The sequence below is a fragment of the Rhodanobacter sp. C01 genome (assembly GCF_002001045.1).
In the GTDB taxonomy this organism is placed as follows: Bacteria; Pseudomonadota; Gammaproteobacteria; order Xanthomonadales; family Rhodanobacteraceae; genus Rhodanobacter.
The window spans coordinates 403110-460780 of the sequence record NZ_MUNR01000012.1 but is presented as its reverse complement, the minus strand read 5'-3'; the positions used below and the strand labels follow the sequence as shown (position 1 = coordinate 460780).

50 protein-coding genes and 1 tRNA gene (1 of these 51 only partly in view) are annotated in these 57671 nt (G+C 63.1%); 35 read left to right on the top strand and 16 right to left on the bottom strand.

Annotated elements, in window-relative coordinates; genetic code table 11:
- The 31 genes from B0E50_RS13680 to gyrA form a co-directional block, all read left to right on the top strand.
- Window positions 1–192, top strand: the final stretch of a protein-coding gene (locus tag B0E50_RS13680) for a PIG-L family deacetylase (protein WP_139350873.1). The gene continues 768 nt to the left of window position 1, outside the view; only the last 192 of its 960 coding nucleotides appear in the window; the start codon falls outside the window, past its left edge; it ends in the stop codon at window positions 190–192.
- A gap of 207 nt (window positions 193–399) precedes the next feature.
- Window positions 400–3279 carry an EAL domain-containing protein gene (locus B0E50_RS13675; RefSeq protein ID WP_077441846.1) on the top strand — a complete coding sequence of 960 codons (2880 nt, stop codon included), beginning with the start codon at window positions 400–402 and terminating at the stop codon, window positions 3277–3279.
- A 117-nt stretch (window positions 3280–3396) separates the two neighbouring features.
- Window positions 3397–3750, top strand: a complete 354-nt coding sequence (locus tag B0E50_RS13670) for a PilZ domain-containing protein (RefSeq protein ID WP_077441845.1) — start codon at window positions 3397–3399, stop codon at window positions 3748–3750.
- Between the two features lie 272 nt (window positions 3751–4022).
- Window positions 4023–4379, top strand: coding sequence for an NADH-quinone oxidoreductase subunit A (gene ndhC, locus B0E50_RS13665; protein WP_077441844.1), 357 nt, complete (start codon window positions 4023–4025; stop codon window positions 4377–4379).
- Complete coding sequence (locus B0E50_RS13660; protein ID WP_077441843.1) at window positions 4370–4927, top strand: NADH-quinone oxidoreductase subunit B; 558 nt, start codon at window positions 4370–4372, stop codon at window positions 4925–4927. The genes ndhC and B0E50_RS13660 overlap by 10 nt, the downstream gene beginning before the upstream one ends.
- Window positions 4928–4936: 9 nt before the next feature.
- Window positions 4937–5665: an NADH-quinone oxidoreductase subunit C gene (locus B0E50_RS13655; protein WP_077441842.1), complete on the top strand. Its 729-nt coding sequence runs from the start codon at window positions 4937–4939 to the stop codon at window positions 5663–5665.
- Between the two features lie 26 nt (window positions 5666–5691).
- A complete protein-coding gene (locus tag B0E50_RS13650; RefSeq protein ID WP_254427297.1) occupies window positions 5692–6921 on the top strand; it encodes an NADH-quinone oxidoreductase subunit D in 1230 nt (409 codons plus the stop codon).
- Window positions 6922–6942: 21 nt separating this feature from the next.
- Window positions 6943–7470: an NADH-quinone oxidoreductase subunit NuoE gene (gene nuoE / locus B0E50_RS13645; RefSeq protein ID WP_077441841.1), complete on the top strand. Its 528-nt coding sequence runs from the start codon at window positions 6943–6945 to the stop codon at window positions 7468–7470.
- Window positions 7470–8795 (top strand): NADH-quinone oxidoreductase subunit NuoF, encoded by a 1326-nt coding sequence (gene nuoF, locus B0E50_RS13640; RefSeq protein ID WP_077441840.1) that lies wholly within the window; start codon window positions 7470–7472, stop codon window positions 8793–8795. Before nuoE ends, nuoF begins: the two co-directional genes overlap by 1 nt.
- Entirely contained in the window at window positions 8792–11119 is a 2328-nt protein-coding gene (nuoG, locus tag B0E50_RS13635) for an NADH-quinone oxidoreductase subunit NuoG (RefSeq protein ID WP_077441839.1), read from the top strand. The genes nuoF and nuoG overlap by 4 nt, the downstream gene beginning before the upstream one ends.
- Window positions 11120–11124: 5 nt before the next feature.
- Window positions 11125–12153, top strand: coding sequence for an NADH-quinone oxidoreductase subunit NuoH (nuoH, locus tag B0E50_RS13630; RefSeq protein ID WP_077441838.1), 1029 nt, complete (start codon window positions 11125–11127; stop codon window positions 12151–12153).
- 8 nt (window positions 12154–12161) lie between these two features.
- Entirely contained in the window at window positions 12162–12653 is a 492-nt protein-coding gene (gene nuoI, locus B0E50_RS13625; protein ID WP_077441837.1) for an NADH-quinone oxidoreductase subunit NuoI, read from the top strand.
- A gap of 8 nt (window positions 12654–12661) precedes the next feature.
- Window positions 12662–13312: an NADH-quinone oxidoreductase subunit J gene (locus B0E50_RS13620; RefSeq protein ID WP_077441836.1), complete on the top strand. Its 651-nt coding sequence runs from the start codon at window positions 12662–12664 to the stop codon at window positions 13310–13312.
- On the top strand, window positions 13309–13614 hold the full coding sequence (gene nuoK, locus B0E50_RS13615) for an NADH-quinone oxidoreductase subunit NuoK (RefSeq protein ID WP_077441835.1): 306 nt from the start codon (window positions 13309–13311) through the stop codon (window positions 13612–13614). The genes B0E50_RS13620 and nuoK overlap by 4 nt, the downstream gene beginning before the upstream one ends.
- Window positions 13615–13618: 4 nt before the next feature.
- Window positions 13619–15694: an NADH-quinone oxidoreductase subunit L gene (gene nuoL, locus B0E50_RS13610; RefSeq protein WP_077441834.1), complete on the top strand. Its 2076-nt coding sequence runs from the start codon at window positions 13619–13621 to the stop codon at window positions 15692–15694.
- 15 nt (window positions 15695–15709) lie between these two features.
- On the top strand, window positions 15710–17218 hold the full coding sequence (locus B0E50_RS13605) for an NADH-quinone oxidoreductase subunit M (RefSeq protein WP_077441833.1): 1509 nt from the start codon (window positions 15710–15712) through the stop codon (window positions 17216–17218).
- A gap of 12 nt (window positions 17219–17230) precedes the next feature.
- A complete protein-coding gene (nuoN, locus tag B0E50_RS13600; RefSeq protein WP_077441832.1) occupies window positions 17231–18685 on the top strand; it encodes an NADH-quinone oxidoreductase subunit NuoN in 1455 nt (484 codons plus the stop codon).
- 117 nt (window positions 18686–18802) lie between these two features.
- Window positions 18803–18879 (top strand) — tRNA-Met (locus B0E50_RS13595).
- A 194-nt stretch (window positions 18880–19073) separates the two neighbouring features.
- Window positions 19074–19622 (top strand): ribosome maturation factor RimP, encoded by a 549-nt coding sequence (rimP, locus tag B0E50_RS13590; RefSeq protein ID WP_077442013.1) that lies wholly within the window; start codon window positions 19074–19076, stop codon window positions 19620–19622.
- A gap of 105 nt (window positions 19623–19727) precedes the next feature.
- Complete coding sequence (nusA, locus tag B0E50_RS13585) at window positions 19728–21233, top strand: transcription termination factor NusA (protein WP_077441831.1); 1506 nt, start codon at window positions 19728–19730, stop codon at window positions 21231–21233.
- Window positions 21234–21380: 147 nt separating this feature from the next.
- On the top strand, window positions 21381–24197 hold the full coding sequence (gene infB / locus B0E50_RS13580; RefSeq protein ID WP_077441830.1) for a translation initiation factor IF-2: 2817 nt from the start codon (window positions 21381–21383) through the stop codon (window positions 24195–24197).
- Window positions 24198–24286: 89 nt separating this feature from the next.
- Window positions 24287–24670 carry a 30S ribosome-binding factor RbfA gene (rbfA, locus tag B0E50_RS13575; RefSeq protein WP_077441829.1) on the top strand — a complete coding sequence of 128 codons (384 nt, stop codon included), beginning with the start codon at window positions 24287–24289 and terminating at the stop codon, window positions 24668–24670.
- Window positions 24671–24697: 27 nt separating this feature from the next.
- Window positions 24698–25624, top strand: a complete 927-nt coding sequence (gene truB, locus B0E50_RS13570; RefSeq protein WP_077441828.1) for a tRNA pseudouridine(55) synthase TruB — start codon at window positions 24698–24700, stop codon at window positions 25622–25624.
- A 167-nt stretch (window positions 25625–25791) separates the two neighbouring features.
- Window positions 25792–26061, top strand: a complete 270-nt coding sequence (gene rpsO, locus B0E50_RS13565; protein ID WP_007513234.1) for a 30S ribosomal protein S15 — start codon at window positions 25792–25794, stop codon at window positions 26059–26061.
- Window positions 26062–26086: 25 nt separating this feature from the next.
- Window positions 26087–28192, top strand: a complete 2106-nt coding sequence (gene pnp / locus B0E50_RS13560) for a polyribonucleotide nucleotidyltransferase (RefSeq protein WP_077441827.1) — start codon at window positions 26087–26089, stop codon at window positions 28190–28192.
- A gap of 121 nt (window positions 28193–28313) precedes the next feature.
- A complete protein-coding gene (locus tag B0E50_RS13555) occupies window positions 28314–29387 on the top strand; it encodes a poly(R)-hydroxyalkanoic acid synthase subunit PhaE (RefSeq protein WP_077442012.1) in 1074 nt (357 codons plus the stop codon).
- Between the two features lie 12 nt (window positions 29388–29399).
- Window positions 29400–30467: a class III poly(R)-hydroxyalkanoic acid synthase subunit PhaC gene (locus tag B0E50_RS13550; protein WP_077441826.1), complete on the top strand. Its 1068-nt coding sequence runs from the start codon at window positions 29400–29402 to the stop codon at window positions 30465–30467.
- Between the two features lie 25 nt (window positions 30468–30492).
- Window positions 30493–30678 (top strand): PspC domain-containing protein, encoded by a 186-nt coding sequence (locus B0E50_RS13545; RefSeq protein WP_077442011.1) that lies wholly within the window; start codon window positions 30493–30495, stop codon window positions 30676–30678.
- A 60-nt stretch (window positions 30679–30738) separates the two neighbouring features.
- Window positions 30739–31752: an S-methyl-5-thioribose-1-phosphate isomerase gene (mtnA, locus tag B0E50_RS13540; protein ID WP_077441825.1), complete on the top strand. Its 1014-nt coding sequence runs from the start codon at window positions 30739–30741 to the stop codon at window positions 31750–31752.
- Window positions 31746–32159 carry a GtrA family protein gene (locus B0E50_RS13535; RefSeq protein WP_139350872.1) on the top strand — a complete coding sequence of 138 codons (414 nt, stop codon included), beginning with the start codon at window positions 31746–31748 and terminating at the stop codon, window positions 32157–32159. The genes mtnA and B0E50_RS13535 overlap by 7 nt, the downstream gene beginning before the upstream one ends.
- A gap of 138 nt (window positions 32160–32297) precedes the next feature.
- Window positions 32298–34904: a DNA gyrase subunit A gene (gyrA, locus tag B0E50_RS13530; RefSeq protein ID WP_077441824.1), complete on the top strand. Its 2607-nt coding sequence runs from the start codon at window positions 32298–32300 to the stop codon at window positions 34902–34904.
- 136 nt (window positions 34905–35040) lie between these two features.
- Here gyrA and B0E50_RS13525 read toward each other — a convergent pair whose 3' ends face one another.
- Both B0E50_RS13525 and B0E50_RS13520 read right to left on the bottom strand, forming a co-directional pair.
- Window positions 35041–35454, bottom strand: coding sequence for a DoxX family protein (locus B0E50_RS13525; RefSeq protein ID WP_077441823.1), 414 nt, complete (start codon window positions 35452–35454; stop codon window positions 35041–35043).
- A gap of 308 nt (window positions 35455–35762) precedes the next feature.
- Window positions 35763–36245, bottom strand: coding sequence for a peroxiredoxin (locus B0E50_RS13520; RefSeq protein WP_077441822.1), 483 nt, complete (start codon window positions 36243–36245; stop codon window positions 35763–35765).
- Between the two features lie 121 nt (window positions 36246–36366).
- Here B0E50_RS13520 and B0E50_RS13515 point away from each other — a divergent pair, with 121 nt between their 5' ends.
- Entirely contained in the window at window positions 36367–37266 is a 900-nt protein-coding gene (locus tag B0E50_RS13515) for a DnaJ C-terminal domain-containing protein (RefSeq protein WP_077441821.1), read from the top strand.
- Between the two features lie 76 nt (window positions 37267–37342).
- Here B0E50_RS13515 and B0E50_RS13510 read toward each other — a convergent pair whose 3' ends face one another.
- The 9 genes from B0E50_RS13510 to B0E50_RS13470 form a co-directional block, all read right to left on the bottom strand.
- Window positions 37343–37708, bottom strand: coding sequence for a response regulator (locus tag B0E50_RS13510; RefSeq protein ID WP_077441820.1), 366 nt, complete (start codon window positions 37706–37708; stop codon window positions 37343–37345).
- A gap of 69 nt (window positions 37709–37777) precedes the next feature.
- Entirely contained in the window at window positions 37778–38776 is a 999-nt protein-coding gene (locus tag B0E50_RS13505; RefSeq protein WP_077441819.1) for a YhdH/YhfP family quinone oxidoreductase, read from the bottom strand.
- A gap of 15 nt (window positions 38777–38791) precedes the next feature.
- Window positions 38792–39388, bottom strand: a complete 597-nt coding sequence (locus tag B0E50_RS13500) for a TIGR00730 family Rossman fold protein (RefSeq protein WP_077441818.1) — start codon at window positions 39386–39388, stop codon at window positions 38792–38794.
- A gap of 81 nt (window positions 39389–39469) precedes the next feature.
- Window positions 39470–40894: a dihydrolipoyl dehydrogenase gene (gene lpdA, locus B0E50_RS13495; RefSeq protein WP_077441817.1), complete on the bottom strand. Its 1425-nt coding sequence runs from the start codon at window positions 40892–40894 to the stop codon at window positions 39470–39472.
- A 134-nt stretch (window positions 40895–41028) separates the two neighbouring features.
- Window positions 41029–42234 carry a 2-oxoglutarate dehydrogenase complex dihydrolipoyllysine-residue succinyltransferase gene (odhB, locus tag B0E50_RS13490; RefSeq protein WP_077441816.1) on the bottom strand — a complete coding sequence of 402 codons (1206 nt, stop codon included), beginning with the start codon at window positions 42232–42234 and terminating at the stop codon, window positions 41029–41031.
- A 17-nt stretch (window positions 42235–42251) separates the two neighbouring features.
- Complete coding sequence (locus B0E50_RS13485; protein WP_077441815.1) at window positions 42252–45089, bottom strand: 2-oxoglutarate dehydrogenase E1 component; 2838 nt, start codon at window positions 45087–45089, stop codon at window positions 42252–42254.
- A 309-nt stretch (window positions 45090–45398) separates the two neighbouring features.
- A complete protein-coding gene (locus B0E50_RS13480; RefSeq protein ID WP_077441814.1) occupies window positions 45399–46349 on the bottom strand; it encodes a GNAT family N-acetyltransferase in 951 nt (316 codons plus the stop codon).
- Complete coding sequence (locus B0E50_RS13475) at window positions 46346–47539, bottom strand: cupin domain-containing protein (protein WP_077441813.1); 1194 nt, start codon at window positions 47537–47539, stop codon at window positions 46346–46348. Before B0E50_RS13475 ends, B0E50_RS13480 begins: the two co-directional genes overlap by 4 nt.
- Before the next feature lie 33 nt (window positions 47540–47572).
- The gene (locus tag B0E50_RS13470) at window positions 47573–48322 is read right to left on the bottom strand and encodes a sulfite exporter TauE/SafE family protein (RefSeq protein ID WP_077441812.1); all 750 of its coding nucleotides are present in this window, start codon (window positions 48320–48322) and stop codon (window positions 47573–47575) included.
- Between the two features lie 155 nt (window positions 48323–48477).
- Between B0E50_RS13470 and B0E50_RS13465 the strand changes: the two genes are divergently transcribed.
- Genes B0E50_RS13465 through B0E50_RS13455 form a run of 3 tightly spaced genes read left to right on the top strand, consistent with a single transcriptional unit; the run spans window position 48478 to window position 52731 of the window.
- Window positions 48478–50307 (top strand): assimilatory sulfite reductase (NADPH) flavoprotein subunit, encoded by a 1830-nt coding sequence (locus B0E50_RS13465; RefSeq protein ID WP_077442009.1) that lies wholly within the window; start codon window positions 48478–48480, stop codon window positions 50305–50307.
- 13 nt (window positions 50308–50320) lie between these two features.
- Complete coding sequence (gene cysI, locus B0E50_RS13460; RefSeq protein WP_077441811.1) at window positions 50321–52000, top strand: assimilatory sulfite reductase (NADPH) hemoprotein subunit; 1680 nt, start codon at window positions 50321–50323, stop codon at window positions 51998–52000.
- 17 nt (window positions 52001–52017) lie between these two features.
- The gene (locus B0E50_RS13455; protein WP_139350871.1) at window positions 52018–52731 is read left to right on the top strand and encodes a phosphoadenylyl-sulfate reductase; all 714 of its coding nucleotides are present in this window, start codon (window positions 52018–52020) and stop codon (window positions 52729–52731) included.
- Between the two features lie 66 nt (window positions 52732–52797).
- Here B0E50_RS13455 and B0E50_RS13450 read toward each other — a convergent pair whose 3' ends face one another.
- The 5 genes from B0E50_RS13450 to cyoA all read right to left on the bottom strand — a co-directional run bounded on the left by B0E50_RS13450 (window position 52798) and on the right by cyoA (window position 57631).
- Entirely contained in the window at window positions 52798–53592 is a 795-nt protein-coding gene (locus B0E50_RS13450; protein ID WP_077441809.1) for an SURF1 family protein, read from the bottom strand.
- 34 nt (window positions 53593–53626) lie between these two features.
- Window positions 53627–54007 carry a cytochrome o ubiquinol oxidase subunit IV gene (gene cyoD, locus B0E50_RS13445; protein WP_077441808.1) on the bottom strand — a complete coding sequence of 127 codons (381 nt, stop codon included), beginning with the start codon at window positions 54005–54007 and terminating at the stop codon, window positions 53627–53629.
- Window positions 54004–54636 carry a cytochrome o ubiquinol oxidase subunit III gene (cyoC, locus tag B0E50_RS13440; RefSeq protein WP_077441807.1) on the bottom strand — a complete coding sequence of 211 codons (633 nt, stop codon included), beginning with the start codon at window positions 54634–54636 and terminating at the stop codon, window positions 54004–54006. Before cyoC ends, cyoD begins: the two co-directional genes overlap by 4 nt.
- Window positions 54629–56602, bottom strand: a complete 1974-nt coding sequence (gene cyoB, locus B0E50_RS13435) for a cytochrome o ubiquinol oxidase subunit I (protein ID WP_217343293.1) — start codon at window positions 56600–56602, stop codon at window positions 54629–54631. Before cyoB ends, cyoC begins: the two co-directional genes overlap by 8 nt.
- Window positions 56603–56677: 75 nt before the next feature.
- Window positions 56678–57631 carry a ubiquinol oxidase subunit II gene (cyoA, locus tag B0E50_RS13430; protein WP_077441805.1) on the bottom strand — a complete coding sequence of 318 codons (954 nt, stop codon included), beginning with the start codon at window positions 57629–57631 and terminating at the stop codon, window positions 56678–56680.
- Window positions 57632–57671 lie beyond the last annotated feature (40 nt).

Sequence of the window (57671 nt, the reverse complement as noted above, 5' to 3'; positions counted from 1 at the left end):
ATGGGTGCACAGAGTTGGCGTTGGCATGATGCGCCGCTGTCGCGTGACTCCCGTGGTGATTACTGGGTCTCGCCAGCGCATGGCATGGCCGGCCAGCCGCAGTTCGCCAGGCTGGCATCAACCCTGCAGTCACCATGGATATTCGATCACTGGGGCTGGTGCGAATTGCAGGTCGATCAACCACGCGCATGATTCCGCTCTTGCATAGGTCGATGGACAGGGCTAGCTTGACGGAAAGGGGAATCAGGGGCAGCTGAGTGATGGTCGGACAGGTCGGCAGGGTGACCTGGTTGCCGCCGGTGTCGGAAGCGTCATCAAAGCCAGCAATGAATCCGGGCGATCACAGATGTGGCAGGTCGAGGCAGTAGCGGCCGATTCCATCCACTGGCTGGTCAGAGCATGCACAATCGGGATCAGAATTCGACGCAGATCGGTGCCGAAGCAGCTGTCGCATCCAGCGAGAGCTTCTATGCGGCGCTGTCCGAGATCGGACAGTTGCTGGTCCGCTCGCTCGATCCGCCGGTGCTTTACGAGGCAGTCGTCGAGGTGCTCGAGCGCCGGATCGGCGCACGCTTCGCGATGGTGGGTGAGCTGGATCGCGAAAGCAGGCGGTTCCGACGGATCGCGCCGGCGCGGGTAGCTCCCGGCACGGAGGATATCTATCCCGAAAGCATGTCGTTCACCGTCGCGCGACCGGCGTTCTGGCAAGGTGCCCCCCAGGTGGAAACCGATATCCGGCATGTGCAGGATCTGGAGATGCTCCGTCCTGCGTACGTGCGACACGGCATCGCGGCAGCAGCTGCGGTACCGGTACTGAAATTCGGTGAGGTGTGTGCTGCGCTCGCGATACGTTCCTCCCGCGCCAGTTTCTTTTCCCCGCAGATGATCGATCTGCTGCAGCAGGTCGCGGCAAGCATCGGGCTGGGACTGGAGGCGCATGGACAGCGGATGCGGCTGCTGCAGTCAGCACAGGACGAGGCGCGACAGCGCTACGCGCTGCGACTGCTCGGTGAAATGATCAAGCTGGCCACGCACAGCGTGGACGAGCCGGCATTGCTGGCCGAAGCATGTCGTGCCGCACGGCGTATCGGTGGGTACCGGGCGGCCTGGATAGGTTTGCTGCAGGAAGGTTCCCGCACCATCGTGCATTTGTGCGCCCAAGATGGACTGGACGCCAGTATCGGTACGGACACCAAGCTCGATCTGGACGATGCCGGGCGTGTCCACGATGCGGCCGTGATCGCCATGGCAACCGGACAGGCACGAATCAGTCGTCGGCTTTCATCGGGTCGCGTGGACTGGCCGTTCGTGGCTGGCATGACGAGGTTGCACGCGGTGCTGGCTCTGCCGTTGCGGGTCGACGGAGCGATCATCGGTGTGTTCGTGATCGCCGCGGCCGGGGCAGATGCCTTCAGTACCATCGAAGTCGAGGTTTTTTCGGAGATGACGGTCGAGCTTGGCCTCGGCATCCAGATGCAGCGTGCACACGCAGCCCGTGTTGCGGCAGAACAGAATCTGCGGCTCACCCTGCAGCATTTCCGCACCATCCTGTCCACACAGTACACCGGCATCCTGGTGGTTTCCGAAGACAACCGGGTGAAGTTTGCGAACGAGGCCTTTTGCACGCTGTTCGGGTTGTCCGAAACACCGGCTGAACTGGAGGGTCAGCCGGCTGCCAGCATGTACGGCCGCCTGAAGTCGGCGTATGAGGATCCCGAACGTGAATGGGCCCGGATCCAGCAAATCCTGGCCCGGGGCGAACCGGTCGAGGGCGAAGAGGTATCGATGCAGGGCAATCGCATCTTCCTGCGCGACTTCGTGCCGATCAGGGTCGATGGCGTGGCACAGGGACGTTTGTGGCAACAGCGCGACATCACCGAGCAGAAGATGCATGAGGCCCGGGTCGAGCGACTGGCCTTCTACGACGTGGTCACCGGACTGCCGAACCGGCGTCTGCTGTTCGAGATGCTTGAACAGGCGCGGGCACGGGCCAGCAGCCAGAACTCGCAGCTCGCCGTCGGCGTGCTTGATCTCGACCGCTTCAAGAGCGTCAACGATACGATCGGGCACGCCGGCGGTGACCGCGTGCTGGCCGAGGCTGCTGCCCGGATCCTGGGCATGTTGCGTGAAGCTGACGTGCTGGCGCGCTTTGGTGGTGACGAGTTCGCACTGGTGATTTCCGGTCTCGACAGCCGAGAGCAGCTTGATGTGATCAGTCGCTGCATCCTGCAGGCACTGCGCGCACCGTTCAACCTGATGAGCGAGCAGCTCTACCTGTCCGCCAGCGTCGGCTGGACCCTGTTCCCGCTCGACCAGTCCGATGCCGAGGGGTTGGTGCGGCATGCTGATCTGGCGATGTATGCGGCAAAGGAAGCCGGCAAGGACCGGGGCGCGTTGTACGAGCCGGTGATGGAAATGGAGCAACTGCGCCTGCAGGCGATGCGTGAGCGGATTGCGCAGGCATTGCAGCAGTCGCACCTGCAGCTGATGTTCCAGCCGATCGTGTTCATCGACGGTCTTCCCGGCCTGCACGGGGTGGCGGGGATGGAGGCGTTGTTGCGCCTGAATGACACTGGACAGGAGCTGATCGAGCCTGCCAGTTTCATGCATGTGCTTGACGACCCCCAGCTGGCGCGACCGATTGGTCGCTATGTGCTGGACGAGGCTTTGCGGCGGTGCCAGGCCTGGATGCACGAGGGCATGTCGATCCCGGTCTCGGTCAACATCAGCACCCGCCACCTGCTGCATCCGGCGTTTTTCAGCGATATCGACGCCGTGCTCGACACCTATCCGGACGTGATGGATGTGGGCTTCGGCATCGAGGTGACCGAGACCGGCCCCTCGATGGATCATGCCCATGCGAAAGCCGTCATCGAGGAGTGCCGGCGACGAGGTATCCGCGTCGGACTGGACGATTTCGGCACGGGCAGCGCGTCGCTGAGTCATATCCAGCAGCTGGATATCGAGCACATCAAGCTCGACCAGAGTTTCGTGCGCGACATTCTCAGTGACGAGCGCAACATGGCGATTGCCGCAGGCGTCATCACCACCGCACGCATGCTGGCCAAGACGGTGATTGCCGAAGGCGTCGAGACGGCGGAGCAGGGCGACCTGCTTGCCTCGCTCGGCTGCCACCAGCTGCAGGGCTTCTCGATTTCCCGGCCGCTGGCTGCCGAGGCGGTGCCGGCGTGGGTCACCGGCTGGGTACCGCCAGCCTCGTGGGCACGGCTGGTGAGCGAGCGGCAGTCGCTGCTGACGGGCCAGTCCGACAGCGCGTAAGGCTGTCACGAAGGGCAGGCCATGCCGTGACGGTGCCGCAGCAGTGGTGCCAACGGGTGGCAGCGTCTAAGATCAATACCATCGATCGGGCGGCGGGATCGCCCGGCAGGAGCCAGCATGAAACCCATGGGCGCCCGTCAGGGCATCATTTCACTGAAAATCAAGGATGCGGCGTCGCTGTACAACGCGTACATGCCGTTCCTCAAGCATGGCGGTCTGTTCGCGCCGACCGCACAGGCCTATTCGCTGGGCGACGAGGTGGTACTGCTGGTGACCCTGGCCGAGGAAACCGAGCGACTTTCAGTGGTCGGCAAGGTGGTCTGGATCAGTCCGCTGGGCGCACAGGGAAACCGCACCGCCGGGATCGGCGTCCACTTCAACGAGTCGAGCGACGCCGAAGCTGCGCGCAGTCGCATCGAGAACATCCTTGCCGGTACGCTCAATTCAGAGCGCGCTACCCACACCATGTGACGGCACCGTCACGCCATGGCTGCAATGCATGGCGATAATCCGCATGGCATCGGCCGTCAAGGCTTGTCGTTGTACCCATGCGCGCTGATACAATGGCGAGATTCGCGAACTCATCTCGCGGAACATCGGACGTTTGCGGTTTCATGCCTGCATGCGTGGTTGAGCAGCCCATGGCCCCACAGCCCTGCCGAATCGAAGTCGCCGGACCGTGAGTTGCTGGATCAAGCCCCACGGTCACTGATGCGCCTGATGGCGCGGAGGTAAGTTGCATCGTGCTTGCCGAATACTGGCCCGTTCTGTTGTTCATCGGCGTAGCCACCGGCCTTGGCCTGGTGTTGCTGGCCGTCGGTCTGCTGGTGGGGCCTAGCCGTCCCGAGGCGGAGAAGCTCGCTCCCTACGAGTGTGGCTTCGAGGCATTCGAAGATGCGCGCATGCGCTTCGACGTGCGCTACTACCTGCTCGCCATCCTGTTCATCATTTTCGATCTGGAAATCGCCTTCCTGTTTCCGTGGGCGGTGGTGTTCCAGCAGATCGGCATCGTCGCGCTGGTCGAGATGGCGCTGTTCCTGCTGCTGCTGGTCATCGGTTTTGCCTACGTGTGGAAGAAGGGAGCGCTGGAATGGGAGTGATCGATTCCATCAGCCGGACGATGCACAACCCGCCGCCGGTCGATGTCGTCGACGACATCCTGCGGCCCGGTGGCGACAGCCCGCTGGTGCAGCGCGGCTTCGCCACGGCGCGCATGGACGAGTTGATGAACTGGGCGCGTACCGGCTCGATGTGGCCGATGACGTTCGGCCTGGCGTGCTGCGCGGTCGAGATGATGCATGCCGGCGCGGCGCGACTGGATCTGGACCGCTACGGCGTGATCTTCCGTCCCAGCCCGCGTCAGTCCGACGTGATGATCGTGGCCGGCACCCTGGTCAACAAGATGGCCCCGGCGCTGCGCAAGGTCTACGACCAGATGCCCGAGCCGAAGTGGGTGATCTCGATGGGCAGCTGCGCGAACGGCGGTGGTTATTACCACTATTCCTATTCGGTGGTGCGCGGTTGCGATCGCATCGTGCCGGTGGACATCTACGTGCCGGGCTGCCCGCCGACGGCCGAAGCATTGATCCACGGCATCCTGCAGTTGCAGAAGAAGATCCGCCGCACCAGCACCATCGCGCGTTCGTGAGGCCCTGATATGTCCGACACACCTGCGACCTCGCTGGCCGAACGCCTCGCTGCGCGATTCGGCGACACGCTGATGATCAGCACCCAGCGCAACGAAATCACCGCCGAACTGGCCGCTGCCGACCTGATCGCGGTGGCCACCGCGTTGCGCGACGAGCCAGGCTTCCGTTTCAGCGAGCTGATCGACCTGTGCGGCGTAGACTACCTCGGCTACGGCCAGACCGAGTGGGATACGACCGATATCTCATGGACCGGCTTCTCGCGTGGCGTGGAAGGCCAGGCGATGGGTCGCTTCGACTGGGCCCAGCGTCCGCGTGGCGACAACGAGCCGCGTCGCTTTGCCTCGGTGGTCCATCTGTTGTCGATCGAACACAATCGTCGTCTGCGCCTGCGCGTGTTCTGCGCGGACGACAGCATGCCGGTGGTGCCGTCGCTGACCCAGGTGTGGCCGGGTGTGAACTGGTTCGAGCGCGAGGCGTTCGACCTGTACGGCATCATCTACGATGGCCATCCGGACCTGCGCCGCATCCTGACCGACTATGGTTTCGTCGGCCATCCGTTCCGCAAGGACTTCCCGCTGATCGGCAATGTCGAGGTGCGCTACGACCCTGAGCAGAAGCGGGTGATCTACGAGCCGGTGTCGATCGAGCCGCGCGTGCTGGTACCGCGCACCATCCGCAACGATGCCGACCTGATGCAGGCCAAGGCCGAAGCGGCCGACGATTGGCAGAGGAACTGATCGTGCAAGAAATTCGCAACTACACGATGAACTTCGGCCCGCAGCATCCGGCCGCGCACGGCGTGCTGCGCCTGATCATGGAGATGGACGGCGAGACCATCATCCGCGCCGATCCGCACGTGGGCCTGCTGCATCGTGGCACCGAGAAGCTGGCCGAGTCCAAGCCGTTCAACCAGTCGATCGGTTACATGGACCGGCTCGACTACGTCTCGATGATGTGCAACGAGCACGCTTATGTGAAGGCGATCGAGAACCTGCTGGGGATCGAGGCGCCGGAACGGGCGCAATACATCCGCACCATGTTCGACGAGATCACCCGCATCCTGAACCACCTGATGTGGATCGGCTCGAACGCGCTCGATCTCGGTGCGATGGCGGTGTTCCTCTATGCGTTCCGTGAGCGCGAGGAACTGATGGACGTGTACGAGGCGGTGTCGGGCGCGCGCATGCACGCGACCTACTACCGTCCCGGCGGCGTCTACCGCGACCTGCCGGCGCAGATGTCGCAATACCGCGAGTCGCCCTGGCACAAGGGCAACGACCTCAAGCGCCTGAACAGCTGGCGCGAAGGTTCGATGCTGGACTATCTCGAGGCGTTCACCAGCGACTTCCCGTCGAAGGTGGACGAGTACGAAGACCTGCTGACGAACAACCGCATCTGGAAGCAGCGCACTGTCGGTATCGGCGTGATCAGCCCGGAGCTGGCCCAGCAGTGGGGCATGACCGGCGTGATGCTGCGCGGTTCGGGCGTCGAGTGGGATCTGCGCAAGAAGCAGCCGTATGCGAAGTACGCCGAGATGGATTTCGACATCCCGGTCGGCGTCGGCGGCGACTGCTACGACCGTTACCTGTGCCGCGTCGAAGAGATGCGCCAGTCGAACCGGATCATCCAGCAGTGCGTGAAGTGGCTGAAGGCGAATCCCGGCCCGGTGATGGTGGAGAACTTCAAGGTCGCACCGCCGTCGCGGGTCGAGATGAAGGAGGACATGGAAGCCATGATCCATCACTTCAAATTGTTCACCGAGGGCTATTGCGTGCCGGCCGGCGAGACCTACGCCGCGGTCGAGGCGCCGAAGGGCGAGTTCGGCTGCTATCTGGTTTCCGATGGCGCCAACAAGCCGTTTCGCGTGCACCTGCGCGCACCGGGTTTTGCCCACCTGTCATCCATGGACACCATCGTGCGCGGCCACATGCTCGCCGACGTGGTGGCCATGATCGGTACCTATGACCTCGTGTTCGGCGAAGTGGATCGCTGAGCCGGCACGACGGAGAAACGCATGAAAGCCACCGGACATTTCGAGCAGGTCAGGAACGTCGATCCGCTCGTCGTACTCACCGACCATACCCGCCATCACATCGATGAGTGGGTGGCCAAGTTCCCGCCGGATCGCAAGCGCTCGGCGCTGATCCAGGCTTTGTTTGCCGCGCAGGAGCAGAACCAGGGCTTCCTCACCGACGAACTGATCACTGCGGTCGCGAAGTACCTCGACCTGCCGGCGGTGTGGGCGTATGAGGTTTCCAGCTTCTACTCGATGCTGGAGACCAAGCCGGTCGGCCGCAATAACGTGGCGATCTGCACCAACATCTCGTGCTGGCTCAACGGCGCGGAAGGTCTGGTGCGCCACTGCGAGAAGAAGCTCGGCATCAAGACTGGCGAGAGCACGCCGGACGGCCGCATCTATCTGAAGCAGGAAGAGGAATGCATCGCTGCCTGCGTGTACGCGCCGGCGATGACGGTGAATGGGCATTACCACGAGCGTCTCACTACCGAGAAGCTCGACGAAATTCTGGATGGGTTGAAATAATGGCCGTCGGACCCGCCCCGCAGGAACACCAGGTCGTCTACACGACGCTGCATTTCGACACGCCGTGGTCGATGGACAGCTATCTGCAGGTCGATGGCTACAAGGCGTGGAAGAAGATCCTCGCCGAGAAGCCCGACCCGGTCGCGCTGATCGAGGAAATCAAGAAGAGCAGCCTGCGCGGTCGCGGTGGCGCGGGTTTCCCGACCGGTCTGAAGTGGTCGTTCATGCCGAAAGGCACGATGCAGAAGTACATCCTGTGCAACTCGGACGAATCCGAGCCGGGCACGGCGAAGGATCGCGACATCCTGCGCTACAACCCGCATGCGGTGATCGAGGGTCTGGCGATCGCGTGCTACTGTACCGGTTCGACCGTGGCCTACAACTACCTGCGTGGCGAATTCCATCACGAGCCGTTCGAACATCTCGAAGCGGCGCTGAAGGAAGCCTACGCGGCCGGTCTGCTCGGCAAGAACATCCAGGGCACCGGGCTGGACGTGGACATCCACAATGCGCTTGGCGCGGGTGCCTATATCTGTGGCGAAGAAACCGCGCTGATGGAATCGCTGGAAGGCAAGAAGGGCCAGCCGCGCTTCAAGCCGCCGTTCCCGGCCAACTTCGGCCTGTATGGCAAACCGACAACGATCAACAACACCGAGACCTATGCCTCGGTGCCGGCAATCCTGCGCAACGGCGCCGACTGGTTCCTCAATCTCGGCAAGCCGAACAATGGCGGCCCGAAGATCTTCTCGGTGTCCGGTCACGTCAATAACCCGGGCAACTTCGAGATCCGTCTCGGCACCTCGTTCAAGGATCTGCTTGAGATGGCCGGTGGCGTGCGCAACGGCAACCAGCTCAAGGCGGTGATCCCGGGCGGTTCCTCGATGAAGGTGCTGCCGGCCGACGTGATGCTGGAAAGCACGATGGACTACGACTGCCTGCAGAAGGCCGGCTCGGGTCTCGGCTCCGGCGCGGTGATCGTGATGGACGAGACCACCTGCATGGTCAAGGTCTGCCATCGCATCTCGCGGTTCTACATGGCGGAGTCCTGCGGCCAGTGCACGCCGTGCCGCGAAGGCACCGGCTGGATGTACCGCGTGCTCTCGCGCATCGTCGAGGGCAAGGGCACCCAGGACGACCTGCATCGCCTGAAGGCGATTGCCGGCCAGATCGAGGGCCACACCATCTGCGCATTCGGCGAAGCCGCCGCGTGGCCGGTGCAGGGTTTCCTCGCGCGTTTCTGGAATGAATTCGAATATTTCGTGCAGCACGGGCGCTCGATGGTCGATGACCAACTGGCCGAAGCCAACCAGGGAGTTGCCGCATGAGTGCGCAGCCCAGCAACAACGCCGCGCCCGACCTGATCAACATCGAGGTCGACGGCAAGCCCACGCAGATCCGCAAGGGCGCGATGATCATCGAGGCGGCCGACGCGATCGGCGTCGCGATCCCGCGCTTCTGCTATCACCGCAAGCTGCCGATCGCCGCGAACTGCCGCATGTGCCTGGTCGACGTGGAGATGGGCGGCAAGCTGATGCCCAAGCCGCAGCCGGCGTGTGCTACTCCGGTAGCGGATGGCATGAAGGTGATGACGCGCTCGGACAAGGCGCTGAAGTTCCAGAAAGACGTGATGGAGTTCCTGCTGATCAACCATCCGCTCGACTGCCCGATCTGCGATCAGGGCGGCGAGTGCGAGCTGCAGGACGTGGCGCTGGGTTACGGCCGCAGCGTGTCGCGCTACACCGAGCGCAAGCGCACCATCGCTGACGAGAACATCGGGCCGCTGGTCGCCACCGAGATGACCCGCTGCATCCAGTGCACCCGTTGCGTGCGCTTCACCAGTGAGATTGCCGGCACTTACGAACTGGGAGGCATGAATCGTGGTGAGAACCTGCAGATCGGCACCTATATCGGCAAGACGATCGAGACGGAGCTGTCGGGCAACATCGTCGACGTCTGCCCGGTCGGCGCGCTGACCAACAAGCCGTTCCAGTTCCAGGCACGCGCCTGGGAGCTGATCGCCAAGCCGTCGATCGCCTACCACGACGCGCTCGGCTCCAACCTGTGGCTGCATACGCGCCGTGGTGAGGTGCTGCGCACGGTGCCGCGCGACAACGAAACGATCAACGAATGCTGGCTGTCCGATCGCGACCGCTACAGCCACCAGGGCCTGTATGCGGCTGACCGACTCCATGCGCCGGAAGTGAAGCGCAACGGCCAGTGGCAGACGACCACCTGGGAAGATGCGCTGCAGTTTGCCGGCGAAGCGCTGAAGAAGGTACCGGGCAGCGAGCTGGGCATCCTGGTGCATCCGGCCAGCTCGAACGAAGAGGGCGATCTGCTGATGCGTCTGGCTCGTGGTCTGGGCAGCGCACACGTCGATCACCGTCTGCGTCAGCTCGACTTTGCCGACAATGCCGTGGCCAGCAGTTTCGCGTTGCCGGTTACCGACGTCGCGCAGGTCAAGGCTGCGTTGCTGGTCGGCTCCGATCTGCGTCACGAAATGCCCTTGCTCAATCATCGCCTGCATCAGGCGGTGAAGAAGGGCGCCAAGGTCTACACGGTCAATCCGGCGAGCTTCGATTTCAATTACAGCCTGGCCGGCGAATCGATCGTCGCGCCGCAGGCGCTGGTCGATGCGCTGCTGGCGCTGGCCAAGGCGGCCGTGGCTGCCGGCGCAACGGCACCGGCGCCGCTGGCCGATGCGATCAATGCTGCGTCGAACGATCAGGGCGACAGCGACGCGATCGCTGCGTTGAAGTCGGGTAGTACGGTGGTGATACTCGGCGAAGCTGCGGTCACACATCCGCAGGCCTCGTGGCTGCGTGTGCTGGCCCGCTTCATCGCCGACGCCACCGGTGCCGGTTACAACGAACTGCCGGTTGGCGCGAATGCCGTCGGTCTCGCCAAGCTCGGCGTGCTGCCTGGCAACGGCGGGCTCGACGCGCAGGCGGTGCTGGCGCAGCCGCGCAAGAGCTACGTGCTGTATGGCGTCGAGCCGCCGCACGATTTCGCCGATGGCGCGGCAACCCTGAAGGCGTTGCACAGTGCGGAGCAGGTGGTGGCGTTCAGCGCCTACGCCAGCGCCGCGTTGCGCGAAGTGGCCGACGTGATCCTGCCGATCGCTCTGCTGCCGGAGATCGACGCGACTCTGGTCAATGTCGATGGCCTGGCGCAGGGTGTCAGCGCCGGTGCCAAGGCACCCGGTCAGGCCCGTCCGGGCTGGAAGGTGTTGCGTGCACTGGGTGGCGCCTTGCAACTGGCCGGTTTCGAGTTCGACGACCTGGCTGGTCTGCGTGATGGCATCAGCGAACGTGCCGTGGCGCCGCGCAGCGGTCTGGCCGCACGCGCGGCTGCCGCCGGACTGACCCGTCTCGCCACCTGGCCGATCTATCGTGGCGATGCTGTGTTGCGCCGTGCCACCGCGTTGAATGCCCATCCGCTCAACCGTGCCCCGGCGATACGTCTGAATGCGGCTGAGGCACAGCGGCTCGGTCTGGTTCACGGTGCGCAGGCGCGCATCGGCGACGTGCTGCTGCCGCTGGTCGTCGATGTGGCCGTGCCGGATGGCGCGGCATGGATCGAGGCTGCCCAGGATCTCACCGCCACGCTGCCGCCGTATGGCGCGGCCATCACCTTGAGCAAGGCATAAGCATCATGGCTGATCAACTTATCCATCAGCTCCTGATCCCGGTGCTGTACATCGTGGCCATCGTGTTGCCGCTGATCATCGCGGTGGCGATGTTCGTGTACTGGGAGCGCAAGGTCATCGGCTGGATGCACGTGCGCATGGGGCCGAACAAGATCGGTCCGTTCGGCTTGCTGCAGGCGTTCGCCGACGTGGTCAAGCTGCTGATCAAGGAAGTCATCCTGCCGACCAAGGCGAACCGGGCGCTGTATTACCTGGCGCCGTTGCTGGCACTGATCCCGGCGCTGGCGGCATGGGCCGTGGTTCCGTTCAGCAGCAAGATGGTGCTGTCCAACGCGAATGCCGGCGTGCTGTATCTGCTGGCGATGACCTCGATGGGCGTGTACGGCATCATCCTGGCCGGCTGGGCATCCAACTCGCGCTATGCACTGCTCGGTGCGATGCGTTCGGCGGCGCAGGTGATCTCGTATGAACTGGCGATGGGTCTGTGCCTGGTCTGCGTGCTGGTGCTGGCCGGTTCGTTGAACTTGACCGACATCGTCAACGCACAGGCGGGTCACAAGGGTCTGTTCGGCTGGTTCTGGCTGCCGCTGCTGCCGGTGTTCGTGATCTATTTCATCTCCGGCGTGGCCGAGACCAATCGCGCGCCGTTCGACGTGGCCGAGGGCGAGTCGGAAATCGTCGCCGGCTTCCATGTGGAATACTCCGGTTCGGCCTTCGCGATCTTCTTTCTGGCCGAATACGCCAACATGATCCTGGTCAGCTTCCTGGCCGCGATCCTGTTCATGGGCGGCTGGTTGTCGCCATTCCCCGATACGTGGGGCTTCATCGGGCAGGGTGGTTTCATCTGGCTGTTCATCAAGGCGTTCCTGTTTGCCTTCCTGTTCCTGTGGTTCCGCGCCACCTTTCCGCGCTATCGCTATGACCAGATCATGCGGCTGGGCTGGAAGGTGTTCATCCCCATCGCCATCGTGTGGGTTCTCGTGGCCGGCTGCATGAAGTACTACGGCCTGGTCACCATCGGCACGGGGGTCTGAAGAAAGCCATGTCCCGCATTACCCATTATTTCAAGAGCCTGCTGCTGGTCGAGCTGTTCCAGGGCATGGGCCTGACCCTGCGTTACATGTTCAAGCCGAAGTACACCGTGCGCTATCCGATGGAGCACATCCCGAAGTCGAACCGCTTCCGCGGCCTGCATGCGCTGCGCCGCTATGCGAACGGCGAGGAGCGCTGCATCGCGTGCAAGCTGTGCGAGGCGGTGTGCCCGGCGCTGGCGATCACGATCGACTCGGCACCGCGCGAGAGCGACGGCCAGCGCCGTACTACGCGCTACGACATCGACTTGTTCAAGTGCATCTTCTGTGGCTTCTGCGAAGAAAGCTGCCCGGTCGATTCGATCGTCGAGACCAGCATCCACGAGTATCACTTCGAGCATCGCGGCGAGAACGTGGTGACCAAGCAGCAGCTGCTGGCCATCGGCGACCGCTTCGAGCTGCAGATTGCCGCCGACCGTGCGCAAGACGCGGCGTACCGCTGAGGCCAACGATGAATCCCCAACTGTTCCAACTCATCTGTTTCTACGCCTTCGGCTTCGTCACCGTGGCCGCCGCGTTGTCGGTGATCACGCTGAAGAACACCGTGCATGCGGTGCTGGCGCTGGTGCTGACGTTCTTCAGTGCCGCCTGCCTGTGGATGCTGCTGGATGCCGAGTTCCTGGCGCTGGCGCTGATCGTGGTCTATGTCGGCGCGGTGATGGTGCTGTTCCTGTTCGTGGTGATGATGCTCGACCTCGACCAGGAGAAACTGCGCGAGGGCTTCGTGAAGTTCCTGCCGATCGGCCTGATCGTGGCGGCGGCGATGCTGGTGGAGATGCTCGGCCTGATCGGCGTGCGCGCGATGCACACGCAAGTCATGGGGGCCGATCCGGCTGCTACAGCGGGCACGTCCAACACGGCATGGCTGGGCCATGCGTTGTATACGCAGTATCTGCTGCCGTTCGAGGTCGCCGCACTGATCCTCACCGTGGGTGTGGTCGCGGCGGTGGCACTGACCCTGCGCCAGCGCGGCGACGCGCGTTACGAGTCGGCCAGCCAGCAGGTCAAGGTCAGCCCGCGTGATCGCGTCCGCATCGTGAAGATGGCGGCCGAGCGTCCCGTCGACGAAACGCCGGCCCCGCCGCAGGAGTCCAAGTCATGATCACGCTCTCGCACTACATCGTGCTCGGCGCGGTGCTGTTCTGCATCGCCGTCGCCGGCCTGTTCATCAACCGCAAGAACGTGATCGTGCTGCTAATGTCGATCGAGCTGATGCTGCTTGCGGTGAACATGAACTTCGTGGCGTTCTCGAGCTTCCTCGGCGACGTGTCGGGGCAGGTGTTCGTGTTCTTCATCCTCACCGTGGCCGCGGCAGAAGCTGCCATCGGCCTGGCGATCCTGGTGCTGCTGTTCCGCAATCGCAGCACGATCAATATCGCCGACATCGACAGCATGAAGGGCTGATCACATGGGTCTTTCGACATCCATTCTGCTGACGATCGCACTGGCACCGCTGGTCGGTTGCGTGCTGGCCGGCTTCCTCGGCAAGTTCCTCGGCCGCGCCGGTTCGCACACGGTCACGATCCTCGGCGTGGCGATCTCCTGCGCGCTGTCGTTCTACGTGCTGTACCAGCTCACCCTGGGCGGCGCCGAGACGTACAACCAGAACATCTATACCTGGTTCCAGATCGGCCACTTCAACGCCAGCGTCGGTTTCCTGGTCGACCGCCTGACCGCCATGATGCTGGTGGTGGTGAGCTTCGTGTCGCTGCTGGTGCACGTGTACACCATCGGCTACATGGCCGACGACGATGGCTACAAGCGCTTCTTCAGCTACATCTCGCTGTTCACCTTCTCGATGTTCATGCTGGTCATGAGCAACAACTTCATGCAGCTGTTCTTCGGCTGGGAAGCGGTCGGCCTGGTGTCGTACTTGCTGATCGGTTTCTGGTACAAGCGGCCGACCGCGATCTTCGCGAACCTGAAGGCGTTCCTGGTCAACCGCGTAGGCGATTTCGGCTTCCTGCTCGGCATCGCGGCGGTGCTGTATTTCCTCGGTACGCTGGATTACGCCACCGCGTTCGATTCGGCGCCTTCGCTGATCGGCAAGACCCTGCAGATCACCGCAGGCACGCAGTGGGATGCCGCCACGGTGATCTGCATCTGCCTGTTCATCGGTGCGATGGGCAAGTCGGCGCAGGTGCCGTTGCACGTGTGGCTGCCTGACTCGATGGAAGGCCCGACCCCGATCTCCGCGCTGATCCATGCGGCCACGATGGTGACCGCGGGCATCTTCATGGTGGCGCGCATGTCGCCGCTGTTCGAGCTGTCGCAGAGCGCGCTCAGCTTCGTGATGGTGATCGGTGCCACCACCGCGCTGTTCACCGGCCTGATTGGTATCGTGCAGAACGACATCAAGCGCGTGGTGGCGTATTCCACGCTGTCGCAGCTCGGCTACATGACGGTGGCGCTCGGCGTATCGGCGTACAGCGGCGCGGTATACCACCTGATGACGCATGCGTTTTTCAAGGCATTGCTGTTCCTCGGCGCCGGCTCGGTGATCATCGCGATGCATCACGAGCAGGACATGCGCTACATGGGCGGCCTGCGCAAGTACATGCCGATCACCTGGATCACCATGTGGATCGGTTCGCTGGCGCTGTGCGGCGTGCCGTTCTTCTCGGGTTTCTATTCGAAGGACGCGATCATCGAGGCGGTCGGCGAGTCGCATCGCTGGGGTTCGCACTACGCGTATTTCTGCGTAATGGCTGGTGCGCTGGTCACGTCGCTTTACACCTTCCGCCAGATGTATCTGACGTTCCATGGCAAGGAGCGCTTCACCGTCGTCGCGCATCATGGCCATGCTCATCACGATGCGCATGACGATCATCACGACGATCATGGTCACCATGAGCCGGGCGTGCTGGAACATGCACCGAAGGAATCGCCGTGGGTGGTGACGCTGCCGCTGGTGTTGCTGGCGATACCGTCGCTGCTGGTCGGTTTCTTCACGGTCGGTCCGATGCTGTTCGGTGGCTGGTTCGGCAGCGCGATCCACGTTGACGAAGCGAACAACGTATTGGGCGAACTGGGTCAGAAATTCCACGGTTCACTTTCTATGGCCCTGCACGGGTTCTCCCTGATCGGCCCGTTTGGCCTGGTGCTGCTGGCTTTCGTGATCCAGACATACATCTATCTGTTCAACCCCTCGATGGCAGACAAGATCAAGTCGGCGTTGAAGCCGCTGTGGACCGTGCTCGACCGCAAGTACTGGGTCGACGACGTGTACTTCGCGGTGTTCGCCCGCGGCGGCCTCAAACTCGGTCGGCTGTTCTGGAAGGCGGGTGACACGGCGGTGATCGACGACACCATGGTCAATGGTTCGGTAAGCCTGATTCACCGTGTCGCTGCCATGACGCGCCGTCTGCAGTCGGGTTATCTCTATCACTACGCCTTCGCGATGATTCTTGGCCTGATCCTGCTGCTTGGTGGGTACTGGTTCTTTGGTTCTGGGCTGATCGGCTCCGGCCTGGTCGGGCAATAAGGGAAGCAAGCACACATGTTCAATCACTTGCTCAGCCTGCTGATCTGGCTCCCCGTCGCTGGCGCGATTCCCGTGCTGCTCGCCGGCTCGGCGCGTCCCAATCTGGCGCGCTGGTTGTCGCTGCTGGTAGCGGTGTTGACCTTCGTGGTCAGCCTGTTCCTGCTGGTGCAATACAACCCCGATACCGGCGGCATGCAGTTGACCGAAAGCTATCTGTGGATCGCTTCGTGGGGCGTCCACTACGGGCTGGCGGTCGATGGTATTTCGGTAGCGCTGATCCTGATGACCACTTTCGTCGGCATCCTGGTGATCGCCGGTGCCTGGGAAGTCATCCAGGACAGGCCGCACCAGTACATGGCCGCGATGCTGATCCTCGAGGGCCTGCTGATCGGCGTGTTTTGCGCCACTGACGCACTGCTGTTCTACGCGCTGTTCGAGGCGATCCTGATCCCGATGTTCATCCTGATCGGAATCTGGGGTGGCCCGCGCCGTGTGTATGCGACGCTGAAGTTCTTCATCTACACGTTCTTCGGCTCGGTCTTCATGCTGATCGCGCTGCTGTACCTGTACCAGAAGGCGCACACGTTCGATCTCGCCACGCTGGCGGCGCTGCCGCTGACGCTGAAGGAGCAGAGCTGGATCTTCTTCGCGTTCCTGATCGCGTTCGCGATCAAGGTGCCGATGGTGCCGGTGCACACGTGGTTGCCGGATGCCCACGTGGAGGCGCCGACCGGTGGCTCGGTGGTACTGGCGGCGGTGATGCTGAAGATCGGCGGATACGGTTTCCTGCGCTTCTCGCTGCCGATCGTGCCCGATGCTTCCGAGCACTTCGCCTGGGTGGTGATCGCGCTGAGCCTGATCGCCGTGGTCTATATCGGCTACGTGGCGCTGGTGCAGGAAGACATGAAGAAGCTGGTGGCGTATTCGTCCGTGGCCCACATGGGCTTCGTCACCCTGGGCATCTTCATCGCGTTCATGCTGGTGCGCGGCTCGGCCAATACCGACATGGCGCAGCTGGGCATGCAGGGTGCCATGATCCAGATGATCTCGCATGGCTTCGTCTCCGGTGCGATGTTCACCTGCATTGGCGTGTTGTACGACCGCATGCATACCCGCTCGATCAAGGATTACGGCGGCGTCATCAACGTGATGCCGTGGTTCGGCTTCTTCTATGTGCTGTTCGCGATGGCGAACTGCGGCCTGCCGGGCACCAGCGGTTTCGTCGGCGAGTTCATGGTGATCCTGGCCAGCTTCAGTGCGAATCCGTGGATTGCCGTGTTCGCCGCGTTCACCCTGATCATCGGCGCTGCCTACACGTTGTGGCTGGTCAAGCGCGTGCTGTGGGGTGACATCACCAATCCGCACGTAGCCGAGATGAAGGAAATCAACGGCCGCGAAACCTTCGTGCTGGTGGCGTTTGCTGCTGCCGTGCTGGCGCTGGGCATCTGGCCGCAGCCGCTGGTGCATCTGATGGACAGCTCGGTATCCCAGCTCGTGCACCAGATCGCCATTCACAAGATTTGATCGGAATCGAACATGCCGACTTTCAATGACATTCTGATCATGCTGCCGGAGTTTTATCTGGTGGCTGCGGCATGCGTACTGTTGCTGACAGACGCGTTCATGAAGCCCGAGCAGCGGCCGCATCTGCACTGGATTTCGATCTTCGTCCTGCTGGTGGGGATCTACCTGGTGATTGCCGGTCAACCGGAGCAGGCCGCGACGGCGTTCGGTGGCATGTTCGTGCGCGACGACGTGGCCGAGATACTCAAGGTCTTCGCACTGGGTACCACGGCCTTGGTGTTCGTCTATGCGCGGCCCTACCTGATCGACCGCAAGCTGCTGATCGGCGAGTTCTACACGCTGATGATCTTTGCAGTGCTTGGCATCATGCTGCTGGTGTCGGCTGGCAATTTGCTTACCGTCTATCTCGGCCTGGAACTGCTCTCGCTGTCGTCCTACGCGCTTGTCGCACTGAACCGCGACGCAAGGTTGCCGTCGGAAGCTGCGATCAAGTACTTCGTGCTGGGCGCACTGGCTTCAGGCATGCTGCTGTACGGCATGTCGATGGTCTACGGCGCCTCCGGCATGGGTGGCACGCCGAGTCTGGACCTGGCGCAGCTGCATAACGTGATGACGTACACCACGGCACCGAATCTGCTGTTGTTCGGGCTGATCTTCATGATCGTCGGCATCGGCTTCAAGCTTGGCGCTGCACCGTTCCACATGTGGATCCCGGACGTCTATCAGGGCGCGCCGACTCCGATCACCACGTTCATTGCCTCCGGCTCCAAGCTGGCTGCATTCGGCATGGCATTTCGCCTGCTGAGCTCGGGCATGGGCGACCTGTCGCAGCATTGGCATCTGATGCTGGCCGTGCTGGCGGTGATCTCGCTGGCGATCGGCAACCTGGTCGCCATCGTGCAGACCAACCTCAAGCGCATGCTGGCGTATTCCACCATCTCGCACATGGGTTACCTGTTGCTCGGTCTTTCCGCTGCCGGCCCGGAGGGTTATGCCGCGGCGATGTTCTACGCGATCTGCTATGCGCTGATGGGTGTGGCTGCGTTCGGTGTGATGCTGGCGCTGAGCCGTGCAGGTTTCGAGTGCGAGGAAATCGCTGATCTCAAGGGGCTCAACCAGAAGTCGCCGTGGATGGCGTTCCTGATGCTGCTGGCGATGTTCTCGCTGGCCGGTGTGCCACCGCTGTTCGGCTTCTGGGCCAAGGTGCTGGTGCTGGAAGCGGCGATTCACGCGAACATGCTATGGCTGGCGATCGTCGGCATCGTGTTCGCGATCATCGGCCTGTACTACTACCTGTATGTGATCAAGGTGATGTACTTCGACAAACCGGCAGAGGGCAGCGTGCTGACGGTGCAGCAGGACAAGCCATTGCGTGTGGTGCTCTCGCTGAACGCGTTGTCGCTGCTGGCGCTTGGCTTGTACTGGGGGCCGCTGCTGGGCTGGTGCCGTTCCGCTTTCGGACTTTGATCTATAGTTGATGGAAAATCATCGTGTCATGGCACGATGGTTCACTGCAAAATGACGGATTTCTCGGATCGAGGCTTGCAAGAAACCGGCCACCCCGCTAAACTCTTCGGACTCTGATGCGGGGTGGAGCAGTCTGGCAGCTCGTCGGGCTCATAACCCGAAGGTCGTAGGTTCGAATCCTACCCCCGCTACCAGATCTTTCTTGATGCAAGAAAGCCTCCTCGTGAGGCTTTTTTGTTGGGCGCATGGATGCGTTGCACGGAGCTGAGCTAGGCTTCGGCGCCGGAAGGAGCTGTACGAGGAAGGACATCGGCGAGATAGGGAAATGGGCCGTTGGAGCCCATTTTTTGTTTCTGCTGTTCTGAGAGTGAGCTGGGAAGGCGAATCCATGGATACACAGGCACTGGCACAACGCTTCACCGGTATCCTGGCCGATCTGGGCCTGGAATGCCTCGGCGTGGAGTTCACCCCGTCGCATGGACAGAGTACGCTGCGCGTTTACCTGGATCTGCTCCACAAGGATGGTGCAGCCGAGGATGAACGCCGCGAGGTTGGCATCGAGGACTGCGAGAGCGCCAGCCGCGAGTTGTCTGCGCTGCTCGACGTGGAGGATCCGATCCCGGGTCATTACGTGCTCGAGGTTTCCTCGCCGGGCATCGATCGGCCGCTGTTCACGGCGGCACAGTTTGCAAAGGTGAATGGGCAGGAAGTGAAATTGCTGCTGAAAGCACCGCTGGAAGGGCGTCGTCGTCTGCGCGGCAAGCTGGTTTCGGTGGAAGGCGAGCGCATCGTGCTGGAAGCCGAAGGCAAGACATTCGAATTCGAGCATGCGCTGGTGGAAAGTGCGCGTGTGGTGCCGGACTGGGTAGCGCTTGGTTATGCACCGCAGCCCAAGCCCGGCAGCAAGATACCCGGCAAGAAGAACACTGCTGGTTAAGAATTGAAGAGTGCGGCCATGGATGGTCGTTTGTTGATCACGGCGTCCTGGACGGATGCGAAAGTTAACGATTGGACGCCGATGGGCGCCTGTGGAGTAGCTGCAATGAGCAAAGAGCTTTTGCTGGTCGTCGAGGCGGTCGCCAATGAAAAGGGCGTGCCGCTCGATGTGATTTTCGAGGCGATGGAGGCTGCGCTGGCCTCGGCCGCGAAGAAGCGCTATCCGGAAGAGGAACCCGACATTCGCGTGTCGATCAATCACGACACTGGCGAGTACGAAACCTTCCGTCGCTGGGAAGTGATTGCCGACGATGGCGAGATGGAATCGCCGTTCTACCAGCTGCGCCTGATGGATGCGCTGGACGAACGTGCAGACGCCGAGGTGGGCGAATACATCGAGCAGCAGGTCGAGAACGCCGAATTCGGCCGCATTGCCGCGCAGGCCGCCAAGCAGGTGATCGTGCAGCGTGTGCGCGAAGCCGAGCGCCAGCAGGTGGTCGATGCCTTTGCCGACCGCGTCGGTGAACTGGTCACCGGCATCGTCAAGCGCGTCGAGCGTGGCAACATCTACCTCGACCTGGGCAGCAACGCCGAGGCGTTCATTCCGCGCGACAAGACGATTCCGCGCGAATCGGCCCGCGTCGGCGACCGCGTGCGCGGCTACCTTTACGAAGTGAAGTCCGAAGCGCGTGGTCCGCAGCTGTTCGTGTCGCGTGCGGCGCCGGAATTCATGATCGAGCTGTTCAAGCTGGAAGTGCCGGAAGTCGGCCAGGGTCTGGTCGAGATCAAGGGCTGTGCTCGCGATCCGGGCGATCGCGCAAAGATTGCCGTGCTGGCGCATGACAGCCGCACCGATCCGATCGGTGCCTGCATCGGCATGCGCGGCTCGCGTGTGCAGGCGGTCTCCAACGATCTCAACGGCGAGCGCGTCGACATCATCCTGTGGCACGAGAACCAGGCGCAGTTCGTCATCAATGCGATGGCGCCGGCGGAAGTGCAGTCCATCATCATGGACGAGGAAAAGCACTCGATGGACATCGCGGTGGCCGAGGACAAGCTGTCCCAGGCGATCGGCCGCGGTGGCCAGAACGTACGTCTGGCAAGCAAGCTGACCGGCTGGCAGCTCAACGTGATGACCCAGGATCAGGTCACCGCGAAGAGCGAGTCCGAGCAGGAATCCGCGCGCCAGCTGTTCATGGACAAGCTCGAGGTGGACCAGGAAATCGCTGTCATTCTCGTGCAGGAAGGTTTCTCCAGCATCGAGGAAATCGCCTACGTGCCCAGCGCCGAGCTGCTGGCGGTGGAGGGCTTCGACGAGGACATCGTCGAGGAGTTGCGCGCCCGTGCCCGCGACGCGTTGCTGACCGAGGCACTGGCCGTGGAAGAGGGCGTTGACGAGCACAAGCCGTCCGCTGAGCTGCTCGAGCTGCCGGGTATGGACGAGGCGACCGCGTATTCGTTGGCGGCTCGTGAAGTGAGTACGGTCGATGACCTGGCTGACCTGGCAGTGGACGACCTGATCGATATCGAAGGCATGGACGAGGAGCGCGCCGCGGCACTGATCATGGCCGCGCGTGCACCGATGATCGAGCGGCTGGAGAAAGGCGGCTAACCGCGGACGGCCGCACCCTGGATGGGTGCGCCGAGAAGGGCTCGGTAGAGCCTTTCACCACGGATGGAGGTGGCGCGCAGATAATGCCGCACAGACGATAAGGGCCGAACGGGGCCCAAGCGCGGGAACGGCGGAGCAAAGAACACGATGTCGGACGTCACGATCAAACAACTCGCCCAGGTACTGGGCATGCCGGTCGACAAGCTGTTGACGCAGCTTGGTGAGGCAGGCATGAAATTCTCCGATCAGGAGCAGGTCATCAGCAGCACCGAAAAGGTGAAACTGCTGGGCTTCCTGCGCCGCACGCATGGCAAGAATGAAGCCGCCGCCGAAGTCGAGGACAGCGCCCCGCGCCAGATCACCCTCAAGCGCCGTACTGTCGGCGAGCTGAAGGTGGCCACGCCTGGTGGCCGCGGTGCAGCCGGTGCAGCCAAGACGGTCAACGTCGAAGTGCGTGCCAAGCGGACGTATGTCAAGCGTAGTGCGATCGCCGAGGAAGCCGGTGTCGACGGCGAACGCGAGGAGGCTGTGCGCAAGCTGCAGGAATCCCAGCAGCAGCGTGAGCAGGAAGAACGCGAGCGCATCGAGGCCGAACAGCGCCGTCATGAAGAGGCGCAGCAGCGTGCCCTCGATGAGCAGCAGGAACAGGCGCGGCGCCAGTCCGAGGCGCAGGTCGCCGTCGAGACAGATGTGGCTGCCAGTGCGCAGGAGGCCATCACGACGCCGGTCGCCGAGACTGCTGCGACGGACAAGAGCGAAGACGAATCTGCTGCTGTACAGCGCATGGATCAGCGCGATCTGGGCATGATCCTGCCGCGCATCCATGAGCCGCGCAAACGCGAAAAGCTGGTCAAGCCGGTACCTGTACCCGCCCCGGCTGCTCCGGCGGCCCCGGTAACGCCAGCGGCCCGCCCGGGTCCAGCCGTCAACGCGACAGCACCGGCTGCTTCGGGTGACGCCGGTCGCGGCAAGGCTCCGCGACATGGCCGCGAACGCGACGAGATCAACGGCAGCAAGGAAGAGCGTGATGGCAGCAAGCGTTTTGCTGGCGGCCAGATGCATCTGAGCGATGCCGATCGGGCTCGCCGTTCCTCCTCCAGCAACAAGCGCGGCAAGCCAGGTCGTGGCGGTGTTCGCGAATTGAGCCGTAGCAGCAATGCACCGTCCGGCCCGCACGGGTTCTCGCGACCGACGGCTCCCGTGGTGCGCGAAGTGATGGTGGGCGATGCCAACATCGTCGCCGAGCTTGCACAGAAGATGGCGGTCAAGGGTTCCGAGGTGGTCAAGGCGCTGTTCAAGATGGGCGTGATGGCGACCATCAACCAGACCATCGATCACGACACTGCCGTGCTGGTGGTCGAGGAGCTTGGCCACACACCGGTGGCCGATACCCAGAACAATGCCGAGGAAACGCTGGCGGCACATACCCAGAACGTCGAGCTGGAAGGCGAGAAGGTCACGCGCCCGCCGGTGGTGACCATCATGGGCCATGTCGATCACGGCAAGACCTCGCTGCTCGATTACATCCGTCGCACCAAGGTGGCTGCCGGCGAAGCCGGTGGCATCACCCAGCATATCGGTGCGTACCACGTGGAAACATCCAAGGGCGTGATCACGTTCCTGGATACCCCGGGCCATGCCGCGTTCACCTCGATGCGTGCCCGTGGCGCGCAGTCGACCGACATCGTGATCCTGGTCGTAGCCGCCGACGACGGCGTGATGCCGCAGACGGTGGAAGCGGTGAAGCATGCGCGCGCCGCCAAGGTGCCGCTGATCGTCGCGGTCAACAAGATGGACAAGGACGGCGCCAACCCCGACAACGTCAAGCAGGGCCTGGTGCAGTATGAAGTCGTGCCGGAAGACTGGGGCGGCGACGTCCAGTTCATCCCGGTATCGGCCAAGACCGGCGCGGGCGTCGAGGATCTGCTCGATGCGATCTCGGTACAGGCTGAGGTCATGGAACTCAAGGCCGTCGCCGATGGCCGCGCCTCCGGCGTGGTGATCGAGTCCCGTCTGGATCGTGGCCGCGGCCCGGTCGCGACCGTGCTGGTGCAGCAGGGCACGCTGCGCAAGGGCGACTTCGTCGTCTGCGGTATCGAATATGGCCGCATGCGCGCGCTGATCGACGAAACCGGCCAGCAGGTGCTGGAAGCCGGTCCGTCGATCCCGGTGCAGGTGCTGGGTCTGTCCGGCGTGCCGGAAACCGGCGACGACTTCGTCTGCGTCGAGGACGAGCGCCTCGCCCGCGAAGTGGCGCAGGAGCGCGAGCTCAAGCGCCGCGAAACGCGCATGGTCAGCAAGAGCAACCGGCTCGAGGACATCATCGCCAAGATGGGTCAGGGCGTGGAGCAGCAGACGCTCAACATCCTGGTCAAGGGCGATGTGCAGGGTTCGGTCGAGGCACTGCGCGAGTCGCTGACCCAGATCGGCAACGATCGGGTCAGGGTCAACGTGGTCTCGTCCGGCGTGGGCGGCATCAACGAATCCGACGCCACCCTGGCGGCGGCTTCGAAGGCGCTGGTCATCGGCTTCAACGTGCGCGCCGACGCGTCGGCGCGCAAGGTGATCGAGACGGCTGGCCTGGATGTACGTTACTTCTCGATCATCTATGACGTGATCGACCAGGTGACCCAGGCGGCGACTGGCCTGCTCGGCATGGAAGTGCGCGAGGACATCATCGGCACCGCCGAAGTCCGCGACGTGTTCCGCAGCTCCAAATTCGGCGCCGTGGCCGGTTGCATGGTCACCGAAGGCTCGGTCAAGCGCAGCAAGCCGATCCGCGTGCTGCGTGACAACGTGGTGATCTTCGAGGGCGAGCTGGAATCGCTGCGTCGCTTCAAGGATCTGGTCGACGAAGTGCGCAACGGCATGGAGTGCGGCATCGCGGTCAAGCAGTACAACGACGTGAAGCCGGGTGACCAGATCGAGTGCTTCGAGCGCACGGAAGTGGCGCGCACCCTGTAATGAACTGTTGCCTTTCCCCTGCAAAGGGGGAAGGGCGAGGTCCGTCGCCGTATCATGGCGACGGACCTCGATCTGATTTGGAGAGACTCATGCCATCCCGTGATTTCAAGCGTACCGACCGCATCGGTGCCGAGTTGCGCCGCGAACTGGGTTTGCTGGTGCATGCGGCCGTGCGTGATCATGGGCTGCCGTCGGTCAGCGTATCGGACGTGGAAATCACCCGTGACCTGGATTGGGCCACCGTATGGGTGACAGCCATGCTGCCCGAGCAGGGGTTGCCGACCGTGAAGGCACTGAATGCGATGGGCCACGAAATCCGCCACTCACTGGCGCACAGCGGCATGCGCATGCGCCGGGTGCCGGAGCTGAAATTCAAGTACGACGACTCGGTCGACAAGGGCGAACGCATCGAATCGCTCCTGCGTGAACAGGCGCGTGATCTGATGCCGCCGACCGGCGACAAGCAGGATTGAACCGGGACATTGGGTGCTGCTGAACCGATGAGTCGTCTGCCGCGTATCCAGCACCGTGATCTGCACGGCATCGTCTTGCTGGACAAGCCGCTGGGTCTGAGTTCCAACCAGGCATTGCAAACCGTGCGCCGGCTTTTGCGCGCGGCCAAGGGCGGCCATACCGGAGCGCTCGATCCGCTGGCCACCGGCCTGTTGCCACTGTGTTTCGGCGAAGCGACCAAGCTGGCCGGCAGCCTGCTTGGCGCTCGCAAGGCCTATGTAGCCGAGTGTCGGCTCGGCATCACCACTGATACGGCCGATCGTGAAGGCGAAATTTTGCAGCAGCGTCCCGTACCGAAGCTCGATGAAGCCATCATCGAGGCGGCACTGGCAAAACTGCGCGGGCGCATCATGCAGGTGCCGCCGATGTATTCGGCGCTCAAGCTGGATGGCGAGCGACTGTATGCCAAGGCGCGCCGTGGTGAGATCGTCGAAGTGCCTGCGCGCGAGGTGGAAATTCACCGGTTCGAACTGCTGGCGCGTACGGACGATGCGCTGACACTGCTGGTGGAATGCGGCTCCGGCACCTACGTGCGTTCGCTGGCGGTGGATTTGGGCGAGGATCTGGGTTGTGGTGCGCACCTGACCGCTCTGCGTCGGCTGTGGGTGGAACCGTTTCGCGAACCGCGCATGGTCTCGCTGGCTGAACTGGAGCAGGCGGCGGAGCAGGACGACGAGGCGTTGCTGGCGTGGTTGTTGCCCGTTTCGGCCGGATTGTCCGATTTGCCATCGTTGCAGCTCGACGAAGCGCAAGGCATGGCCATTTCACGCGGTCAGCAAGTCGTCCTGCCGGGGCTGCCGGCTGCCGGCCGTTGTGCCGCGTTCGCCAGTGATGGCGTACTGCTGGCCGTGCTGGAGGCGGACGAGGCAGGCCGCGCGCGCATCCTGCGTGGCTTCAACTTGCCGCCCGGCTGAAGAAATTGCGCCGATAAGCCGCTCCGCACTTGTTGTAACACCACTCCCATCAGTAGAATAGACAAGTTAATTCAACGCTTTCATTCAACTAGACGAAGCTTGTGCATGCGTCATCCAGATGATGCATGCACAAGCTTCGCATCGCCTTTCCAAGGAAACACATACCCATGTCTCTTACTGCAGAACAGACCGGCAAGATCATTGCTGATTTCGGCCGCGTGCCGAACGACACCGGTTCGACCGAAGTCCAGGTGGCCCTGCTGTCCGCCCGCATCGACCATCTCACCGGCCACTTCAAGGAACACAAGCAGGATCACCATTCCCGCCGTGGCCTGCTGAAGCTGGTCAACCAGCGCAAGCGCCTGCTCAGCTATCTGAAAGATCGCGATCTTGCGCGCTACCAGACCCTGATCGAACGCCTCGGCCTGCGCCGTTAATCCACCGGACGAGGAGTAGAACAACGTGGCAAAAGTAACCAAGTCATTCCAGTACGGTAGTCACGAAGTCACGCTGGAGACGGGCGAAATTGCCCGCCAGGCGTCCGGCGCGGTGATGGCCAGCATGGGCGGCACCGTGGTGCTGGTCACCGCCGTGGCGGCCACCAAGCAGAAGGAAGGGCAGGATTTCTTCCCGCTCACCGTCGACTACGTGGAAAAGTTCTACTCCGCCGGTCGCATCCCGGGCGGTTTCTTCAAGCGCGAAGGCCGTCCGACCGAGAAAGAGACGCTGACTTCGCGTCTGATCGATCGTCCGGTGCGTCCGCTGTTCCCGGAAGACTTCAAGAACGAGGTGCAGGTCATCGCACAGGTCGTCTCGCTGAACCCCGAGGTTGACGGCGACATCGTCGCGCTGCTCGGCGCGTCCGCCGCGCTGTCGCTGGCCGGCATTCCGTTCAAGGGTCCGATCGGCGCAGCCCGCGTCGGTTACGCCAATGGCCAGTATCTGCTGAACCCGTCGCATACCGAACTGAAGACCTCCGAGCTGGATCTGGTCGTCGCCGGTACTTCGGGTGCCGTGCTGATGGTGGAATCCGAAGCCAAGCTGCTGTCCGAAGACGTGATGCTCGGCGCAGTGATGTTCGGTCACCAGCAGATGCAGGTCGCGATCCGTGCGATCGCCGAGCTGGCAGCCGAAGCGGCCAAGCCGTCATGGGACTGGCAGGCACCGGCTCGCAACGAGTCGCTGGTCGCCGCCCTCAAGGGAGCGGTCGGCAGCAAGCTGGAAGAGGCCTTCCAGGTGCGCGACAAGCTGCAGCGCCGCGATGCGATCTCCGCGATCAAGGCCGACGTGCTGGGTTCGCTCAAGACCGAGGCTGAAGAGAAAGGTTGGGCCGCAGGTGAGCTGTCGAAGGAATTCGGCGAGCTTGAGTACCACACCATGCGCGACAGCGTGCTGAAGACCAAGGTGCGCATCGACGGCCGTCAGCTCGACGACGTGCGTGCGATCACCGTGCGCGTCGGCGTGCTGCCGCGTACCCACGGTTCGGCACTGTTCACCCGTGGCGAGACGCAGGCGCTGGTCGTCGCCACGCTGGGCACCACGCGTGATGCACAGATCATCGACGCACCGGAAGGCGAGTCGAAGGATCCGTTCCTGTTCCATTACAACTTCCCCCCGTTCTCGGTGGGTGAAGCTGGCCGCTTCGGCGCGCCGAAGCGTCGCGAGATCGGCCACGGCCGCCTCGCCAAGCGCGGTGTGCAGGCAGTGAAGCCGACGATCGAGGAATTCCCGTACGTGGTGCGCGTGGTCTCGGAAATCACCGAGTCCAACGGTTCCTCGTCGATGGCCTCGGTGTGCGGTTCCTCGCTGGCGATGATGGATGCGGGCGTGCCGTTGAAGGCGCCGGTGGCCGGTATCGCGATGGGCCTGGTCAAGGAAGGCAACGACTTCGTCGTGCTGTCCGACATCCTGGGCGACGAGGATCACCTCGGCGACATGGACTTCAAGGTGGCCGGTAGCGCCGATGGCATCTCTGCGCTGCAGATGGACATCAAGATCGACGGCATCACCGAAGAGATCATGAAGGTGGCACTGGCCCAGGCCAAGCGCGGTCGCCTGCATATCCTCGGCGAGATGGCCAAGGTCATCACCACCGCCCGTGCGGAGATGAGCGAGTATGCCCCGCGTCTGATCACCATCAAGATCCATCCGGACAAGATCCGCGAAGTGATCGGCAAGGGTGGCGCCACGATCCGCTCGATCACCGAGGAGACCGGCACCACGATCGACATCAGCGATGACGGCACCATCGTCGTCGGCTCGGTCAATCGCGAGGCAGGCGAGGCGGCACGCAAGCGCATCGAGCAGATCGTCTCCGACGTCGAGCCGGGCCGCATCTACGAGGGCAAGGTCGCCAAGCTGATGGACTTCGGTGCATTCGTCACGATCATGCCGGGCAAGGATGGTCTGGTGCACGTATCGCAGATCTCCAGCGAGCGCGTCGAGAAGGTTTCCGACAAGCTCAAGGAAGGCGACATCGTCAAGGTCAAGGTGCTGGAAGTGGACAAGCAGGGCCGCATCCGCCTGTCGATGAAGGCCGTGTTGGAAGACGAAAGCACCAACGCCTGAGTAGCAAAATAGTCTGAATACACAAGGCTCGGCTCATGCCGGGCCTTGTGCGTTTTGGCGTGGTGATTTTGTGCAACAGGGTTTTGCTACGATGCAGGGAACCTTGCACGAGGATGCACCGATGGCTGACCCGGCAAACGATTTCATCAGGGATTACCAGGCGCTTGCGCAACAGTCCTGGGATGCCTGGACGCGTCAGTTGCAACAGCAACAGTCCCAGCCTGCGGGTAGTCCATTTTTCACGCCGCCGACCGCACCGGCTTCCGGCAATGACACGCTGGAACGTACCCTGGCAGGTCTGAAGGGCTATTTCGACTGGATGCAGGGCGCAGCCGCCGGCGGCGCCGCGGCGGCGCCGGCTGATTGGCGTCAACAAGTGCAGCAGCTGTTCGGCGGTGCCAGCCAGCCGTTTGCCCAGGCGTTCAGTGGTATCGACAGTGCGGGTGCGGAAGGCTTTGCCCGGCAATGGCAGTCGTGGATGCAGGCGGTGCAGCACAGCGGCTTCGGGGATCTGCCGGGCGCGCATGGGCCGACGCCTGCCTTCGGCCTCAACCGCGAGCAGCAGATGCAGCAGCAGGCGATGAGCGCTGCGGTGCTAGCTTCGTTGCAGGCTTCCGCGCGCTATCAGGCGCTGATCCAGCGCGCTAACACGCAAGGCATGGCGCGATTGCAGGGCAAGCTGGCACAACATGCCGAGCCGGATCGCCAGATCGATTCGCTGAAGGCGCTGTATGACCTGTGGGTGGATTCAGCCGAAGAGGCGTACGCCGAGATCGCGCTCTCGGACGAATTCCGCGAAGCCTATGGCGAGATGGTCAACACGCAGATGCATGTGCGCCAACTGCAGCAGCAGCAGACCGAGCAGATGTGCCAGCAACTGGGCGTGCCAACACGCAGCGAAGTATCCAGTCTTGGCGAGCGATTGCAGGCATTGCGCCGCGAGTTCCGTGCCGGTCAGACGTCGGCGACGAATGATCATGCCGACGAGATCATGGCACTGCGCCGCGAACTGGCGGCACTCAAGCGTCAGCTCGCCAGTACTCCGGCAGCGGCAGCGCCCAGCGCCAAGCCGGTTGCCTCTGCAAAGACACGCGCATCAGCGGCAGCAAAGGTCGTCAGCAAGGCTCCAGCTGCGGCGCTGCGCAAGAAGGCGGTCGTTTCCAAGTCCCGCAACAGCCCGTCCAAGCGCAAGTAAGGAGACCTCGTCATGCATACGCCATTGCGCATCGACCCGACCAAGGCTCTTGGGGACATCGCCACGTTTCAGCGCAAGCTCGCTGCCGGCATGGGCCACCTGCGCGGCATGCGCGAGCCCGAATACGCGAATACACCGCGCAAGCTGGTCTACAGCGAGGACAAGCTGAAGGTATGGCACTTCGAGGGTCACAGCAGGCCTACCGCGAAGACGCCATTGCTGATCGTCTACGCGCTGGTCAATACGGTGTGGATGACCGACCTGCAGGCCGACCGCTCGATGGTGCGCAACCTGCTGGAGCAGGGCGAGGATGTCTACCTGATCGACTGGGGTTATCCCGATGGCGCCGATCGCTGGCTGACCCTCGATGATTACATCAACGGTTATCTCGATCGTTGCGTCGATGTCGTGTGCCAACGGCACGGACTGGATGCGATCAACCTGCTTGGTATCTGCCAGGGTGGCGCGTTCTCGTTGAGCTACACCGCGCTGCACGCGGACAAGGTGAAGAACCTGATCACCATGGTCACGCCGGTGGATTTTCACACGCCGGACAACATGCTGTCGCACTGGTGCCGCAACATGGACGTGGACTTGTTCGTCGACACCATGGGCAATATCCCCGCCGGGCTGATGAATTACGTCTACCTCACGCTGAAGCCGGTGCGACTGAACCAGCAGAAATACATCGGCATGGTCGACATCCTCGATAATCCAACCGAGCTGGAGAATTTTCTGCGCATGGAGCGCTGGATCTTCGATTCGCCGGATCAGGCGGGTGAGGCGTTCCGCCAGTTCATCAAGGATTTCTACCAGGGCAACAAACTGGTCAAGGGCACGCTGGAGATCGGCGGCAAACTGGTGGATCTGGGCATGGTGACCCACCCGGTGCTGAACATCTTCGCCGAGCAGGATCATCTTGTGCCACCGGATGCCTCGCGTGCGATGGGCAAGCATGTCGGCACCACCGACTACACCCAGTTGGCGTTCAAGGGTGGCCACATCGGCATCTATGTGTCCGGCCGCGCGCAGCGCGAGGTACCACCGGCTATCCATCAATGGCTGAGTGCGCGAGACTGACGTCTTTCCCGCGGAGATCGTCGATATGGAGAAGCGTTTACACCGCTCGCGCAGTGACAGAAAACTCGCCGGGGTCTGCGGCGGCATTGCCGAATATTACGGCTGGGACCCGACCCTGGTGCGGGTGGCCTGGATCGTGCTGACCCTGCTGGGAGGGTCGGGCATCCTCATTTACCTGATCATGTGGCTGGTCATGCCAGAGGCGCCGTGAGCGTTCATGCTTGGACATGCCGTGATCCGACCCGTTTGACTGAATAACAAAGACATATCCATGGATTACGACCGTTACGACCGCATCCGTGCCGTGCAATGGCAGGGTGACCATCTGCGATTGCTCGATCAGCGCCTGCTGCCGCGCGAGGAGCGCTGGATCGACTGTGCTGACGCCAGCCATATCACGCAGGCGATCAAGGATCTGGCCGTGCGCGGTGCGCCGGCGATCGGCATTGCTGCCGCGTGGGGCGTGGCGCTGGCAGCAAAACAGGGTGAGCCGCTCGATGAAGTGCTGGCCACATTGCGTGCTGCGCGGCCCACCGCGGTGAACCTGATGTGGGCGCTGGACCGGATGAAAAAGCGCATCGCGGCCGGTGCCGATGCGGAGGCGCTGGTGCGTGAGGCGCAAGCCATCCAGGACGAGGATCTGGCTGCCAATCGCAAAATGGGCGAGTTGGGCGCTGCGTTGATCCGAGCACATTCCGGCGTACTGACCCATTGCAACACCGGCTCCCTGGCCACAGCTGGTTTCGGCACCGCGCTGGGCGTGATCCGTGCCGGCGTGGCCATGGGCCGGATCGACCATGTCTATGCCGGCGAAACCCGCCCGTGGCAACAGGGTGCGCGCCTGACCATGTGGGAGCTGGTGCGCGATGGCCTTCCGGCGCAGCTGATCGCCGACTCCGCGGCGGCACACCTGATGAAGTCCGGTGCCGTGCAATGGGTGATCGTTGGTGCCGATCGCATTGCCGCAAACGGCGATACGGCGAACAAGATCGGCACGTACCAGCTGGCGATCACCGCGAAGTATCACGGTGTGAAATTCATGGTGGCGGCGCCGTCATCGACGGTCGACATGGCCACCGGCACCGGCGAGGAAATCGAGATCGAGCTGCGCGATCCGGCCGAGTTGCTCAGCATCGGTGGCCAGCGCACGGTCGTCGAAGGTGCACAGGCGTGGAACCCGGTATTCGACGTGACGCCCGCCGAACTGATCGACGCGATCGTGACCGAACGCGGCGTGATCGAGCGGCCGAACAGCATCGCGATGCAGGCGATGTTCGGATGGTGAAGCTGTCGCGCGAGATCACGCTGTTTGCCGTTGGTGGTATCGGCGGTCTGGTGGTCGACACGGGCATCGTGCAGTTGCTGGTGGGCTTTGCACACTGGAATCCCTATCTGGCGCGAGTGCCTTCATTCCTGTCCGCGGCCACGTTCACCTGGTGGTGGAACCGCCGCTACACCTTCGCTACGCGTCGGAGCGATCGTGCCGCGCATGCCGAGTTGCTGCATTGGATAGGGCTGATGAGCTTCGGTGCGGTGATCAATTACGGGATTTATGCGTTGCTGCTGATGAGCTTTCCCGCCCTGCATCGCTGGCCGGCACTGCCTGCGGCGGCCGGTTCGGTGGTCGCCGCGCTGGTCAATTTTTCGACAGCCCGCGGAATGCTTTTCAAGAGTCCCAAGACGCTAGTGTAAGTTATTGATTAACAACAACTAAATCCTGTCGTTTTGATGTCATTCGTGCTACACTTCTCAGGTTGATTTCGGGTCGCTTGCGCATGCGCTGGAGGCGCGGCGCCAGCGTCCTTCTACGTCATCAGGAAATGAAAATTCATGGCAGAACTCGCCAAAGAAATCATTCGCGTCAACATCGAAGACGAGATGCGCCAGAGTTACCTCGATTACGCCATGAGCGTGATCGTGGGCCGCGCCCTCCCGGATGTCCGTGATGGTCTGAAACCGGTGCATCGTCGCGTGCTGTTCGCGATGAACGAACTCGGTAACGTCTGGAACAAACCCTACAAGAAGTCGGCCCGCGTGGTCGGTGACGTGATCGGTAAATACCATCCGCATGGCGATCAGTCGGTCTACGACGCGATCGTGCGCATGGCGCAGCCGTTCTCGCTGCGTTACCTGCTGGTCGATGGCCAAGGCAACTTCGGCTCGGTCGATGGCGACAACGCCGCTGCGATGCGATACACCGAAGTGCGCATGTCGCGGCTCACGCATGAGCTGCTGGCGGACATCGACAAGGAAACCGTCGACTTCGGCCCGAACTACGACGAGAGCGAACACGAGCCGCTGGTCTTGCCGGCGCGCGTGCCGAACCTGCTGGTGAACGGCTCGGCCGGTATCGCCGTCGGCATGGCCACCAACATTCCGCCGCACAACCTCAACGAGGTGATTGCGGCGACGATAGCGCTGATTGATGAGCCGACGCTCTCGATCGACGATTTGATGCATTACATCCCGGGGCCGGATTTCCCGACCTACGGCATCATCAATGGCTCATCCGGCATCATCGAGGCGTACCGCACCGGTCGCGGCCGCATCCTGGTGCGCGCGAAGGCCGAGATCGAGACCGAAGCGAATGGCCGCGAGACGATCATCGTCCACGAGCTGCCGTACCAGGTGAACAAGGCACGGCTGATCGAGAAGATCGCCGAGCTGGTCAAGGAAAAGAAGCTCGAAGGCATCAGCGAGCTGCGCGACGAGTCCGACAAGGACGGCATGCGCGTCGTCATCGAGATCCGCAAGGACGCGATGGGCGACGTGGTGCTGAACAACCTGTTCCAGCAGACCCAGCTGCAGGTCACGTTCGGCATCAACATGGTGGCGTTGCTCGATGGCCAACCGAAACTGCTGAACCTCAAGGACATCCTCGAAGCGTTCATCCGTCACCGTCGCGAGGTGGTCACCCGACGCACGATCTTCGAGCTGCGCAAGGCGCGTGCCCGCGCGCACATACTCGAAGGCTTGACCGTTGCGCTGGCCAACATCGACGAGATGATCGAGCTGATCAAGACCTCGGCCTCGCCGGCCGAAGCGCGCGAGCGCATGCTGGCACGCAAGTGGCAGCCAGGCATGGTCGGTGCGCTGCTGTCGGCTACTGGCGCCGATGCGTCGCGTCCGGAGGACATGGATCCGCGTGATGGCCTGAAAGCTGACGGCTACCAGCTCTCCGATGTACAGGCGCAGGAAATCCTCGCGATGCGCCTGCATCGCCTGACCGGGCTGGAGCAGGAAAAGCTGTCCGACGAATATCGTCAGATCCTGGAAACCATCCGTGGCCTGATCGAGATCCTGGAGAACCCGAACCGGCTGCTCGAAGTGATCCGCGAGGAACTGGAAGCGGTCAAGGCCGAGTTCGGCGATGCGCGTCGCACCGAAATCCAGCATTCTCAGGAAGACCTCAATGTCCTCGACCTGATCGCGCCGGAAGACGTGGTGGTCACGCTGTCGCACACCGGCTACATCAAGCGTCAACCGGCCAGCACCTACCGTGCGCAGAAGCGCGGCGGCAAGGGTCGTTCGGCCTCGGCGCTGAAGGACGAGGATTTCGTCGAGCAGCTGTGGGTGGTCAACACGCACGATACCTTGCTCACCTTCACCAGCACCGGTCGCGTGTATTGGCTCAAGGTCTACCAGATGCCGGACGCCGGCCCCGGTGCGCGCGGCAAGCCGATCATCAATCTGCTGCCGCTGGGCGCGGGCGAGAAGGTGCAAGCGGTGGTGCCGGTGCGCGAGTACCGCGACGACTGCTTCGTGTTCTTCGCTACGAAACAGGGCACGGTGAAGAAGACGCCGCTGACCGAGTTCGCGTTCCAGCTGCAGAAGGGCAAGATCGCTATCAAGCTCGATGAGGGCGATGCGCTGGTCAACGTCGAGCTCACCGACGGCAACAGCGACATCCTGCTGTTCGCCTCGAATGGCAAGGTCAATCGCTTCGACGAAAACACCGTGCGCTCGATGGGCCGCACCGCCACCGGCGTGCGCGGCATGCGGCTGGCCGAAGGCGCGCAGGTCGTTTCGCTGATCGTGGCTGCCGAGGGTGACATCCTCACTGCCACCGAACGCGGCTACGGCAAGCGAACCCAGCTGGTCGAGTTCACCAAGAAGGGCCGCGGTACCCAGGGCGTGATCGGTATCCAGTGCTCCGAACGCAATGGCGCGCTGGTCGGCGCCGTGCAGGTCACCGAGGCGCACGAGCTGATGCTGATCTCCAACCAGGGCACCTTGGTGCGTACCCGCGTGGCGGAAGTCTCGCAGCTCGGCCGCAATACCCAGGGCGTCACCCTGATCAAGCTGCCTGCTGATGAAAAACTTGTCAGCGTGATGCGGCTGGATGCGGATGAGGACAATGGTGAAGAGCTTGGCGTGGCCAGTGGTTTGCCACCGGATGGGCCGATACCAAGCGAAGCAGAGACCGAAGAAACCTGATCCTTGATAAACTGCTTGTCATGAAGCCCCGGCATTGCCGGGGCTTTTTTTTAGCACTCTTTCTAGCTAGTTAGCACTCTGGCTGGCGATTGTGCGTGCTCCGGGACAGAAACCGCACGCCAAATGTATCGGCGGCCTATTTTCGATCGATCGAGTACTTGCCTGGCCCCATGATGCATAACAGCAACAGGCCGCCCGTGATCGACACATTCTTGTAGAAGTTGATCATGTTCGCCATGCGCTCGCCGTCGAGCATGGTCCAGTAGTGATGACCGATCACGGCGGTGGCCAACGTATACAGGGCCAGCAGCAAGGCGAGCGGTCGCGTGTAGAAGCCGAGCACGATCGCGATGCCCACGAAAAACTCCATGACGACGGCAATGATGCTCGCAACGGTGGGTAACGGCGTGCCCTCCGCCATCATGTAGGCGACCGTGCCGGTGAAGCCGGTCAGCTTGCTCCAGCCAAACAGCACGAACAGGATCACCAGCAATACGCGCGCCACCAGAATCAGTTCGTCTTTGCGGCTGTCGAAGAGTGTGTATCGCACAATGGTTTCCCCTTTGTCGGTTGAATTGCGGATGCGGCGATGACGCGTTCTGATGCTTCCTGCAGCCGATCGTCACGTTCGGGCCACGAAATGGAATATAGACTCGCGGCCTTTCGCGGACCAAGCGAAATCACTGTGCCTGGAGAGCCAAGGCTTGACTTGATTCCAGTGGTCGCGACGCAAAATGTTGCGTACTGGTCAGCATACTCGCCGGTTTAGTACGGTGGTGCCGGATGGGACGTCTTGACGGCGTACCTTTCGATGACCGATGCGCTCACGCAGCGTCGTTCCCACCGATGAAAGCATGCCTAGCCGGCGATGGCCTCAAGCATGGCCGTGGCGCTGGTGACGCGAAACTCGCCTGGTGCCTCGACGTGCAATTGTCGGACCACACTATCCTCGGCATACAGCGCAAAGCGACGAGCACGCAGGCCCATGCCATAGCTGGTGCCATCCAGCTCCAGACCCAGTGCGCGGGTGAAGCTGCCATTGCCGTCGGCGAGCATCAGCAGTCCCTGCGGTACATGCTGTGCCTGTGCCCAGGCCTGCATCACGTAGGCGTCGTTGACAGCCAGGCACATCACCGTGACACCGCGATCCGCGAATGCCTGATAGTGTTCCACGTAGCCGGGCAGGTGCCTGTTGGAGCAGGTGGGCGTGAACGCGCCGGGCACCGCGAACAGAACCACCTTGCGACCGTCGAACAGCTCTGCGGCAGTGCGAGGCTGGATATCGCCATCAATGACCGTGATAGCCACATCAGGAAGATGGTCGCCGGGCTGGATAGTCATCGGATGTTCGTCGACAGGCAGGAAACGGCGATACTAAACCTCGAAGAGGTCCGCTGTCGCCTTGAATCAGGCGGCGATGGACCTACTTCCTGAGCAGGCCGTTCGAGGCCGGGGAGCGGCAGTGGAATTCAAAGACTATTACGAGATCCTGGGCGTGAAGCCCGATGCCAGCGAGGCCGAGATCAAGGCCTCTTATCGCAAGCTGGCGCGCAAGTACCATCCGGACAAGAACAAGGAAGCTGGCGCCGAGGAGAAATTCAAGGCGATCAACGAGGCCAACGAAGTGCTCAAGGACGCCGAGAAGCGGCGCTCCTACGATCAGCTGCGTGCCGGCGGCTACCGCGGTGGCGAGCAATTCCGCCCACCACCTGGCTGGCAAGGCCAGGGCCAGGGTTTCGGCGATGGTGGCGACGGCGATTTCAGCGATTTCTTCGAGAGCCTGTTCGGCCGAGGCGGCGCTGGAGGCCAGCGTGGCCAGCCGCGCCCACGCAGAGGCCAGGACGTGCAAGCGTCGGTGCGGATCGATCTGCAGACCGCGTTCGATGGTGGCCGCACGCGCCTGGCGATGCATGACCCGGCCGGTGGCGAACGCGTGCTGGAAGTGAAGATCCCGGCCGGCATCAACCCCGGACAGGTGATCCGCCTTTCGGGCCAGGGCCAGCCCGGCATGGCGGGTGGGCCGAATGGCGACCTGTTGCTGGAAGTAGGCATTCACGACGATGCCCGCTTCCGCCTGGACGGTCGCAACGTCGTACATGTGCTGCCGATCACGCCGTGGGAAGCGGCGCTTGGCGCCACGATACCGGTACCGACGCTGGCCGGCACGGTGGACCTGCGCATACCGGCGGGTTCGCAGTCGGGCCGCAAGCTGCGCCTGAAGGGCCGTGGCATGCCGGGGGCACACCCGGGCGATCAGATGGTGGAGCTGTCGATCCGGGCGCCGGCGCCGGAGAGTGACGACCAGCGTGCCGCCTACGAAGCGCTGCATGAGCACTTCAAGGATTTCGATCCGCGCCGGTGATCAGGTTTTCCTTCAGCCAACGAAAAACGGCGCCGAAGGCGCCGTTTTGATGAACCCGGAAAGTTATCGAGCCAGCTCAGTGTGGCAGGAACTCGTTCAGCGCCTTGACCAGTTCCTCTTCCTTGATCGGCTTGGTCACATAGGCCTTGGCACCCTGACGCATGCCCCAGACCTTGTCGGTCTCCTGATCCTTGGTGGTCACCAGGATGATCGGGATATGTGCGGTGTCGGCATTCTTGCTGATCGTGCGGGTGGCCTGGAACCCATTGAGGTTGGGCATCACCACGTCCATCAGGATCAGGTCGGGCTTTTCCGCCTTGGCCACTTCGACACCGGCGGCGCCATCTTCGGCGGAAAGCGTCTCATGCCCGAGTTTTTCGACGATCCGCTTGATGCCCAGCAGTTGGGACGGGGAATCGTCGACAATCAGGATACGTGCCATAAGGTGATAGTCCCCAGCGAGTTTCGTTGATTCTAAGCCGTGGCGGCCTTACTTCCAAGCACGGTTTCGTCAAACCGTGCCGCCGATGCGTACCAGTGTGCGACCAAACGAGTTGCCATCGAGCATGTGCGCAAACACGCCAGGCAGTTCGTCGAGGCTGATTTCACGCGTGGCAATGCGATCCAGGTGCTGCGGCTTCCAGTCGCTGGCCAGATGCTGCCAGACCACGTCGCGGATGTCGCGTGCAGTGCCGGCCGAGGCGATGCCAAGTAGCGAGGTGCCGCGGATGATGAACGGCATCACGGTACTGTCGAACGCGATGCCGCCGGCATTGCCGCAGATCGCCACGTTGCCATAGGGTGCGACCAGCGGCAGCAGGCCAGCCAGCATCGCGCCGCCGACGTTGTCCAGTGCGCCGCCGAAGCGCACCGAATCCATCGGCTTGCCGCTGAAGGCGAGTTGGTGGCGGTCGATACATGCGGTGGCGCCGAGACTGCGCAGGAAATCGAAATGATCGGCCTTGCCGCTGATCGCATGCACTTCGTAACCGGTGCGAGTGAAGATATCGATCGCTAGCTGACCGACGCCGCCACTGGCACCAGTCACGGCGAGTGGCCCGAGCGCCGGCGTCTGCCGGTTGTCCTGCATGCGCAGCAACGCCAGCGCGGCGGTGAAGCCGGCGGTGCCGAGGATCATGCTTTCGCGCAGGCTCAGGCCCGGCGGCAGCGGAATCGTCCAGCGGGTGTCCAGCCGTGCGTATTCGCCGTAGCCGCCATCACGGGTCTCGGACAGGCCTGAGCCGGTACACAGCACGGCATCGCCTTCCTTGAACGCCGGATCGGTGGAGGCGACCACGTGGCCGGCCACGTCGATACCGCCGTTCAGCGGGTACTGGCGGAGGATCTTGCCCTTGCCGGTACCGGCAAGCGCATCCTTGAAGTTCACCGACGAATACGCGGCCTTGATCAGCACCTCGCCTGGCGATAGCGCATCGGCCGTCATGCTCTCGATGCTGGTGCGATAGCCGGCATCATCGTTGTGGATGCGGAAGGCGCGGAACGTAGCCATCTGGGATCTCCGGTTTCAGGCCTTGACGCTGGATGGGCCGATCACACGCGATGCGTTGCCGCCGTCGTAGCTGTCCATCCAGTCGAACAGTGCGGTCCTCGAGTCGCCGAACCAGAGGCTGTCGCGTTGGCCGGTCTTCACGAAGCCTTCGTCGACCATGTGATCCATCATCGTGCGCAGGCCATCGTAATAACCGCGCACATCAAGGAACGCACACGGATAGCGATGCAGGCCGAGCTGCGCCCAGGTCAGCATCTCGAACATCTCATCCATCGTGCCGAAGCCGCCGGGCAGCGCGACGAAAGCGCCGGACAGTTCGTACATGCGCGTCTTGCGCTGGTGCATGGTCTCGACCACCTGCAGCTCGCTCAGGCCCGGATGCGCCACCTCGAGCTCCACCAGCTGGCGCGGGATCACGCCGATGACCTTGCCTCCACCGGCCAGCACGGCATCAGCCACGGTGCCCATCAGGCCGACCTTGCCGCCACCGTAGACCAGGGCGATGTCGCGACGAGCCATTTCTGCACCGAACGCGTTGGCCTGTTCGGTATATTCGGGATGATTGCCGGGGCTGGATCCACAGTAGACGCAGAGCGATGTAACTTTGGCCATCTATATCTCCAAAAGCGCAAAACCCGTCCTTGGGAGACGGGTCGCGTGTGGTGCAGGCAGTACGCGGCTAGCCGCGTACGATCAATTGCCTTTGTGGATCGCGCGCTTGTCGACCGACAGCGCGGCTTCGTGCACGGCCTCGGACAGCGTCGGATGCGCGTGGACGATGCGGGCCAGATCCTCGGACGAGCCCTTGAACTCCATCGCGACGACGCACTCGGCGATCAGCTCGGAGACGCCCGGGCCGACCATGTGCACGCCGAGGATGCGATCGGTCTCGGCATGGGCGAGCATCTTCACCTGGCCGACGGCCTCGTTCATCGCGACGGCACGGCCGATCGCGGCGAACGGGAAGCTGCCGACCTTGTACGGGATGCCAGCGTCCTTCAGTTCCTTCTCGGTCTTGCCGGCCCAGGCGATTTCCGGCTCGGTGTAGATCACCCACGGCACGGTGTCGTAGTTGACGTGGCCGGCCTTGCCGGCGATCCACTCGGCCACCGCCACGCCTTCCTCGGAACCCTTGTGCGCGAGCATTGGGCCGCGCACCGCGTCGCCGATCGCCCACACACCGTCGACGCCGGTGTGGCAGTGCTCGTCGACCACGATGCGGCCGCGCTCGTCCAGCTTCACGCCGGTATCGTCAGCCAGCAGGCCCGCGGTGTAAGCGCGACGGCCCACGGCGACCAGCAGCTTGTCGACGACGAGGTTCTGCTCGCCGTCCTTGTCGGTATAGGTGAGGTGCACGCCATCCTTCTTCGTCTCGGCCTTGTTGAGCTTGGCGTTGAGCTTGATGGTCAGACCCTGCTTGGCGAATTCGCGTGCGGCGACCTTGGCCACGTCGGCATCGGCAACCGACAAGAACTCCGGCAGCGCTTCGATGATGGTGACTTCGGCGCCGAGGCGGCTCCACACGCTGCCCAGCTCCAGGCCGATCACGCCAGCGCCGATCACGCCCAGGCGCTTCGGCACTTCGGTGAAGTCCAGCGCACCAGCGTTGTCGACGATCGCCTTGCCATCGAACTTCGCGAACGGCAGCTCGATCGGTACCGAGCCGGAGGCAAGGATCACGTTGGTGGCGCTGATCGTCTGCTTGGCGCCATCGGCACCGGTGATCTCGACGTTGTTTCCTTTCAGCAGCTTGCCGGTACCGAAGTACGGCGTGATCTTGTTCGCCTTGAACAGCTGCGCCACGCCGCCGGTGAACTGCTTGACGATCTTGTCCTTGCGGCCGATGAAGGTGGGCACGTCGATCTTCGCGTTATCGGCGGTGATGCCGTGCACGCCGAAGTTGTGCGTGAGGTTGTGGAACTGGCGCGAGGAATCGAGCAGCGCCTTGGACGGGATGCAACCCACGTTGAGGCAGGTGCCGCCGAGTGCCTGCTTGCCGTCCTTGCCGGCGAAGGCATCCACGCAGGCGGTCTTCAGGCCCAACTGTGCGGCGCGGATCGCGGCCACATAGCCGGCCGGACCGGCGCCGATGACGATGACGTCGAATTTGTCGCTCATGTGTGTTCCTTTGCTAGCGAGTCAGTGCCCGCAGATGGAGCGGATATGGGCTCTGGTGACTGGAATGCAACGCGAAAACCGTATGCGTCAGCGATATTCAGTACCAGAGCTCCGTTACCTATTTTGCTGCTTGGTCAGAGACCAAGAAGCATGCGCTGCGGATTCTCCAGCTGGTTCTTGATGTCGACCAGGAACAGTACCGCGTCCTTGCCGTCGATGATGCGATGGTCATACGACAGCGCGATGTACATCATCGGCGCGGCGATGATCTGGCCGTTCTCGACGATGGCGCGTTCCTTGATCGTGTGCATGCCGAGGATCGCACTCTGCGGCGGGTTGACGATCGGCGTGGACAGCAGCGAACCGAAGGTACCGCCATTCGTGATGGTGAACGTGCCCCCCTGCAGGTCATCCAGCGACAGCTTGTTCGCGCGCGCCTTGACGGCGTAGTCGGCAATGCCTTTCTCGACTTCGGCGAAGCTCATGTCCTGCACGTCGCGCAGCACCGGGGTGACCAGACCCTTGTCGGTGGATACGGCGATCGAGATGTCCTGGTAGCCGTGGTAGATCACGTCGTTGCCGTCGACCGACGCGTTGACGAACGGATAGCGCTTCAGCGCTTCGGCCGCGGCCTTGACGAAGAAGCTCATGAAGCCGAGCTTGACGCCGTGTTCCTTCTGGAACGCCTCGCCCAGCGACTTGCGCATCTTCGTCACCTCGGCCAGGTTCACTTCGTTGAACGAGGTGAGCATGGCGATCGAGTTCTTCGACTGCATCAGGCGCTCGGCGATGCGCAGGCGCATGCGGGTCATCGGGACGCGTTCTTCCGGACGCGAACCCGGGGTCGGCTTCGCCGCCGGCGCAGCGGCAGCAGGAGTGGGGGCACCCTTACCGTAGTTGACCAGGTCTTCCTTGGTCACGCGGCCATCGCGGCCGGTGCCGGCGACCTTGGACGGGTCGATGTTTTCTTCGGTGGCGACGCGCAGGCCGGCCGGGGACAGATCATCCGCGCCCTTGGTTGCAGCCTTCGGTGCGGCAGCAGCCGGCGCAGCGGCGGCTGCCTTCGGTGCTTCTGCAGCTGGGGTCGGTGCGGCGGCAACCGCGCCTTCCTCGATGATCGCGATGACCTGCTGGCTGTTGACCGTGTCACCCACCTGCTGGCGGATTTCCTTCAGCACGCCGTCGACCGGGGAGGGCACTTCCAGCACCACCTTGTCGGTTTCGAGATCGACCAGGTTCTCGTCGCGCCTCACTGCGTCGCCGGCCTTCTTGTGCCAGTTGGCGATGGTGGCGTCGGAGACGGACTCGGGCAGAACGGGGACTTTGACTTCGATGGACATGAGGGATCCTTGGGCCTTTATTCTGCTGAATGGTCGGTGCCGACCGGCGCGACCAGCGCCTGCTCGACGAGTGCTGCCTGTTCGGCAACATGGGTGTTGAGATGGCCGGCGGCCGGTGCTGGCGAGCGCGCGCGTCCTGCGTACGAGAGACTGCGCTTGCTGCCGGTGCAGGCCTGCAGGTGGTGACGGATCTGGAACCAGGCGCCCTGATTCATCGGTTCTTCCTGGCACCAGATCACTTCCTTGGCGGAAGGATACTTGTCCAGTTCAGCGCTGACTTCGGTACGCGGGAACGGATACAGCTGCTCGACGCGCACGATCGCGACATCCTGCAAGCCGCGCTTGTCGGACTCTTCCAGCAAGTCGTAATAGACCTTGCCCGAGCACAGCACGACGCGCTTGACCTTCTTTGCCGGCTGGTCGCGATGCTCGCCGATCACCAGCTGGAAGCTGCCGTTGGCCAGCTCGTCCAGCGTGGATACGGCCAGCTTGTGGCGCAGCAGCGATTTCGGCGTCATCACGATCAGCGGCTTGCGCACCGGGCGCAGCATCTGCCGGCGGATCATGTGGAAATCCTGCGCCGGCGTGGTCGGCACGCAGACCTGCATGTTGTCGAATGCACACAGCTGCAGGAAGCGCTCCAGACGTGCGGAGGAATGCTCCGGCCCCTGGCCTTCGTAGCCGTGCGGCAGGAACAGCGCAAGACCGCACAGGCGGTTCCACTTCGATTCGCCGGAGCTGATGAACTGATCGATCACCACCTGGGCGCCATTGGCGAAGTCGCCGAACTGGGCTTCCCAGATATGCAGGGTATCGGGATCGGTGGTGGCGTGGCCGTACTCGAACGCCATGACCGCTTCCTCGCTGAGCAGGGAGTCGATCACTTCGACGTCGGCGCCATTGCGCACGGTCGCCAGCGGCATATAGGTGTGGCCGTCCTTCTGGTCATGCAGCACGGCATGACGGTGGAAGAACGTGCCGCGGCCGGAATCCTGGCCAACCAGGCGCAGGTTGTGCTGCTGGTCGATCAAGGTGGCATAGGCCAGGTTCTCGGCGAAGCCCCAGTCACCGGGCAGCTCGCCGGCAGCCATCTTGCGGCGATCGTCGTAGATCTTCGCCACGCGCGCCTGCAGCACCAGGTCTTTCGGCAGGTCGAGAATCGTGTTGGCCAGCTCGACCAGGCGCTGTTTGGGCACGCCGGTATCGGTCTTGGTCGACAGCTTGCCGTTGAAGCGGGCCCAGTCAATGTGGATGTCGCGTGTCGGCGCAGGATCCAGTTCGGTCATCGTGTCGCCGGTTTCCAGGCGGTCGCGATAGGCCTCGAACTGTTTCTGGGCGTCGCCCTCGGCCAGCACGCCATCCTTCACCAGCTTTTGCTGATAGAGGTCGCGCGTGGTCGGGCGGGCGCGGATGATCTGGTACATCACCGGCTGGGTGGCGGCCGGTTCGTCGGCTTCGTTGTGACCGTGGCGGCGGTAGCAGACCAGGTCGATCACCACATCCTTGCGGAACTGCTTGCGGAAATCATAGGCGAGGCGGGTGACCGCGATCACCGCCTCCGGATCGTCACCGTTCACGTGCAGCACCGGCGCATTGACCATCTTGGCCAGGTCGGTGCAGTACATGGTCGAGCGCGCGTCCTGCGGGTTCGAGGTGGTGAAGCCCACCTGGTTGTTCACCACGATGTGCAGGCTGCCGCCGATCTTGAAGCCGCGGGCCTGCGACATGTTGAACAGTTCCATGTTCACGCCCTGGCCGGCCAGCGCGGCATCGCCATGGATCACCACGGCCATCGACTGCGTGTGCAGGGTGTCGCGGCGGCGCGTCTGGCGTGCATGGACCGAACCGGTCACCACCGGGTTGACGATTTCCAGATGCGACGGGTTGAACGCCAGCGCGACGTGCGTGCCGCCCTTGGGCGTCTTGACGTCGGCGGAGAAGCCCATGTGGTACTTCACGTCGCCAGAATGCGCCGGATCGTCCGGATGCTCGAAGCGGCCCTCGAACTCGTCGAACAAGGTCTTCGGCGGCTTGCCGAGGATATTGACCAGCACGTTGAGGCGGCCGCGGTGGGCCATGCCGATCACCAGCTCCTTGATGCCATTGTCGCCGGCGGCACGCACGACGTCGTCGATCATCGGGATCAGGCTGTCGCCGCCTTCCAGCGAGAAGCGTTTCTGGCCCACGTATTTCGTGTGCAGGTAGCGCTCCAGGCCCTCGGCTGCGGTCAGGCCATCGAGCACGCGCTGCTTGCCAGCCTTGTCCAGCACACTCTTGCCGGCAGCCTGCTCAAGCCGGCTGTAGATCCAGTGGCGCTGCTCGTGGTTGCTGATGTGCATGAACTCGGCGCCGATCGTGCTGGCGTAGGTCTTCTGCAAGCGGGTCAGCAGATCACCCAGCTTCAGGCGCTGACCGTTGCCGGCATAGTTGCCGGTATCGAACTCGGTGTTCAGGTCGGCATCGGACAAGCCGTGGAAGGCCAGGCCGAGATCCGGCGCCGGCATCTTTTCGGTCAGGCCGAGCGGGTCGAGATCGGCGGCGAGGTGGCCGCGTGAGCGATAAGCAGTGAGCAGGCGCAATACGCCAGCCTGTTTGCGCGCGTGCTCGTCGCTCACGGGGGCGGCGGTGGCCCCGTTGTGGCGCTGCTTTTGCGCCGCTTCGATACGTGCGACGGCCGCGGTATGGGAAACATCTCCCGACTCGCGACCCTTGAAGGTTTCAAAATACTGGGCCCAATCGGCAGGCACCGAAGCGGTATCCGCCAGCCAGGCGTCATAAAGCGATTCGACGTAATCGGCGTTGCCGCCAGCGAGTTGGGAGGAATCGAAGAACTCGCGGATCAGGTTTGTACTCACGTCACCACCGGCAGGGAAGGGATGCTTGCAAGCCATCCGTATGACCAAGGAAGTCGCGGTCTTGCGTCGGTTTTCAAGCCCGACAGGCCGCTCAAACGGATGACTGGGGAGAATCCCGACAATTATAGCCTTTGGCTGCTGCAACGCGACAACCCACAATGCGTCCGGAATGGGTTGCCGGGCGCATTCGAGACGATGGTCTAAAGGATTTTCACCGCGGGCGGCGATTTCATGCACTTTGTCGCCGTCATCGGCGATCGACAGGGGAAATCTCGGGCCAGCTGGTGTTCAGCAGAGTCAGCCTGTCGGTCAGATATCCAGTGTCTGCAAGACGCTGGCGCGTTCCGCGCGTTCCCACACTTCATCGAAATGCTGCTGCAACGGTGCCTGGCTGGCGCGGTCGTGAAGGGCCGCGCGGCCCTGCGGGCGGTTCGCCTCGGGCAGGAACAGATAGCCGCCGGCATCATTGATCAGATAGGCGGAGACATAGGCCAGGTCGGCCTCTTCCAGCGGCGTGCGGATCTGCATGGAGCTCGGCAGGCGTTGCGCCAATGCGATCAGCCGATGATCGTTGAGCAGGGCGCCGGCCGGATCGTGCAGCACGATCCGGATCTGCGCGCCGCGGCCGGAGATCGCGACACGCCTCAACTCGGCCAGCTCTTCCGCGCTGGCGTAACTGTCATTGCCCAGCACAGGCAGGTAAATGGCCAGCCGATGCCGCGCGTCGCCCAGCAGTTGCAGGCGCGTGGCGGCAGTTTCGCTGCGCGTGCCGGCTGGCAGTGCGCCGATGTCACGCAGGGGTGCGGTATCGGCGACGGTCGCTGGCAATGCCAGGCGCATGGCCCGGTGTGGCATGCCGGCGTCCTCGAACTCTTCGCCGTATGCCTGGAAGCCTTCGCGCTCGTAGAAACCGATCGCACTGACCTGCGCATCCAGCATGACTTCCGGCCAGCCGAGCGCGCGCGCGCGGGCCACCAGCTCGCGCAGTACGGCGACGCCGATACCCTGTCCACGCCACCCCTGCAGTACCGCCATGCGACCGATCTTGTGCATGGGCGTGAGCCGGCCGCAACCGATCGTCTGACCCGCCTCGTCACGTGCCAGCACGTGCCAGCAATCCCCATCGAGGCCGTCCCGTTCACGCGTCTCGGGCACGCCCTGTTCCTGCACGAATACGGTGTGGCGCAGGCCGAGAAGATCCTTGCGCTGACTTTCGCTTGACCAGTCGGCAAGCTCGATGTGGAAGTTCTGCAGCTTCATCGGCGGCGGGATTTCCTCGGCAGCAGATGACCGTCATTGACCAGTGCAAGCAGCAGGGCGCGTTCGATCGTGCCGGGTTTCCTGGTGAGACGCAGTGCCCGCTGCTCGCACAGCTGTTGTGCCAGTGCCGGTGTGGCCGGATAGGCGTGGCCGCTGGCGTACAGCGTGCAACTGGACCGGCCCTGGCTCCAGGCCAGCCGGGACCATGGGTGACGCAGCAGCTGAGCACCGGCATCGAGCTGTTTCGCCAGCGCATCTGCGCTCAACGGCTTGTCCAGCGGCGCGGGTACCTGGGCGTTGCGGTAGCGGGTGATGAACCGGCCGAACCAGTCGCGCAGCATGTCGTCATGCAGTACGGCCGCAAACGGCAGCGCGGACTTCAGGCGTTCGATCGCAGCGCGGTCGATCTCGCCGGTGGCCTTGGCCGGCTTCAGGTCAGGGTCGGCATAGCGCAGCTCTTCGGGCAGATGCTCGGCAATATGGTCGGCCAGGTCGCCGGTCAGCTCGGCCTGCGAGGGCGCCCGCATGCCGATCGAGAACGTCATGCACGGGCCGCCGAAGGCTAGACCGTCGTGCGGCACGCCTGGTGGCAGGTACAGCATGTCGCCCGGTTCCAGCAGCCATTCGTGGGTCGGCTCGAATCGTGCGAGCTGCTTCAGTTCGATGTCGTGGCGGAATTCCTTCGGCGCCATCGGATCGTCACTGATTGCCCAGTGGCGCTGACCCAGGCCCTGCAGCAGGAAGACGTCGTACTGGTCGACATGCGCGCCGACGCCGCCGCCTGGCTCGGCATAGGACACCATGATGTCGTCCACGCGCCAGCTCGGCAGAAAGTTGAAGTGATCCAGCAGTCCGGCGACGTCTGCATCCCACTTGTCCACATCCTGCACCAGCAGGGTCCAGTTGGTGTCGGGTGTCTTCGCGAAATCGGCTTCGCCCAGCGGCCCGGGATTGACGTGCCAGCGGTCACGCTGCTCGTCGTGGACGATCAGCCGGGCCAGTGCGCCATCCTCGCAGGCCAGGCCGGCCAGGTCGTCCGGTTGCAGTGGCGGCTGGAAATCGGCAAACGCGCCACGGATCAGCAGAGGCCGTTTCTGCCAGTAATCACGCAGGAATCGGGCCGGACTCATGCCCAGCGGACGGGTGGCGCTGCCGCGGACTTCGATGGGGAGGTGTCTGGTTGGGCTCATTTGCCCATTGTAGTGACGGCGGCCGGTTTTGGCTCAGCCGAACATGCGGAACGCGTTGTTGATGCCCAGTGCGAGCACGGCGAAACCCGCCAGCATGGTGGCTGCCCGTGCGGGAATGCGGCGGATGAACAGGGCGCCGAACGGAGCGGCGAGTACGCCACCGATGATCAGGCCGATCACGGCGGTGCCATGACTGGTGCCGATCGTGACCAGGAAGCTGATGCTTGCCGCGATGCTCACCATGCACTTGGCCAGGTGCACGCTGCCTATCGCCACGCGTGGAGGCAGGCCGCGGGCGAGCAGGATGGTGACGGTCAGCGCGCTCCAGCCACCGCCGCCAATGGCATCCACGAAAGCGGCAGCCATTCCCATCGGCGCGGTGCCGCGCGGTACGTCGGTGCGCTGTCCGGGCTCCCGACTGCGCCGGAACAGCAGGAACAGCCCCATGCCGATCAGGTACGGCGTCAATGCGATGCGCATCCATTGCGCCGGCACATTGACTGCCACCAGCACCCCAAGCAGAGCGCCCAGGACACCCGGTATGGCCAGCGCAAGGAATAGCGGCCGGCGCACGTTGCCAGCCATGAGATGGCTGATACCCGAGGCTCCACAGGTGAAAGTCTCGGCGTAATGCACGCTGGCGCTGGCTGCGACTGGCGGCATCCCCAGCCCCATCAGCAAACCGGCCGAGGTTACGCCGTAGGCCATGCCCAGTGCGCCGTCAATCAGCTGTGCAAAGGCGCCGACGGCTATGAAGGTAAGCAGTTCGATCAAGTCCGGCATGTCTGTCGAGGGGGCTGCGAGAGAGTATCAGTCCGGTGCGGGAGTGCCTAGAAATGAATGGCCGGCATAACGACATTCCAACATATGCTTTCAAGCGGCACACATGACTTAATAGTATGGACGTCGAGACGTAAAGACGTCCAAAGGGATTGCATGTGAACGCCGCACTGAAATTGCCCTTGCCCGCTCCGACGCTTGATGCAGACCGGCTGGCGCAGCTGGCTGCACTGACGAGCGGGCTGTCATCGGCAGACCTCTACTGGATCGCGGCATACAGTGCGGCGCTGGCGGCACGATTGCCGGAGCAGGCCGGGCGGATCGTGGTCAGCGAGTCGTCGGTGGCGGAGGTCGGGCAGACAGCCGGGTGCCTGAGTATTGTCTATGGCAGCCAGACCGGCAACTCACGGCGCGTGGCCGAACAGCTGGCGGCAAGGGCGGAAGCCGCCGGGTTGACGGTTCGCCTGCTGCGCACGGGCGTCTATCCTGTCCGTGAGCTGGCTCAGGAGCGCCATCTGGTCGTGGTGATCAGCAGCCAAGGCGATGGCGACCCGCCTGACGATGCGATCGGCTTCATCGAATTCATTGCCGGCAAACGCGCGCCGAAGCTGCCGTTGCTGAAATTCGCCGTGCTTGGGCTGGGTGATTCCAGCTATCCGAAGTTCTGCGCGGTCAGCCGCGAACTGGATGCCCGCTTGATCGAGCTGGGTGCCAGCCGATTCGCTCCAGCCGGCGAGGCGGACGTGGATTTCGACACGACGGCTGCCGAGTGGTCGGCCGGCGTGCTGGAAACGGCCCGTGAAGGACTGAGTGTGCCGAACGCGCCGACGCGGCATGCCAGCCCGCTGCATGCAGTCAGCGCATCGCCGCACTATTCGCGTGACAACCCGTTCCCCGCCTCCGTGCTGGAAAACCAGCGCATCGTGTCGCGCGACAGCGACCGCGATGTGCGCCATATCGAGTTGTCGCTGGAAGGCTCCGGGTTGCAATACGAGCCGGGCGATGCCATCGGCGTGTGGCCGCGGAATCCGCCGATGCTGGTCGAGCAATGGCTGTCAGCGCTGAAGCTCGATGGCACGGTCGAAGTCGAGCATGACGGTCGGCGTCTGCCGCTGGCCCGTTGGCTGAGTCATGAGCGCGAACTCACCCGGTTGACCCGGCCGCTGGTGGCGGCGCAGGCCGCTGCCACCAGGCACGGCGAACTGCAGCGCGTGCTTGAGCCCGGCCAGCAGCCTGCTTTTGCGGCCTTGCTGGAGAGTCACCAACCGATCGACCTGCTGCGTCAATTCCCGGCAGCGTGGGATGCCACCCGGCTGGTTGCCACGCTGCGCCCGTTGACACCACGGCTGTACTCGATCGCGTCCAGCGCCAGGGTGGTGGGGAGTGACGAAGTGCACCTGACCGTGGGTGTGGTGGAGTACTTCGCGCATCAGAGCACTCACTACGGTGCTGCGTCGGCTTTTCTCGCCAATGCGGGCGATGACGTGCCCGTGCCGGTCTTCATCGAGTCGAACGAGCGCTTTCGACTGCCGATCGATGGCAGCCGTGACGTGATCATGATCGGTCCCGGTACCGGTATCGCGCCCTTTCGTGCCTTTGTGCAGGAGCGTCAGGCGACGGCGGCCAGCGGCCGCAACTGGCTGTTTTTCGGGAACCGCCATTTCACGCAGGATTTCCTCTACCAGCTGGAGTGGCAGGAGGCCCTGCACAGCGGCGCGCTGCATCGCCTCGACCTGACGTTCTCGCGGGATGCCGCCAGCAAGGTCTACGTGCAGCAGCGCCTGCGCGAACACGGCCGTGAGCTTTACGCATGGCTGCGTGATGGCGCGCACATCTATGTCTGCGGTGATTCCGCGCACATGGCCAGGGATGTCAACGAGGCGTTGCTGGACATCATTGCCACGCATGGTGGCCTGTCCGTCGAAGATGCCCGGGCGTGGCTGACCGAATTGCTGCAACAGGGGCGCTATGCCCGCGACGTTTATTGATCCGAGCCAGCCGATGCCTTCCCATTTCGAACAAATCAAGATCGACAGCCGGTTCCTGCGCGGCGGCATTGCCGCCGGCCTGGCCGATCCCGTCACCGGCGCGATCAGCGAAGACGACAACAAGCTGCTCAAGTTCCATGGCAGCTACCAGCAGGATGACCGCGATATCCGTGATGAACGTCGTCGCCAGAAGCTGGAGCCGGCGTATGCCTTCATGGTGCGTGCTCGCCTGCCGGGCGGTGTGATGACGACAGCGCAGTGGCTGGCGTTCGACCGGATTGCCACCGATTACGCCAGCAGCGGACTGCGCATCACCACCCGCCAGACCTTCCAGTGGCACGGCATCATCAAGCGTGACCTGAAGCCGACCATCGCCGCGATCAATGCGGCCCTGGCCAGCACCATCGCGGCCTGCGGCGACGTCAACCGCAACGTGGTGTGCAACAGCAATCCGGTCGAGTCGCAGGCGCACGAGGAAGCCTATGCATGGTCGGTACGCCTGTCCGAGCACCTCAAGCCGAAAACCCGGGCCTATCACGAGCTGTGGCTGGACGGCGAAAAGCTGGTGGGCGAAGAAGAGGTCGAGCCGCTATACGGCCCGACCTACCTGCCGCGCAAGTTCAAGATCGGGCTGGCGATCCCGCCGCTCAACGACGTCGACGTGTTCGCCCAGGATCTGGGCCTGATCGCGATCATCGAACATGGCCGGCTGGTCGGCTTCAACGCGGCGATCGGCGGCGGCATGGGCGCCAGCCACGGCGATCCGTCGACCTATCCACGTCTGGCCGATGTGATCGGCTTCGTGCCGCCCGAGCAATTGCTGGCGCTGGCCGAAACCGTGATCGCGGTGCAGCGCGACTGGGGCGATCGCGAGGAGCGCAAGCATGCGCGGCTGAAATACACCATCGACCGTCATGGTCTCGCGGTCTTCAAGGCCGAACTGGAGCAGCGCCTCGGCTATGCCCTGCAGCCGGCCCGCGCATTCCGTTTCGACCACAACGGCGATCGTTACGGCTGGGTCGAAGGCCATGCCGGTTACTGGCACCTGACTCTGCAAGTCGAGGCCGGCCGCTTGTTTGATACCGCAGCGCACACCTGGCTCAGCGGCATGCGCGAGCTGGCTTCCGTGCACACCGGCGACATCCGGCTCACCTGCAACCAGAACCTGATCATCGCCAACGTGGCGGCCGCGGAGCGTGAGCGGATCGACACGATCGTCGCCCGTCATGGCATGGACGGCTACCGGAAGCACAGTGCGATCCGGCAACATGCGGTTGCCTGCGTGGCGCTGCCTACCTGCGGTCTGGCGATGGCAGAAAGCGAACGCTATCTGCCGCAACTGCTGCCGAAGCTGGAGGCGCTGCTCGATCGCCACGGGCTGATCGATACGCCCATCCTGCTGCGCCTGTCCGGCTGCCCGAACGGCTGCTCGCGCCCGTACCTGGGCGAGATCGCCCTGATCGGTCGTGCTCCCGGTCGCTACGACTTGCGCCTGGGTGCCGACTTCAGCGGACAGCGCCTGAATCAGCTGCATCGGGAGAATATCGACGAAGCGGTTCTGCTTGAGGCGCTCGAACAGCTGTTTGCCCGTTACGCGGGTGAAAGAGCCGTAGGTGAACACTTCGGCGATTTCCTGTTGCGTGCGGGGATACTCGGCCGGCCACGGCAGATTCCACTCAAGGTCGTCGCATGAGCGGGTCATGCAATGACATGGCGTTGCCCCAAAACCCGCGCGATCCGGCTGCGCTGGCCGAATTGAATGCATGGCTGGCTGGCCAGACCGCCGAGCAGCGGGTGGCATGGGCACTCCAGCACACATCAGGCCATCACGCACTGTCGTCGAGCTTTGGTGCGCAGGCGGCGGTGTCGCTGCACCTGCTCACCTGCCAGCAGCCGGATATCCCGGTGATCCTGATCGATACCGGCTATCTGTTTGCCGAGACCTATCAATTCGTCGACACGCTGACCGAGCGCCTCGATCTGAACCTGCACGTGTATCGCCCGGCGATCGGCCGTGCCTGGGCCGAGGCGCGCTACGGACGGCTGTGGGAGCAGGGGGTCGACGGCATCGACCGTTACAACAGCATCCGCAAGGTGGAGCCGATGCAGCGTGCCTTGACCGAGCTGGGCGTGCAGAGCTGGTTCGCCGGCCTGCGGCGCAGCCAGTCGATGAGCCGAAAGGACATCGCATTCGCCGAATGGAACCATGAGCGCTGGAAATTCCATCCGATTGCCGACTGGAGCGATCGCGATGTGGGCATGTACCTGCAACGCCACAGCTTGCCCTACCACCCGCTGTGGGAGCAGGGGTATGTCTCGATCGGCGATACCCATACGACGCGCCGCTGGGAACCCGGCATGGATGCGGAAGACACCCGCTTCTTCGGGTTGAAACGCGAGTGCGGGCTACATGGCAAAGGTTGATCCTGCCCTGGCCAGCGTCCGAAACGGGTGTCGTCAGGAACCGGTGACGGACATGCCGGTGCGTTGCTATGGGGCTGGCAACGTCGCGCGGGCGATGCAACGCAGGCGATATTCCTCGCGGCCCACGTAGACAGCAGCCACCGCCACCATCAAGGCGAGCAGGTACCAGGTGATCAGGTAGGCGAGGTGATTGTCCGCGAACGTGATCACGGTCAGGCCGCCTTGTGGCCATCGGCGCTTGCCGTCGGCGGTGGCTGCGTCAGCATCCACGAAATACGGTGCGACATCCGTCAGTCCACGGGCGGCGGCGATCGCCTGGACATCGCGCGTATACCAGCGCTCGTGTGCGGGATCGTTATGACGCAGGAACGCCCAGGTCTGGCTCATGCGCAGCAAGCCGGTGACGGTCGCCGTGCCGCCGGGAGGCACGAGGCAGGATGCGCCGGGGCTGCACTCCCCGGTAGGCACGAAGCCGCGATTGACCAGCACCACGCTGCCGTCGGCCACGCGCAGTGGCGCCATCGCCCAATAGCCATTGCCCAGTTCGGTGCTGGCCCAGACCAGGGTCTGGCGGTCAGGCAGGTACATGCCGCTCAGTCGCACATGGCGGTACTCATCGGCGTCGGCGGTGAGATGCGCCCACTGAGCCGGTCCTGGCGCGTCGACAACAGGTGCATGTACGCGCCGGTCGACGCGGGCGATCAGCTCGTGCTTCCAGTGCAACCGGTGTACCTGCCAGGTGCCGAGGGCGATGAAGCCGGTGAAAAACACCAGTGCCAGCGCAGCCAGTGCGACCAGGGCCAGCGGCCCGCGTGGGCCGCGGCTGGCATCCATCATTGCCGGGGCGTCTGGCCGCGACATGATCCAGTGAGGCGTGCGGTAACGATGCTCCGCTTCATGGCAGGTTCTTCACGTCCATCATCGACGGCATCATGTTGTGGTCGAGGTGGTACATCACCCAGATCGAACCGCTCAGCGTGATCACCACCATCACCAGGGTGAAGATCAGCGCCAGCATGTTCCAGCCGCCCTGGGACTTCGCGTCCATGTGCAGGAAATAGATCATGTGCACGATCATCTGCACCGCCGCCAGGCCCAGTACCACGGCCGCGGTGGTGCTGGATTTTTCGAACTGGCCGGTCATCACCAGCCAGAACGGGATGGCGGTGAGGATCGCCGCCAGCACGAAGCCGGTCATGTAGCCTTTCAGCGTGCTGTGACTGGCGCCGTCGTCGTGACCGTGATCATCATCATGGTGCTCGGTGTGCGCGCTCATGGCAGCACTCCCATCAGGTAGACAAAGCTGAACACGCCGATCCAGACCACGTCGAGGAAATGCCAGAACATCGACAGGCACATCAGCCGACGCTTGTTCTCGGCGATCAAGCCCTTCTTGCCGACCTGCACCATCAGGGTGACCAGCCAGACGATGCCGAAGGTGACGTGCAGGCCGTGGGTGCCGACCAAGGTGAAGAACGAGGACAGGAACGCGCTGCGCTGCGGGCCGGCGCCGATCGCGATCAGGTGGCCGAACTCGCGCAGTTCGAGGAACAGGAAGCCCGCGCCGAGCAGGCCGGTGATGGCCAGCCAGGCCAGCATCGCGCGCTTGCCGTTGCGCTGCATCTCCAGCATGGCGAAGCCATAGGTGATCGACGACAGCAGCAGGAAGGCGGTATTCAGCGCCACTACCGGCAGTTCGAAGATCTGCGCACCGGTCGGACCACCGGCGTAGTTGCGCCCGAGTACGGCGTACACCGCGAACAGACAGGCGAAGACCAGGCAGTCGCTCATCAGGTACAGCCAGAAACCCAGCAGGGTGCCGTGCTGCGGGTGGTGTTCTTCGCTGAGGTGGAAGCTCAGCGTGCTCGGCTGGCCGGGCAGGGGAATGGCTTGGATATCAGACATGGTTGGCTAACAGCTCCGAGCGGGCTGCCTCGACACGGGACACTTCATCGGCCGGGATGTGGTAGTCGCGCTGGTAGTTGAAGGTATGACCGATCGCGACGGCCAGCAGCGCGATGAACGACAAGACAGCCAGCGGCCACATGTGCCAGATCATGGCGAAGCCGAGCACGGTGCTGATGCCGCCGAGGATCACGCCGGCGCCGGTGTTCTTCGGCATGTGGATCGCGATGAAGGCGGCAGTCGGCCGTTCGTAGTTGTGCTGTTTCATCTGCCACCATGCGTCCCGGTTGTGCACGCGCGGGGTGAACGCGAAGTTGTAGGCCGGTGGCGGCGACGAAGTCGACCACTCCAGCGTGCGGCCACCCCAGGGATCGCCGGTATGGTCGCGCAGCGCCTCGCGGTTGCGGAAGCTCACGTAGAACTGGATCAGCATGGCGCCGATGCCCAGCGCGATCAGCAGCGCGCCGAATGCGGCGATCTGGAACCAGATCTGCAGCGAGGGGTCTTCGAAGTGGTTCAGCCGGCGCGTCACGCCCATCAGGCCGAGTACGTACAGCGGCATGAAGGCAAAGTAGAAGCCGACCACCCAGAACCAGAACGAGACCTTGCCCCAGAACGGATCGAGGCGGAAGCCGAACGCCTTCGGGAACCAGTAGTTGATGCCGGCGAACAGGCCGAACAGCACGCCGCCGATGATCACGTTGTGGAAGTGCGCGATCAGGAACAGGCTGTTGTGCAGGGCGAAGTCCGCCGGGGGCACCGCCAGCATCACGCCGGTCATGCCGCCGATGGTGAACGTGACCATGAACGCGACCGTCCACAGCATCGGCACCTCGAAGGTGATCCGGCCCCGATACATGGTGAACAGCCAGTTGAAGATCTTCGCCCCCGTGGGGATCGAGATGATCATCGTGGTGATGCCGAAGAACGAGTTGACGCTGGCACCCGAGCCCATCGTGAAGAAGTGGTGCAGCCAGACCAGATAGGACAGCACCGTGATCACCACGGTGGCGTAGACCATCGAGGTGTAGCCGAACAGGCGCTTGCGGCTGAAGGTGGCCACCACCTCGGAGTAGATGCCGAACGCAGGCAGGATCAGGATATAGACCTCGGGATGGCCCCAGATCCAGATCAGGTTCACGTACATCATGGCGTCGCCGCCAAGCGTCGTGGTGAAGAAGTTGGTACCGGCGTAACGATCCAGCGCGAGCAGGGCAAGCACCGCGGTCAGTACCGGGAACGCAGCCACGATCAGCACGTTGGTGCACAGTGCGGTCCAGGTGAAGACCGGCATGCGCATCATGGTCATGCCGGGTGCACGCATCTTGATGATGGTGACCAGCAGGTTGATGCCTGACAACAGGGTGCCGACACCGGCGATCTGCAGGCCCCAGATGTAGTAATCGACCCCTACATCAGGGCTCTGCGCGATACCCGAAAGCGGCGGATAGGCCAGCCAACCGGTACGCGCGAATTCGCCCACGAACAGCGACATCATGATCAGCGCAGCGCCCGCGGTGGTCATCCAGAAGCTGAAGTTGTTGAGGAACGGAAACGACACGTCGCGCGCGCCGATCTGCAGCGGCACCACGAAGTTCATCAGGCCGGTGACCAGCGGCATCGCCACGAAGAAGATCATGATCACGCCATGCGCCGTGAAAATCTGGTCGTAGTGGTGCGGCGGCAGGAAGCCCTGAACATGACCGAACGCGACAGCCTGCTGCATGCGCATCATGATCGCGTCGGAGAAGCCGCGCAGCAGCATCACCAGCCCGAGCACCATGTACATCACGCCGATCTTCTTGTGATCGATGCTGGTGAACCACTCGCGCCAGAGATAACCCCACAGGCGGAAGTACGTCAGCGCGGCGAGCAGCGCGATGCCGCCGGCCGCTACCGCAACGAAGGTCCACAGCAGGATCGGCTCGTGAAACGGAATCGCGTCCCAGGTCAGGCGACCGAAGATCAGCTTGGCAAGGTCGGGAGAATCAGACATCGTGGTTACCGGGAAAGGCGGTGTTGCGCGAAAGGATGACGGGGGTCACTGCGGCTGGGCCATGGGCATGTCGTGCATGCTGTCTTCGGTGTGTTCGGGCGCGGGTAGATTCGGCCCCTTCATGCCGCTCATGCAGGATGGCCCCGGCGTCACGCACTGGTTGACGATGGCATCGAACAGGGAGGGTGCCACGCTGGCATAGCGGCTGACCGGGGCGTTTTCGCTCGGCTTGGCCAGCTGTAGATAGGCGTCGCGGCTGAGCGCCTGGCCAGCTTTCGCCTGGGCGATCCACTGCCCGAACTGCGCCTCGCTCATGCCATGGAACATGAAGTGCATGCCGGAGAAACCCGCTCCGCTGTAGTTGGCGGAGAAGCCGTCGAAATCACCGGCCTTGTTGATCACCGCGTGCAGGGTGGTCTGCATCCCCGGCATGGCATAGATCTGGCCGGCCAGCGCGGGCACGAAGAACGAGTTCATCACGGTCGAGGCGGTGATGTGGAACTCGATCGGCCGGTCCACCGGTGCTGCCACCTCGTTTACCGTCGCAATGCCCTGTTCCGGATAGATGAACAGCCATTTCCAGTCCAGCGCCACCACGTCGATCTCCAGTGGCTTGGAGTCGGCAGGCACGGGCCGGCCCTCGGACAGCCGTTCCAGTGGGCGGAACGGATCGAGCTTGTGCGTGCTGACCCAGGTCACCGCGCCGAGCGCAATGATGATCAGCAGGGGCGCAGACCAGATCAGCAGCTCCAGCATGGTGGAGTGGTTCCAGTCCGGATCGTAATCGTCGCGTTTGTGCGAGGCGCGGTAACGCCAGGCAAACAGCAGGGTCAGCACGATCACCGGCACGATGATGATCAGCATCAACAGCAGTGATGTGATGATCAGGTCGCGCTGCTGCAATGCAACATCACCGGACGGCGACATGAGCACGGTATGACAGCCCGTCAATAGCAAGACGACAGGCAGCAGCAATCCGCGGAGGGCCTTCAGGGACATGACTATCGATTGTGGTGAGGCAGGGGAACCTCGGAATTCT

Bases quoted from the DNA above. Each gene is read 5' to 3' on its own strand.
- B0E50_RS13510 (WP_077441820.1), bottom strand. From the start codon at position 37,708: ATGGCACGTATCCTGATTGTCGACGATTCCCCGTCCCAACTGCTGGGC.
- rbfA (WP_077441829.1), top strand. From the start codon at position 24,287: ATGCCATCCCGTGATTTCAAGCGTACCGACCGCATCGGTGCCGAGTTG.
- lpdA (WP_077441817.1), bottom strand. From the start codon at position 40,894: ATGAGCGACAAATTCGACGTCATCGTCATCGGCGCCGGTCCGGCCGGC.
- nuoE (WP_077441841.1), top strand. From the start codon at position 6,943: ATGAAAGCCACCGGACATTTCGAGCAGGTCAGGAACGTCGATCCGCTC.
- infB (WP_077441830.1), top strand. From the start codon at position 21,381: ATGTCGGACGTCACGATCAAACAACTCGCCCAGGTACTGGGCATGCCG.
- B0E50_RS13500 (WP_077441818.1), bottom strand. From the start codon at position 39,388: ATGGCCAAAGTTACATCGCTCTGCGTCTACTGTGGATCCAGCCCCGGC.
- B0E50_RS13605 (WP_077441833.1), top strand. From the start codon at position 15,710: ATGTTCAATCACTTGCTCAGCCTGCTGATCTGGCTCCCCGTCGCTGGC.
- B0E50_RS13455 (WP_139350871.1), top strand. From the start codon at position 52,018: ATGGCGTTGCCCCAAAACCCGCGCGATCCGGCTGCGCTGGCCGAATTG.
- B0E50_RS13655 (WP_077441842.1), top strand. From the start codon at position 4,937: ATGTCCGACACACCTGCGACCTCGCTGGCCGAACGCCTCGCTGCGCGA.
- nusA (WP_077441831.1), top strand. From the start codon at position 19,728: ATGAGCAAAGAGCTTTTGCTGGTCGTCGAGGCGGTCGCCAATGAAAAG.
- B0E50_RS13650 (WP_254427297.1), top strand. From the start codon at position 5,692: ATGAACTTCGGCCCGCAGCATCCGGCCGCGCACGGCGTGCTGCGCCTG.
- B0E50_RS13660 (WP_077441843.1), top strand. From the start codon at position 4,370: ATGGGAGTGATCGATTCCATCAGCCGGACGATGCACAACCCGCCGCCG.
- cyoA (WP_077441805.1), bottom strand. From the start codon at position 57,631: ATGTCCCTGAAGGCCCTCCGCGGATTGCTGCTGCCTGTCGTCTTGCTA.
- B0E50_RS13505 (WP_077441819.1), bottom strand. From the start codon at position 38,776: ATGGCTACGTTCCGCGCCTTCCGCATCCACAACGATGATGCCGGCTAT.
- odhB (WP_077441816.1), bottom strand. From the start codon at position 42,234: ATGTCCATCGAAGTCAAAGTCCCCGTTCTGCCCGAGTCCGTCTCCGAC.
- B0E50_RS13550 (WP_077441826.1), top strand. From the start codon at position 29,400: ATGCATACGCCATTGCGCATCGACCCGACCAAGGCTCTTGGGGACATC.
- B0E50_RS13535 (WP_139350872.1), top strand. From the start codon at position 31,746: ATGGTGAAGCTGTCGCGCGAGATCACGCTGTTTGCCGTTGGTGGTATC.
- B0E50_RS13675 (WP_077441846.1), top strand. From the start codon at position 400: ATGCACAATCGGGATCAGAATTCGACGCAGATCGGTGCCGAAGCAGCT.
- B0E50_RS13470 (WP_077441812.1), bottom strand. From the start codon at position 48,322: ATGCCGGACTTGATCGAACTGCTTACCTTCATAGCCGTCGGCGCCTTT.
- mtnA (WP_077441825.1), top strand. From the start codon at position 30,739: ATGGATTACGACCGTTACGACCGCATCCGTGCCGTGCAATGGCAGGGT.
- truB (WP_077441828.1), top strand. From the start codon at position 24,698: ATGAGTCGTCTGCCGCGTATCCAGCACCGTGATCTGCACGGCATCGTC.
- rpsO (WP_007513234.1), top strand. From the start codon at position 25,792: ATGTCTCTTACTGCAGAACAGACCGGCAAGATCATTGCTGATTTCGGC.
- B0E50_RS13545 (WP_077442011.1), top strand. From the start codon at position 30,493: ATGGAGAAGCGTTTACACCGCTCGCGCAGTGACAGAAAACTCGCCGGG.
- cyoC (WP_077441807.1), bottom strand. From the start codon at position 54,636: ATGTCTGATATCCAAGCCATTCCCCTGCCCGGCCAGCCGAGCACGCTG.
- nuoH (WP_077441838.1), top strand. From the start codon at position 11,125: ATGGCTGATCAACTTATCCATCAGCTCCTGATCCCGGTGCTGTACATC.
- nuoG (WP_077441839.1), top strand. From the start codon at position 8,792: ATGAGTGCGCAGCCCAGCAACAACGCCGCGCCCGACCTGATCAACATC.
- B0E50_RS13480 (WP_077441814.1), bottom strand. From the start codon at position 46,349: ATGAAGCTGCAGAACTTCCACATCGAGCTTGCCGACTGGTCAAGCGAA.
- nuoI (WP_077441837.1), top strand. From the start codon at position 12,162: ATGTCCCGCATTACCCATTATTTCAAGAGCCTGCTGCTGGTCGAGCTG.
- B0E50_RS13620 (WP_077441836.1), top strand. From the start codon at position 12,662: ATGAATCCCCAACTGTTCCAACTCATCTGTTTCTACGCCTTCGGCTTC.
- nuoL (WP_077441834.1), top strand. From the start codon at position 13,619: ATGGGTCTTTCGACATCCATTCTGCTGACGATCGCACTGGCACCGCTG.
- B0E50_RS13475 (WP_077441813.1), bottom strand. From the start codon at position 47,539: ATGAGCCCAACCAGACACCTCCCCATCGAAGTCCGCGGCAGCGCCACC.
- cyoD (WP_077441808.1), bottom strand. From the start codon at position 54,007: ATGAGCGCGCACACCGAGCACCATGATGATGATCACGGTCACGACGAC.
- rimP (WP_077442013.1), top strand. From the start codon at position 19,074: ATGGATACACAGGCACTGGCACAACGCTTCACCGGTATCCTGGCCGAT.
- nuoN (WP_077441832.1), top strand. From the start codon at position 17,231: ATGCCGACTTTCAATGACATTCTGATCATGCTGCCGGAGTTTTATCTG.
- B0E50_RS13520 (WP_077441822.1), bottom strand. From the start codon at position 36,245: ATGACTATCCAGCCCGGCGACCATCTTCCTGATGTGGCTATCACGGTC.
- nuoF (WP_077441840.1), top strand. From the start codon at position 7,470: ATGGCCGTCGGACCCGCCCCGCAGGAACACCAGGTCGTCTACACGACG.
- gyrA (WP_077441824.1), top strand. From the start codon at position 32,298: ATGGCAGAACTCGCCAAAGAAATCATTCGCGTCAACATCGAAGACGAG.
- B0E50_RS13670 (WP_077441845.1), top strand. From the start codon at position 3,397: ATGAAACCCATGGGCGCCCGTCAGGGCATCATTTCACTGAAAATCAAG.
- nuoK (WP_077441835.1), top strand. From the start codon at position 13,309: ATGATCACGCTCTCGCACTACATCGTGCTCGGCGCGGTGCTGTTCTGC.
- B0E50_RS13450 (WP_077441809.1), bottom strand. From the start codon at position 53,592: ATGTCGCGGCCAGACGCCCCGGCAATGATGGATGCCAGCCGCGGCCCA.
- cysI (WP_077441811.1), top strand. From the start codon at position 50,321: ATGCCTTCCCATTTCGAACAAATCAAGATCGACAGCCGGTTCCTGCGC.
- B0E50_RS13555 (WP_077442012.1), top strand. From the start codon at position 28,314: ATGGCTGACCCGGCAAACGATTTCATCAGGGATTACCAGGCGCTTGCG.